This is a genomic window from Leclercia sp. LSNIH3 (assembly GCF_002935105.1).
In the GTDB taxonomy this organism is placed as follows: Bacteria; Pseudomonadota; Gammaproteobacteria; order Enterobacterales; family Enterobacteriaceae; genus Enterobacter; species Enterobacter adecarboxylatus.
In genome coordinates this window covers 3,151,663-3,208,436 of sequence record NZ_CP026387.1, presented here as the reverse complement: position 1 = coordinate 3,208,436, position 56,774 = coordinate 3,151,663, and the positions used below count along the sequence as shown (strand labels likewise).

Sequence of the window (56,774 nt, the reverse complement as noted above, 5' to 3'; positions counted from 1 at the left end):
GCAGAGATGTACGGATCGACGGAAATACACCCTGCCAACAATAAAGATAAATTAATCAATACCGTTCCCTGCAAAAAGTGAGGATATATCCTCATACCGCCACCAGCCTTAACGCAAATTACTCACATGACAATTTATTGAGAATAAATTCACGCGGAAATAATTAAGCATTGCTTATTGTTTTCGGCAATGAATTGTATATTCTGCGCCCGAAGATATCGGATTAATCCGAAGAAATCACCGCTGCATTTTGCAAAAACATCGCAACTTTAATGATGGTACACCATGGAAAAGAAACGTCTTAGCCAGCTTATCTCTCTGCTGGTGGCATCAACGACCGCGCACGCCTACGCGACATCTCCAGAATTAATTATCAGTGCCCCGACCAGCAATGTGCAGATCGCTGACGCCAAAGAGTTAGTGCATATCACTCAGGCGGGAAGTGTCACCGGTGCCCCGGGTTCAGCATTAGCCGTTAATTCGGGCGTGAGTGTCACCACGCTGACCAATGATGGTTCCATCACCGACGTGATTAATACCCCCCTGTTCTTAAGCAGCCATGTGGTGCAGATTGATGGGACAGTAGGTGAGCTTAACAATAACGGAACCATTGCCAGCCTTAATCAGTACCAGAATGGCAGAGTGGTTGCGGTAGGTGAATCAGGTGTAATTAACACCTTCACCAACAGCGGCACCATTAAGGGTGTTCAGAACGTCTATAACTACTACGACTCAAATTCCTATAATAACGGCACGATAGACAATGCCGGGACCATTACTACTTTACTGAATACCACCGAAGGTAAAATCTTCGGTACTCGCGCCATCAGTAACCAGGGAACCATTGATAACCTGACCAATGCCGGACTGATCGCTTTTACCCCATCCGAAAATAATATTTACTCGGGTCAAAACAGCGCCATTTTCAATAATGGGACGATCGGCACGTTGCACAACACCGGTACGATTGACGGTGGGACTTCTGATGATTACGACCGTTCCGGAATATATAATAAGGGCACCATTAATACCCTCATCAACGATAATAAGATTAATGGCAGCTTCACCGGTATCTATAGTAACGGCGGCATTAGCGAGATCGTTAATAACGGTGAGATATCAGGCAAGTCGAATGGTATGTATCTCTGGAATTATTACAACCAGAGCGCAGCGGTGCACATTGTCAACAATGGCCAGTTAACCGGCAGTGATTTTGCGCTGCTTGTCAGCAGTAATAACAGCGATGGCGCGACCCTGACCAACACTGGCAATATTGCCGGTAATATTTTCGCCTTAAATGGGACACCATTAATCATTAACGGTGGCACTACTACCACGGGCACGCTGGCCGGTATCGACGGCGCGACAGGCACCCTTATCGGCTCCGATATCATCTTTGGCTCCGGCTCCCTGCTCCTGAACGATAATATCGTGACCAGCATGCCTGAATACGGCCTGATGTCACTGCAGATGAGCGATGAAAGTCCTGCATCAAACGGCACCGTGGTGAACGAAGCGGCTTCCCTGCAGGTGAACAACAGCATCAACATCGCCGGTGATTACCATCAGAAAGCAGCCGCAACGCTGATTTCCGGTGTCTCCGATCTGACAGATGCCCGCGGCGATCTGCTTGCCGATACTGGCTATGGCCGTCTCAACGTTAGCGGCAATGCCATTGTCGATGCAGGTTCCAGCATTAAACTGCTGCGCACCGGCAGCACTTACCAGTTTGCTGAAGGCCAGCGTTATGTGGTGATCAATGCCACAGGCGCAGAGACCGACTACCACGCCGATCAGCTGAATTATAAAGCCCTCGGCTACCGGGGTACGGTCAATGGTTCTGTTTATGACGCTACTGATAGCAAGGCCCTGGTATTAACCCTGGGCGCAGAGCCGGTCGTTATCGCGCCGGTAGAACCTCAGCCTGAGCCAACGCCAGAGGTTACGCCGCCGGTAGTGACAGAACCCGACGTCACCACCCCGATCGTTACGGTGCCAACACCGCCGACGCCGCCGGCGGAACCGACTCCGACTCAACCGACTAAACGTGGCTATGCCACTATCCCGAGCGCCACGGCAGCACTCGGCGGGCTGGCGCGCTACTCCGGTATCGCCTCCCCGCAGCTGTTAGATCTCTACAACGCCTCTCTGGCGATTGAAGGTAAACAGGAAGCAAACCGCGCAGGCGAGCGTCTGTCCACCAGCCAGAATCTCAACACCAGTTCCGCAGCCACCGTGGCGACGTCTACCGCTCAGGCAGTGGTGGGTGCTCACATTGATGCCGTGCGTAACCCGCAAGCCTCCGGCGTCAGCGGCGTGGCGACCGGTGATGACTACGCCAACAACTGGATCGTCTGGGGTCAGCCGTTCGGTGGTTATGCCCGCCAGGACAGCACCGACAACGTCAGCGGCTACACCGCGAAATTTGGCGGCCTGATCATAGGTGCCGATCGCGCGCTGGGTGATGACTGGCGTCTGGGCGCAGCCCTGAACTACAGCAACACCTCCGTACACGGGAAAGACAACCTGAGCGGCAACAACTCCACCGCCGATAACTACGGGGTGATTGGTTACGCGGGTTACACCGGCAATCCGTGGTACCTGAACCTCTCTGCGGGTCTCAACCGTCAGAACTACAGCTCCGTGCGTCGCGCTGATTTCACCGGCTTCTCCGGCGCCGCCCACGGCAAGTTCAACGGCCAGTCCATCACCCTGCAAAGCGAGCTTGGCTATCCAATCACTCTGCCGGCTGACGTGGTGCTGACCCCGCTGGCGGGCCTGACCTATGGCTATCAGCATGTGGATGGTTACAGCGAAACCGGCGGCAACGGCATGGCGCTGGATGTTAGCAGCACCCACTCGCAGTCTGTGATGAGCGACATCGGTGCCCGCATCGAGAAGACCTTCGCCACCGGCATGGGTAACCTGACGCCGTTCGCCCAGGTCTCCTGGATCCACCAGTACGATAACCGTCAGGTCAGCAGCCATGCGACCTACGCCGCCGATGCCATCGGTGAAACCAGCTTTATCACCAAAGGTGCTTCTCCAGTGGAAGATATGGCAGGCGTGGCCGTAGGCACGACCCTGTATAACGCCAACGATCTGAGCCTCGACGCACGTTATGACCTGCAGGCCGGCGACCGCTACCAGGCGCACACCTTCAGTCTGCGTTTACGCAAGTCGTTCTGATTGTTATCAATAATAACGGGGCCGTGAGTGGCCCCGTTTTTTTATGCTTCTTCGCCAAACATTGTGTTTTTCGCCGCGTCGGTCAATAGTGTCTGTTTTTACTCAACAGTTAACGCTCATGACGCAAACTGCACTCTCCTCTGGATTAAAGGTCGGCGCGCTGCTTCTGCTGCTGATCCTGATTTACACCGGTCTGTATACCTCGGACCGCATCACCTGGCTGATGGAGGTGACGCCGGTCATCATCATCGTGCCGCTGCTGCTCGCCACCCAACGGCGCTACCCGCTGACTCCCCTGCTCTACACGCTGATCTTCTGGCACGCCATTATTCTGATGGTGGGCGGAATGTACACCTACGCCAAAGTGCCCATCGGTTTTGATGTTCAGGAGATGTTCCACCTGAGCCGCAACCCGTATGACAAGCTGGGGCACTTTTTCCAGGGTCTGGTTCCTGCGCTGGCAGCCCGGGAGATCCTGGTGCGCGGCGGCTACGTCACTGGCCGCAAGATGACGGCTTTTCTGGTGTGCTGTATTGCGCTGGCGATCAGCGCCACTTACGAGCTGATCGAGTGGTGGGCGGCGCTGGCGATGGGCCAGGGCGCGGATGATTTCCTGGGGACGCAGGGCGATCCCTGGGATACGCAGTCCGATATGTTCTGCGCCCTGCTCGGAGCACTCACCACGGTGCTGGTGCTCGGACGCTGGCATCAGCGCCAGTTAACACACCTCAGAGCAGCCGATAAAAGGGGTACTGGCGATTATTGATGATAATGAACGCGGTATGTCTGCGTCATGCCTGGTGATTCAGGCATGACGTTTACCAATGCAGGTGGCTAGCGTTCTTTCAAATTGGCGATCGGGTCTCCGCTTTTTTTGCCGAACGCATCGAGAGCTGGATAAAAGGTTTCTCGATATATTTGTAAGTTGCTGCGGAGAGCAACAATATCGTGATAAACCCAACTGATGAGAAAATCATATAGATTTTAACATCCACACTCAGGCCAGAACTTTTCAGGGCATAATTCATGCAGTACCAGCCAATACCATGCAGAAGATAGATGCTATAACTGATCTCTCCAAGCCTGACAATAGCCCGGTGAGTTAATAAGCCAAACAGATCCGCGCCATTAACAATAAAAATAAACAATAACGTCAGAGCCGGGAGTGAATAAAGGCTATACGGGGTGTTGTAGAATAAGAAAGCCAACACGACACACACTACTGCGCTGAGATCGTAATGTAATTTCGTCATTGTGAACGAAGGAACGAACGCCCGCGCTAAAAATCCGCATGAAAAACAAGCCAGGAAGACACCGTATCCGGGATTTATTCCATGCACAACATATGCGGAAAGGAATAAACAGATTAACGCGCCGGTTAAGGGCATAGCTTTCTGTCTCAACAGGATCACTAATGGCAAACTGAAATACAATGCCCACTCCCAGAACAATGTCCAGGTCACGCCCGCATTAATCAGCGTCGCATCAGCCATTCCCAGCACGGCAGGCTTCACACCCGTTACGCCGCCATCAAACCAGAACAGGATAGTGTATCTAAAATCAGTAAAATCCAGGTTATGTCGTCTCGTATAAGCTGCGATTGCAACGCAGCATAACGATTAAACAACGAAGATCGGCACAATGCGCATAACTCTTTTAAAATAAAAGAGATCCCAGCGTTCGGGCTTCATACCATAAAATAAATATCCAGAGAGAATAAAGAACATCATCACGGCTGCAGAGCCTATCCGAAGATTGAGAGGATAATCATTCAGATTTTCCAGAACCCAACCCTTACCCTCGAAATAAAAATAACTGAGGCCGTAATGGTGAAAAACCACGAATACGGAGAGAAAAAAGCGCAGGCCATCAAGGTTCTTTCTGCGGCTATCATTGTTAGCATCAATAAAACGAAAAAATTTACTACTGAAAATACAGCAAGATACAACAAGAATAGAAATCATCCACAGCAATAACGCACCTTGTTCAGGCATTTATTTTAACCCTCATTAATACTTACCGGAGAAGCATTCTTTTTTGCATCAGGAGCAATCAAGCATTGATGCAGGCTATCATTCAGGCGAGAGCTTACCACATCTGATTCGTTTCGATAGGCGTCGTGAATGCCGCTACCCCACGCAGCATCTGGTATTCAAAGGGTGTCAATATCCGCGCAATTGCCCACCGGATTGTCTCTTAATCCGTAAGTAGAGTCCGGTGCTGACTTATTCCATTATCATTTCGCTGGCAGCATCGAGTGACCGTAATTTTTTGCCATTAAACAGACGTCAGAAGTGCCCTTGCGCATATTCAGTGCCTGTAGGTGCGCCATCTGCTGCTCTTAATGCCCTCACACCTTAAACAACCAGCAGGCCGTGAAATGGCCTGGGGCGATCTCCTGCATCGCGGGCGCTTCGCGTCGGCATACCGGCATGACGTGCGGACAGCGGCTGCAAAACTTACAGCCTGGCAGCACGGAGGTCGGGCCGGGGATCTCCCCGCGCAGGGTAGCCTGCTCCAGATTGCGGATCCGCGGATCGGGCTGCGGCACCGAGGCTAACAAAGCCCGGGTATAGGGGTGCGCCGGATGCTGATACAGGGCGTTGGCAGGCGCTACTTCCACCAGCTTGCCGAGGTACATCACCCCGATACGAGTCGAGATATGGCGCACCATCGACAGATCGTGGGCGATAAACAGATAAGTCAGCCCCAGCTCCTGCTGCAGATCCTGAAGAATATTCACCACCTGCGCCTGCACCGAGACGTCCAGCGCCGACAGCGGCTCGTCGCATAGCACAAACTCCGGGCGCACCGACAGCGCGCGGGCAATGCTGATGCGCTGGCGCTGACCGCCACTGAACTCGTGCGGAAAACGCTGAAGATGTTCCTGCTTAAGCCCGACTTTATAGAGCAGGGTTTCAGTACGCTCCCGCTGCTCCTCGCGGCTGTAACCGTGGATCTGCATCGGCTCGGCCACCAGCTGCTGCACGGTCATCCCCGGATTCAGCGAGGAGTAAGGATCCTGGAAAATGGCCTGCATCCGCTTGCGCAGCGGCTTGAGCTGTTTTTCGCTGGCCTGGGCAATTGCCTGTCCGGCAAAATCAATCTCGCCGGAAGTGATATCAAACAGGCGTAAAATGGCGCGCCCGAGGGTCGATTTCCCGCAGCCGGATTCACCCACCAGGCCAAAGGTTTCCCCCTGCTGAATCTCAAAGCTGACGCCATCCACCGCTTTGACTGCTACTCCTTTGCGCAGCAGACCGCCGTTAAGGGTAAAGTGTTTATGCAGGTCCCGCACGCTTACCAGCGGGGCGTGTTGTTCGCTCATGCCTGCACCTCCTTATCGGCCAGTAGCCAGCAAGCTGCACGATGCCCGGGGTCCGTGATGTAAAACGCGGGCTGGCGCTCACACTGCGGCATCCGCTGTGGGCAGCGTTCAGCGAACGGGCAGCCCGGGGGCGGATTCAACAACCCTGGCGGCGAGCCTTCGATAGGCGACAGGCGATGGCTGGTCTGTTCCGGGTGCGGCAGGGATGCCAGCAGCCCCTGGGTATAGGGGTGCGCCGGGCGATAAAAGATATCCTCCACGCTCCCCTCTTCCATCACCAGCCCGCCGTACATCACCACCACCCGGCTGCACACCTGGGCCACCACGCCCAGATCGTGGGTGATCAGCAGGATGGCAGTATGGGTTTTCAGTTGCAGGCTTTTTAACAGCCGCAGGATCTGCGCCTGGATGGTGACGTCCAGCGCAGTGGTAGGTTCATCGGCGATCAGCAGTTTGGGATCGCAGGAGAGCGCGATAGCGATCATTACCCGCTGGCGCATACCGCCGCTGAACTCGTGCGGATACTGATCGTAACGGCGCTCCGCTTCGGCAATGCCCACCTTCTCCAGCATGGCGATGCTCGTCGCCCGGGCGGCTTTTTTGTTTAAGCCTTTATTGCGCATCAGGATCTCAGACATCTGTCTGCCGATAGTCACCGCCGGATTGAGCGCGGTCATCGGATCCTGAAAAATCATCGCGATCTGGTTCCCGCGAATGGCGCGCATCTGCTTCGGGGTTTTCTGCGCCAGATCGTCATTGTCGAAACGGATCTGTCCCCCGGTGATATGCCCGTTGCTCCCCAGCAACTGGATGATCGACTTGCAGGTGACACTCTTCCCGCAGCCGGATTCGCCGACAATGCCAACCAGCTCTCCCGGCTGCACGTGAAAGCTCACCCCGCGCACCGCGTGGACATCACCATCGCGGGTGCGGAAGGTGGTTTGCAGGTTGTCGAGTTCAAGTAAGTTATTCATCGCGGTTCGCTCCCGGCTCAAAGGCGGTGCGGAACACGTCGCCTAACACGTTAAAACTGAACACCGTCAGCAAAATCAAAATGCCGGGGAACATCGCCAGCCAGGAGGCTTCGCCGATATACGACTGGGCGTTATTAAGCATGCTGCCCCAGGACGCGGCGGGAGCCTGCACCCCGAGTCCGAGGAAGCTGAGGGTCGACTCCATCAGAATGGCCGAAGCAATATTCAGCGTGGCGGCGACAATAATGGTCGGCAGCACGCCAGGGATGATGTGGCGCAAGATAATCCGCAGCGGATGTTCCCCCGAGGCGCGGGCATAGAGTACATACTCGCGCTCTTTGACGGACAGCGTTTCGGCACGCACCAGTCGGGACATATTCATCCACGTCAGCAGGCTGATGATCATGATGATGTTATCCACGCCGGGCTTCAGGTAAGCATTAAGCACCAGCAGCAGGAAGAAGGCCGGGATCGCCATCAGGATATCCACCGCGCGCATCATCAGGTTATCCAGCCAGCCGCCGAAGTAGCCGCTCAACGTGCCGACCAGGGTGCCGATCAGCGTCGAAAAGAGCATCGCCAGACTGCCGACCATGAGCGAGATCTGGCCGCCGTAAAGCGCGCGGGTAAAGTAGTCGCGTCCGTATTCGTCGGTGCCGAACCAGTGGGCACCATCGGGCGGCAGCGTGCGCGCCCCCAGCGACATCTGATCCGGATCGTAAGGACTCAGCCCCGCGCACAGGGCGGCAACGACAAAAATAAAAAGTACAAACAGAGAGAACTGCGCCGGACGATTGCGGCGCAACTGGTGACGAACCTGTTGCCAGCGTCTGCTCATCCGGGATTACCTCAGGGTACGTATGCGGGGATCGGCGAAGCGATAGAGCAGATCGGCGATCAGGTTACCGACGATCAGCATCAGCGACGAGAGCATGATGATCGCCATAATCAGCGGGTAGTCGAGGGAGGTGATCGACTGGATCCCCAGTAATCCCATGCCCGGCCACGAGAAGACGCTCTCGGTGACATAGGCCCCCACTACCAGCTCGCCAAACGACAGGCCAAACAGCGTGATCACTGGCAGCAGCACGTTTTTCAGTACATGCCGGAACAGGATACTGGAACGCGTGGCCCCGTAAGCCAGCTGGGTCTGCACGTAGTCGGCAGAGAGCTGCGAGAGGGTGTTGGAACGGATGTAGCGCATATAGCTGGAGAGGTTATAGAAAGTCAGCGCAATGCATGGCAGCACGCCGTGGCGCACCACATCCAGCCAGTTGTCCTCCATGCCGATGGTGCGCATCCCCATGCTGGGGAACCAGTTGAGCTGCACGGCAAAGACGGTGATCAGCAGAATGCCAAACCAGAAGATCGGAACAGAGATACCAATATAGGCGAACAGGTTCAGAACATGATCCAGCCAGCGGTGCTTAAACGCGCCGGCCAGCAGCCCCAGCGGGATAGCGAGGATAATCGCCATCAGCAGCGAAGCCCCCATCAGGCCTAACGTGGCGGGAATACGTTCGGCAATCATCACTAACACCGGGCGGTGATAGATCAGCGAATACCCTAGATCGCCCTGCACTATGTTTTTCAGCCACAGAAAATATTGCGTCACCAGCGGCTTATCCAGCCCCAGACTCTGGCGGATACGCTCAATATCTTCGGGTGCCATGCGCGGGGTGATGTAGGCCGCCACCGGATCGCCAGGGGCAAGTTTGACCAGCAAAAACGCCACCAGCGAGATAAAGAACAGCATCGGCACCAGTTGCAGCAGGCGACGCATCAGTAATGTGTTCACGACATGCCCTTACGACTTACCCCACACAAAGCCCCGATCGGTTGACCGGGGCGACAGCTTATTTTTGATAGATTTTTGACAGATCCTGGAACAGATAGACCGGCTTCGGTTCCGCCTCTTTGGTGCCGCCAAAGCGTTTATCTAAAGCAACGGTGGCATTGGTGTAGGCAATCGGGTAGTACGTCATGTCGTTGGCCACGGTTTGCTGAATTTGCTTGTAGATATCAGCGCGTTTTCCGGTGTCGGTTTCTACCGCACCTTTATCCCACAGGGCATCGAACTGCGGGTTCTTATAGTGGGCGTAGTTGTAGGCTTCGTTGCTCATGAACAGCGATTTGTAACCATCCGGCTCGGCACCCATGATGTAGCCGCCGAGGTTCAGCTCCCAGGCGGTATTGTTCATGTCGAGGCTGCGCTGGGACATGGCATTAGAGTCGAGCGGCATCAGCTCCACGTTCACCCCAATCCCTTTCAGCGCCTGCTGAATGTAGAGCGCCTGGCTCTCCTGGGTTTTGTTGGTGTTGACGTAGGCCAGACGTAGTTTGAGGTTTGCCGGTGCGCCGGAGGCCTTCAGCAGATCTTTGGCTTTTTGCTGATCGAAGGCGTACTGCTCGACGTCATTGGTCTGATAGAGCGTATCCGGTGTCAGGAATGAGGCGGCTGGTTTGGCGTAATCCAGGGAGGTGAATGCGGTCTGGGTCAGTTCGTCTTTATTAATGGCGTAGGCAATGGCCTGGCGCAGTTCCTTACTCTTCATCACCGGCACATTCTGGTTGAAGGTCATGTAGGCCAGACGCCCTTCCGGGTAGACCACAAAGTCAAACTTGCCGGTGTTCTTCAGGCGCGACACATCCTGCGGATCGACCATTTTCAGGTTGATCTCGCCGTTTTGCAGCGCAAGGTTGGCGGAGTTGCTGTCTTTGGCGAAACGGTAGGTTACGGCGTCGAGCTTCGCTTTACCGTTCCAGTAATCGTCAAAGCGGGTCAGAGCATAATACTGCCCGGCGCGGTACTCTTTAAATTTGAACGGCCCGGAACCGACCGGGGCATCGTTTTTGGTGCTCTTTTCCAGATCGGCTTCATTCGCGAAGACGTGCTGCGGGATCGGGTAGATCTGCACCAGGGTACCGGTGAAGGCGGCGCTCACCTGCGGCAGTGTGAACTTGACGGTGCGATCGTCCACCTTGCTCACCGCCACCGGCTTGCCGCCGTAGGTAAACATACTGCGGAAGAAACTGTGCTGTTTCTCCTCCAGCAGTTTATTGAAGGTGAAGACGACGTCGTCGGCGGTCAGCGGCTGGCCGTCCTGCCATTTCAGATTGGGTTTTAGGGTCAGGGTGTAGCTGAGGTTATCGGCAGAAGGCGTCAGGCTTTCGGCCAGACCCCATTCGATTTTGCCATCGTTAAAGCTGTAGAGCGGAGCATACAGCGCCTGCATGATCGTCAGGGTGGTTCGGTCGCTGGCATACAGCGGGTTAACCGCTAACGGATCGCCGGAGGTGATGCCGATAATCAGTGAGCCGCCCTCTTTTGGCGTATCGCTTTTGGCAGCCGGGGCCGACGCAGCGTCGTTATTTTTGGCATCATCACAGCCCGCGGCGACCAGGGCCAGCGCGACCAGAACAGCAGAAACGAATGGCTTACGCATATCTCACTAACTCCTTGCCTTGAAAGTTTTTTTAACTGCTCATTTTTATTTTTTACCGATATCTGTTTGCGCATCATATTCAGCTTTAGGCGCTTTCGCATTAACAATGAAAATGCGATTTTTGATTAAGCTTATAACGAATTTGATATATATAAGCGCAATGCGGAATAGCGCATAACCTTATGCGCTCAGTTCGTTAAACCGTTCACGGATCTCCTGCTAAACTGCCTCAACACATCCCAAAAAGGCAGATCAACATGTCCGACAACAACTACCAGCCAGCGAAAGTCTGGGAATGGAAGCAGAACCCCAACGGTGGCGCATTCCCCAGCATCAACCGTCCGATCTCGGGCGCTACCCATGACAAAGTACTGCCAGTCGGTTCGCACCCGCTGCAGCTGTATTCTCTGGGCACGCCAAACGGCCAGAAGGTGACGATTCTGCTGGAAGAGTTACTGGCGCTGGGCGTGACCGGTGCGGAATATGACGCATGGCTGATCCGTATTGGTGAGGGGGATCAGTTCTCCAGCGGGTTTGTTGAGGTCAACCCGAACTCCAAAATTCCGGCCCTGCGCGACCACTCCACCACACCGCCAACCCGCGTGTTTGAATCCGGCAATATCCTGCTTTATCTGGCGGAGAAATTCGGTCACTTCCTGCCAAAAGATCCGGCGGGCCGGGTAGAAACCCTGAACTGGCTGTTCTGGCTGCAAGGCGCCGCCCCGTTCCTCGGCGGCGGTTTTGGTCACTTCTATCACTATGCGCCGGTGAAAATTGAGTACGCGATTGATCGCTTCACAATGGAAGCCAAACGCCTGTTCGACGTGCTGGATAAACAGCTGGCGCGCGGTCGCTACGTGGCGGGGGAAGAGTACAGCATCGCGGATATCGCCATCTGGCCATGGTTTGGCAGCGTGGCGCTGGGCCAGGTCTATGGCGCGGCGGAGTTCCTGGATGCCGAAAGCTATAAGAACGTCCAGCGCTGGGCGAAGGATGTCGCCAGCCGTCCGGCGGTGAAGCGTGGGCGTATCGTCAACCGCACCAACGGCGAGTTGAACGAGCAGCTGCATGAGCGTCATGCGGCAAGCGATTTTGATACCAACACCGAAGACAAACGCCAGGGTTAATCTGTACGGCCTGATGCCCTCTCCCACCGGGAGAGGGTGCAAACACCTGTAACGGCAACCCTGTTGCCGATTTGCATTTATCCTGTCGTACCTCCCGGCAAAAACCCCGCCTGATGCAGGATCGCTTGTGCCGTATTTGACTGTAAAAACGCCATCAGCCGTTGCCCCTGCGGCGTCATTACCGCACAGGCATACACCGCACGCGGATTGAAGGGCGCCGGGATGTCGATGACCGTCAGCCCTGCTATCGCCCGCAATGCTGGCGCGTAGCTGGCGTATCCGATAAACACCTCCGCCTGTCCACCCTGGATAAGCCACTCTGCTGCCAGCCTGCCCGCCGGAACCGGCGCAGATCCCCGGCCACCCACCAGGGCCATTGCCCGCTTCCTCACGGCCTCGCCAGCATTACCCATACGGGTAAACAGCGTCTGGGTGTAATCCCCGGACGGATCGGCTCCCGCCGTCGAGGTGGCAATGCGCAAGTCATCCCGGGTAAGTAAAGAGAGCCAGTCGTCACTGTCGCGCAGCACATCGCTGCGCACGGTCAGACAGAGTGTATTGCTCGCGAAAGACGCCACGGATTGCGCCAGCCCCATAGCCTGCAGCGCCTGCGGGTGGGCAAGATTGGCCGAGGCGAAGAGATCGCAGGCCTCGCCCGATGCAATACGTTCCCGTAGCAGCCCTGCCGGGCCAAACTGCGTCTCAACCGCTTCCGGGAAGTGGGCCATTAATTGCGGCCACACCCGCCGCAGGCTCCCTGCCGCCAGCACGCGCATCAGTCGTTCCCCTGCCAGGTGGTGCGATAGAAACGCTGATACCAGTCGTTGGCCACTTTGCGCATATCTATGTCTTTAAATTTCTCCGGATAGAGCTTTTTAGCCATCCACAGTTCGCCGATCCCCATCGCCTCCGGCATCGGGTAACCCCAGGCTTTGGCATAGTCTGGCATCAGGTAGACACGATGATTTTTCACCGCGTCAATGGTCTGCCACTGCGCGCCGGTCTTGATCTCGTTGACCACGGAAGGGTAGCGATCCTGCACGAAAATCACCTGCGGGTTCCAGGCGATCACCTGCTCCATCGCCACGGTTTTGAAACCCTGAATGGTTGCCGCCGCCACGTTAACCGCCCCCGCATGGGCCATCATCAGCCCGGTATATTTACCGGAGCCGTAGGTAGTGAGTTCCGGGTTAGCCATGTAGGCGCGAACACGTTTTTCCGCCGGGAGAGTATTCAGACGGTCGCTGACCCTCCGGCGGCCTTGATCGACGGCGTTAATCAGCGCCTTCGCTTCCGGCTGCTTGTTAACAATCTCGCCAATCAGCGCGATCCCTTCGCGCAGCCCGCGATCGTAAGCCTGCTCTTCATCGTTCATCGTAGGGTTCATTTTCGCTTTCTCACCCGCGGCATCGTGGCGCAGGGAGATAGCGACTACCGGAATACCCAGGCTGCTGATCTTGTCGATCATCTCCTGCGGCGCATAGTTGGTGACAAACACCACCTGCGGTTTCAGGGCCACCAGCTTTTCCGGGTCAACGTGGGTGAGATCGCCCAGCATCGCTTTGTGGTTCAGTTCAGGAGCCAGACGCGCGTAGCCGTCGCCCAGCTGCTGTTTCCAGTTCGCCATCACCCCCACGATCTTATCGGCGGCGTTCATTTGCACCAGTAAGTTCAGCGTCTGATGCTGGAGTACCACCACGCGGTCAACCTCATCGGGGAGAGTGACCTGACGGCCAATCTGGTCGGTGATCAGGCGGGAGGCCTGAGAAGAGAGGGGCAGTAAAGCCACTACGCCTAAGGTTAAGGCTTGCCAAAATTGCTGTTTCATCATGTCCTCGCATTCGTTATATATTTTATTATACAGCGATGCGGTTATGCCGTCGTGCCTCCTTTAGAGGTAAAAAGCCCTAATGCAAATCCCTCTCTTTTTTCAACGGCATATTTACAACCATCCGGTAAACTGGCATCAATAATTTCTTTCTTCAGATTATTCGCATGTCAGAAAAGGCGCTGAAACAACAGATTCAGAATCTTAAAAAGCATAATGCCCGGCTTGCCAGGCTGGCGCGTGACGCCCGTAGCAAGCTCAGTGCGGCGCTCGACGGGACCGGTCTGTGTTTATGGCAGCTCGATGTTCCGACCGGGAAGCTGATTATTTATAACCGCCGCTGGGGTTCCATGCTGGGCTATCAGCCTAAGGAGCTGAACGCGCAGTTTGAGATCTGGCGCGAGCATCTGCACCCTGATGACAAGCAGAACGTGCTCGACGCGTTCTACGATCATCTGCACGGCAAAACCCCCTTCTACGAAGCGCTGCACCGGATGCAGCACAAAAACGGCACCGTCACCTGGGTGCTGGATCGTGGCCGCGTCACCGAATGGGATGAGCAAGGTAATCCCCTGAAGGTGACCGGTACGCACATCGATATGACTAAAGAGAAGCAGTACGAGGAGCAGCTTGCCCAGCTGGCCAATCACGATCCGCTCACCGGCCTTGCCAACCGCCATGCGCTGCTTACCCACTTCGCGCAGCTAAAAGCCCAGGGGCCACTGTGCATTGCCTTTATCGATCTGGATGATTTTAAAACGGTGAACGACACCTTTGGCCACCGCAGCGGCGACGAGTTACTCATCCAGCTCAGCCAGCGTCTGCGTGACGCCTGCCCGCCGGGGGCCGTTGTCGGGCGTCTGGGCGGGGACGAGTTTGTGCTGCTGCTGCCCTTCCCGCTCGCCAGCCTGCTGGTGAACAGCACCGCGCACCACTGCCTGAACGCAGCCCTGACGCCATTCGAGCTGGATAATGGCCAGGCGAAGGTCGGAGCCTCGGTGGGGATTGATGAGGTGCAGGAAGAGGATGATTTCGTCAATGCGCTGCGCCGCGCCGATCGGTCGATGTACCAGATTAAACACACCGGCAAGAACGGTGTGGCGATTGGCCAGACGCTGCTCTCGGTCTCCCGCACAGGAACCTACCCATGAAAAGCATCCGTCATCAGGAACTGATCCGCCTGCTGGCCGCGTCGGACTGGCTGACGACGGACGCTCTTGCCGCTGAGCTTCGCGTCAGCAAAGAGACCATTCGCCGCGATCTGAAACAGCTTCAACAGCAGGGAAGGATCGTGCGCCATCACGGGCGGGCGCGGGCGATCCACCCGGATCATCGCGACGGCGGCGAGCCATTTGGCGCGCGGCTGAAAAGCCATTACGCCGATAAAGCCGACATTGCCCGCCACGCCCTCGACTGGGTCAGCGAAGGGATGACCCTGGCTCTTGATGCCAGCTCAACCTGCTTTCACCTGGCGCGGCAGCTACCGGATATCGCCCTGACAGTGTTTACCAACAGCCTGCCCATCTGCCATGAAATGGCGAAGCGCGAACGCATTACCCTGATCTGCTCGGGCGGGACGCTGGAGCGCAAATATCGTTGCTATGTGAACCCGGCCCTGGTGACGCAGCTGAAAGCGCTGGAGATTGACCTGTTTATTTTTTCCTGTGAAGGGGTGGATGAGCAGGGTGTGATGTGGGATCCCACCCCGCACAGTGCCGGCTTTAAGTCGCAGCTGCTTAGTCGTGCCAGCCAGTCCCTGCTGCTGATCGACAAAAGCAAATTCCAGCGTTCCAGCGAAGTGAAAATAGGTCACCTTTCACAGGTGACCCAATTGATCAGCGACGTGCAACTCGGCCGCCGCTAGCTCGCCAGGCGGAACTTCTGCACCGAGCGTTGCAGTTCTTCGGTCTGGCGCTCCAGGGCAGAGGCCGCAGCTGATACCTGCTCCACCAGCGAAGCGTTCTGCTGGGTCACGCCGTCCATCTGGGTGATCGCCACCCCCACCTGCGAAATGCCTTTGCTCTGCTCTTCCGAAGCGGCGGCAATCTGCTTCATGATGGTGGTTACGCCGGTGATGTCGCGCAGCACGGCGTTCATGGTGGTGCCGGTATCGTTCACCAGTCTGGCCCCCTCCTCCACGCGGGACACGGAGTCGGTAATAAGTCCTTCGATCTCTTTTGCCGCACTGGCGCTGCGGCTGGCGAGATTACGTACCTCCCCCGCCACCACCGCAAAGCCGCGCCCCTGCTCACCCGCACGCGCCGCTTCAACTGCCGCGTTAAGGGCCAGAATATTGGTCTGGAAGGCGATGCTATTAATGACGCTGGTGATCTCCGCGATTTTCTTCGAGCTGACGGAAATGCCGGTCATGGTATTGACCACGTTCTCCACTAATGCCCCGCCGCGGCTGGCGGTAAGAGACGCCACATCCGCCAGCTCGCTTGCCTGCCGGGCATTGTCTGCATTCAGCTTCACCGTGGCGGTGAGTTGCTCCATGCTGGCGGCAGTCTCTTCCAGCGCCGCTGCCTGCTCTTCGGTACGCGACGAGAGATCGTTATTGCCGCTGGAAATTTCCGTAGCGCCACGCCAGATATTCTCGCTCCCGGCGCGAATGGTACTGACCGCTTCACGCAGGCTGTCCTGCATCGCCGTCAGCAGCGGCACCAGTTGGCCCACGCAGTTACGGCCAAAGGGAGCAATCGGCTGGCTGAGATCGCCCTGGGCAATCTGACGAAAGTGTTGGCGGATCTGATCCAGAGGCTTCACCAGCATCGCAACCAGGTAGCGATCGGCGAAGAGCAAGATCAGCAGGCCAATCAGGGTCGCGGTGATGATCACCGTGCGGGTGAAGCCGGTGAGGCCGTCCACCGTCACGCGGGTGCTATCGAGAATGCTGTCGGCAGCTTTATTGAACTGACCGGCACTCTCACCAAAGGCGCGACTTAACGGCGGGGTGACGTTATTCGCCTGCTGGCGATAGCCGTCGAGATTACCCTGCTGCGCGAACTGCATCTGGGGCTTTACGCCGTTCTCCAGCAGCGCCTGCCAGTTGGCGATCACCTTAGCGGAGATCTGCGCATCCATCGGCCCCGGCGACATGGCTTTCATCTCATCGAGCTTGTTGCTCATCGTCTCCAGCGCCTGCTGTACGGAGGCGAGATCTGCCGTACCGCCAGCCGCCTGCGCGTCCATCGCACGGCTCAGACGGGTGACGAAGCGGAAGTACTGATCGTTACCCTGGCTGAGCACCGTCATCTGTTTGACCAGTTGCCGATCGACGTCATTGCCATCCGCCACGCGCGAGAGCGCCCAGGAGCTGTACAGCCCGACCGCCGCCCACATTAAACAGAAAATGCCCAGAATCGTCAGCATGACGAACCGGATCGTGAAATTACGAAACACTTGCATATTTGTTTCCTTGCCATGAGGGAGATATCGCCCGAAGGCGAGTCTTATCCTCGTTATCGGCAATAAAATGCGAAGCAATACCTTTTATCGGGTAATTTTATAAAACTTTTCATTTCTGTTTACCGGGTCGGGAAATGATAATCATGCTAAGGAAAATACCCCTCCAAATAACGTGTTATTAGATTTCATACAATTTACAAATGTAAATCACACTCTCCATTCATTACCCTCATAATCCCAAAGGATTATCATTACCTTTCTTCTTAATGAAGAATTTTCCTGTTCCTCCCGGAAAAGTCTCACTTTTAGTACGTTAATAAAACTGCAACATTCATAGAATGGATGGATTTAAAAAAGTCATTCATTTTCCTTTATTAAAATGGTTACTTAATCGCTTGATATCCCTTCAAATTTCATTACATCCTTTTCGCTTAAGAAAGTTCTTGATTACGCATAACTGGTTTAAAAAGAGCGCACGTTGATCCGGTTATAAGAGATGAATAATGCGTATTTCAATGAAAAGAACCTTATTATCGCAGTGTGTATTACTGGCACTTGCGTCCTTTGCTGCTCAGGCAGGCGAAACCCCAGCTACGGCTTGCCAGAACGGTGACACCACCCAGACCTGCGGCCTGGCAGAATATAAAGACGGCAGTTTCTATCAGGATCCAGGCACCACTGATGCCGTGATGGCGAATGAAACGGCAACCAATATCTATATGGATGGTCATCGCGAAGCAGGCGATACGCAGACCTTAACCGTTACAGGCACTGACATGTCCGGTCATTATATTCAGGGAAGCAATGGCGGCACCGTGAATATTAACGTCACCGATAATGCTCAAGTGGATATGATCGAAGTCGGTTCTGCATTCAAAACCACCAATACCACGATCAACGTCAATGACGCCACCCTGAACGGCCAGAACAGCGACGGAACCTATCAGCGCAATAAAGATTACATGATGGGCGCCGCCATCTACCTCGATCCTCTGGATGAGGGATACCACAATGTGGATATCAGCAACGGCAGCGCACTGCATGGCAGTATCATCAGCGCCGGCCAAGGCACCCAAACCATCGCCATGAGCGATAGCCTCATGGATAATGGCGGTATCTACGTCGGCAGCGACAAATCAGATACCTCCCTTACCCTGACCAACGCTACCGTGGATGCGACCAACAGCCAGGTGGCGCAAAATCTCGATACCCTTGTAGAAAATCTGAGCCAGTACAAACCTTTCCAGAATATCAACGTCGATGCCTTTAGCGACCTGGCCGTGGCCATGTACGGCACCACTCAGGATACGCTGGCGCTGAATAACAGCACCGTGACCGGCGATATCGGCGTCATGAACGAAAAAGGCCAGACCAACCTGTCATTCACCAATAACAGCGTTGTGAACGGCAATGTGACGCTGAGCGGTAACTCCACCAATACCCTTCTGGTGGATAACAGCACCATTAATGGCGATCTGAATGCCAGCCAGAACAGCGGCGATACCACCATCACTTTGCAAAACGGTGCCAACGTTGACGGCAATATTACGACCGGCGCGGGCAATGACACCGTGGTGCTGGTGAATGATTCCCACGTCACCGGCAATGTCACCGGCGGGGACGGCGACGATACCCTGTCGATGGATGCGGGCAGCTCTATTTCCGGGCAGATTAATCAGTTTGAAACCGTGAATACCACCAGCGACAACAGCATCACCCTCGACACCATTAACGATTCAACTACCTGGAGTCTGCAAAACGGTTCCACCCTGACCGCCGCCACTACCGGTAGCAATGCCGAAGTGAGCATGAGCACCGACAGCCGGGTCAACTTCGGCACGATCACGGGCTCCCGTAATGCCGTGGTGGTCAATAACATCACCTCTTCGGCGATCAATCAGCAAAATATCGTGCTGGGGTCCTTTACTACGGCTACGGCAACTACCACACCACAAACGGCCGCCAATGCGACCTTCAGCAACGGTCAGCAGGAGGTGGAAAACCGCAGCGCTGCCTACAACTACAACAATGACCTGAGCATTGTGCCCGCAGATGCTGCGCCGCAGGGCCAGCTCACCGCCGATAGCAGCCAGGACTGGAATATTGTCTTCAGCAGTTCACGCGGCACATTGGCCAGCGATGTCCAGGGATTAGTCGCCGGGCTGGACGCGGCCGAACAGGCGGGCCATCAGGTCACCGATGACATCACCAGCCACATGGATCGCCTGCACTTTGCTGGCATGACGGGTGAACAGCAGGAAGGGGCGCAGCTGTGGGGCGATTTCCTCTATCAGAACGGTAACTTCAGCAACGATGTGGATTACAAGAGCATCACTCAGGGCGCACAGGGTGGCGTTGACTGGACGGCGTACCTCGCGAACGGCGACAGTGTGACCGGCGGCGTGGCGCTGGCCTGGACCCGCAGCCGCGTTGAAGATACCGCCAGCGGCCCGGACAGCTTCAAGGACACTGTCTATGGTAACTACTACAGCCTGTACGGCGGCTGGCAGCAGGCGCTGAACGGCCGTCAGTGGGGACTGTTCGCCGACGGCAGCTTCAGCTATGGCGATATGCGCTACTCCCTCTCCGCCCATAACGTCACCGGCGACACCAGCGGAATGACCGAAGCGCTGCACGGCTCCACTGACGGTAGCCTGTATATGGCTCAGGCGCGTACCGGGGTGAACGTGCTGCTGCCGGGCGACACCTTACTGCAACCGTACGCCATCCTCGGCTGGGATCAGACCAAAGCGAACGGCTTCTCCGACCGGGAAGTGACCTTTGCTGACAGCCAGGTCTCCTCCTGGAACGGCGGCGCGGGTCTGCGTCTGACCACCACCCTGACCGATCTGAACAAAAACGTGCAGATCATGCCATGGCTGGATGTCCGCATGCAGAAAGAGTTCAGCGATGATACCGATATCCAGGCAGCGGATTATCACAACACCGAAGGTCATAACAACAGCATGGGAATGTTTGGTGCGGGCGTGAATGCCACTATCGCGCACAACTTCTCGGTGAATACCGGCATTTACTATGGCACAGGCGATGTCGATAACGACGCCAGTGTTCAGGCAGGTATGAGCTACAGCTTCTAATGACCACGCCTGTCCGGCAGCCTGAGGCTGCCGGACGTTTTGGTTAACTCAAATATTTCTCAAACCATCCCAGGGTTCGTTTCCAGGCTAACTCCGCAGCAGGCTCATCGTAACGCGGGGTAGAATCGTTGTGGAATCCGTGGTTTACGCCAGGATAGATCCAGGCCTCGTACACCTTGCCGTTAGATTTAAGTGCGGCTTCATAGGCAGGCCATCCCTCGTTAACGTTCTTGTCAAGTTCCGCATAGTGCAGCAGAAGGGGCGCTTTAATTTTGGCCACGTCTGCCGCGGGAGGCTGGCGGCCATAGAAAGGCACGGCGCAGGCCAGCTCCGGCCAGGCGACCGCTGCCGCGTTAGAGACACCACCGCCGTAGCAGAAGCCGGTGATCCCCACCTTACCCGTGGCGTCCGGGTGTTTTTGCATAAACCCGACGGCGGCAAAGAAGTCGTTCATCAGCTTCGTCGGATCGACTTTCTGCTGCAGGATCTTCCCTTCCTCATCGTTGCCGGGATACCCACCCACCGAGCTTAAGCCGTCCGGTGCCAGTGCGATATAACCCGCCTTCGCCACCCGACGCGCCACATCCTCAATGTAAGGGTTAAGGCCGCGGTTTTCGTGCACCACGACCACCGCCGGTACTTTGCCGGTGGCTTTGGCCGGTTTCACCAGATAGCCGCGTACCTGTCCATGGCCGTCCGGCGAAGGATAGGTGATGTATTCGGGCAGAATGTCGGGATCGGTGAACTTTACCTGCTCAGCGAGGGCGTAATTGGGCTTGAGCATATTAAACAGCGCCAGCGCCGTGACGCCGCCGACCGCATAGCGGGCAGCCAGATTGAGGAACTCACGTTTGTTGATTTTGCCGTGAGCGTAATAATCGTAGTAGTCGAGCAATTCCTGAGGAAAGTCTTTGGCGGTCATACGCGTCATCGCATATCTCCATGAATTGTGAACGAACTAAGGATAGAATAGAAACGCTGTTTCGAAAATCAATCACTAAAAAGGAGACATCATGCCCTGGAACGCCTCACCGGACCGCTACGAGACCATGCAGTACCGTTACTGCGGGAAAAGTGGCCTGCGTCTGCCCGCCCTGTCACTCGGCCTGTGGCACAGCTTCGGCCACGTCCACGCCCTCGATTCCCAGCGCGCCCTGCTGCGAAAAGCCTTTGACTGCGGCATCACCCATTTTGACCTCGCCAATAACTATGGCCCACCGCCGGGCAGCGCGGAGGAAAATTTTGGCCGCCTGCTGCGCGATGATTTCGCGGCGTATCGTGATGAACTGATTATCTCCACCAAAGCGGGCTATGACATGTGGCCGGGGCCGTACGGTGCGGGCGGCTCGCGCAAGTATCTGCTCGCCAGCCTCGACCAGAGCCTGAAGCGGATGGGACTGGAGTACGTGGATATCTTCTACTCGCACCGGGTGGATGAAAACACGCCGATGGAAGAGACCGCCTCTGCGCTTGCGCAGGCGGTGCAGAGCGGAAAGGCGCTGTACGTGGGCATCTCCTCCTATTCGCCGGAACGCACCCAGAAGATGGCGGAACTGCTGCGCGAGTGGAAGATCCCCCTGCTTATCCATCAGCCCTCCTACAACCTGCTCAACCGCTGGGTGGATAAGAGCGGTTTACTGGATACGCTGGAAGCCAATGGCACCGGCTGTATCGCCTTTACCCCGCTGGCGCAGGGGCTGCTGACCGGGAAATACCTGAACGGCATTCCTGACGGCTCCCGCATGCAGCGTGAGGGCAAAAAGGTGCGCGGCCTGACCGAAAATATGCTGACCGAGGCTAACCTCAATAGCCTGCGCTTACTGAACGAGATGGCGCAGGCGCGCGGTCAAACCATGGCGCAGATGGCCCTGAGCTGGCTGCTGAAGGATGAGCGCGTCACTTCGGTACTGATTGGCGCAAGCCGGACGGAACAGCTGGAGGAGAACGTGCAGGCCCTGAATAACCTGCACTTTAGCGAGGATGAATTGCAGCGGATTGACCAGCACGTGGCTGACGGGCAGTTGAATCTGTGGCAGGCGTCGTCCGATAAGTAGTTTGCTTTATGGCATTCGAAGCAATGAATTCATCACATGGGATGAAAAGGCTGACCCTGACGCCCTGATCCCGGCCCTCTCCCACAAGGGAGAGGGCACCGTCCGTGCCGCTTACTTGCGACTCAGCTTATCCAGATACCCCATCACAAACGCCGACAGCACAAACGTCAGGTGGATAATCACATACCACATCAGTTTGTTATCCGGGATATTTTTGGCGTCCATAAACACCCGTAACAGGTGAATCGACGAGATCGCCACAATCGAGGCGGCCACTTTGTTTTTCAGCGACGAGGCGTCCATTTTGCCAAGCCAGCTCAGCTTCTCTTTGTCTGAGGCGATATCCAGCTGCGAGACGAAGTTTTCGTAGCCTGAGAACATCACCATCACCAGCAGGCCCCCCACCAGGGTCATATCCACCAATGACAGCAGGAGCAAAATCAGGTCGGATTCTGCGACGCTGAAAATATGCGGCAGAACGTGAAAAATTTCCTGGAAGAATTTAATACAGAGCGCCACCAGCGCCAGCGAGAGGCCAAAATAGACCGGGGCTAACAGCCAGCGGGAGGCGTACATTGCGTTTTCAAAAAAGCGTTCCATAGAGTCCTGTCTGCAAACGAAACCAGCGTGCAGTATATCGCAACGCGACAAAGTGTTTGCAACAACAAAACAACAAAGACCCTACACTTGCTCAGGCTTAACCACAGGCCGTTGATATTCCGGCCAAACCAGCACCACCAGCGACGGATAAGCCTCAAGGCTGAATTCGCGGAAGCACTGGCGCAGGTTCATGACTTCCAGACCGGAATGAGAAACTTTCTCCCCATTCAGGCAACGCTTCTTGATATTGTCGTAATATTTATACACCGCTGAGTTAAGGTCGCTGCAACGACGCTGCGCCTCAAACAGGTCAGGAATACTATTTATTTCCACCATATTCATTCGTTTTATTGTGGCATGGAGGAAATCAATATATTCATGATTAACACGCCAGTACCAGACCGGCGTAATCGCATTCATTAACACAGAAAAATGGTCTTCGCCCTCTTCTTTTGACATCCGTTCTGGCTGGGCAGGGGTGTGCGTGTTCTCTGCGTCGCTGCTTTTATTGAACTCGCGCATCAATAAAAGAACCACGGCAGTAAGCAATAACAAAGTAATGACAGTATAAAAAATGCTGTTCATATAGGCAGGCTCCATTTTTTTTGATTTTAAATTTGCCTCATGTTATTGTCAACGAATCTCACGCGCCAGACAACCCCACCCCGTTGAAATTAAAGGAAATATAAAATGTTGCCCGACAATCTGGTCCCGGCTAAGTTTCACATTTCCACCGTGGAACCGAAACCACCAGAAGCAGAAAGCAATGAAAATTTCACTAAGGGAAAAAGAACACTCGCTGATTACGCGCCTGATATATTAATTGGTGTTACCCGTACCGGTAACTCCCGCAATATGTTGCTCGAAGAGCACGACCGTCATATAAAGGATCGTTTATTCCGCGTCATTAAAATCGAGGTGTTTGCCCGCCTGCTCAATGACCTGCAAGCGGAAGGGGAAATAGACGCGCAAGCACTAAGTCAAATATTGACGGAAAAAACCGATGAGATAAACGAAGCCGGTAATGACATCTGGCTCAATCTAATTACCTGTGAAAAAAACACGCCCATTTTTTATAAGCTAGAGGATGAATAACGTGAAGGATGTTGATAACAACAACGTTTATTTAGCTTTAGATGATAAAAAGAGCGATGAATTTATCTTAGAGCAAAACCTGGCTGCGCTGAAAGAGATTAAAAATGCTGAAATACAGCGCATTGCGAAACAGTTGCTCTCTATTCCAGCAGGCCTGGTGCGCCTGAAATGGCAGAACCGTCGTGAAATTTATCCTCTTCAGGTTAAAGAAGAGATCTACGGCGCGACAATAAACGTCATTATGCAGCAGCGCCCAGACCTGAAAGATAAAATTCTGGCCCGGCTGGAGACCAACTACCAGTATTTGCTGGCGCGTGAAACCGCCACGCTGCGCGTGACCCGTAAGCTGGCCGATGAAGGCTATCGCACCACCAGCGTGACCACCGTCGCCCTGGATGAAGAGGCGCTGGCCGCGAAATCCACCGCGCCTGCACCGCAAAAGCCGTAACCCCCCCTTCTTACCGCCTCGCCTGTTGCTGTTGGTTTAAGGATTATCCTGAATAATCTGCAATTCCCGGTTGATTCTCCTAAGCTTAAAGACCGATCACCCACTCAAGGAGAACCTTAATGGCAAATTCCCAGAGCGAAATCCAGAACCCTACCACCCAGTACTACACCGGCGAATATCCGCAGCAGAAGCAGCCGGTACCCGGGGTGCAGAGCAAGATGGATCCGGTGCCGGATTGCGGTGAAAAGACCTATAAAGGCAGCGGCAGACTACAGGATCGTAAGGCGCTGGTGACAGGAGGCGACTCCGGCATTGGACGCGCTGCCGCCATCGCTTACGCGCGTGAAGGCGCAGACGTCGCTATTAACTATCTGCCCGCCGAAGAAGAGGATGCGCAGCAGGTTAAGCAGTTGATAGAAGAAGCCGGACGCAAAGCGGTGCTGATCCCCGGCGATCTAAGTGATGAAAAGTTTGCCCGTTCACTGGTGCATAAAGCCCATCAGGAACTGGGTGGGCTGGACGTGCTGGCGCTGGTGGCCGGTAAGCAGGTAGCGGTCGAGAAGATTGCCGACCTGACGACGGAGCAGTTTCAACAGACCTACGCCGTGAACGTGTTCGCGCTGTTCTGGATCACCCAGGAGGCGCTGCCGCTGTTGCCTGCCGGGGCGAGCATCATCACCACCTCGTCGATTCAGGCGTATCAGCCCAGCCCGCACCTGCTGGACTACGCGTCCACCAAAGCCGCTATCCTTAACTACAGCCGCGGGCTGGCGAAACAGGTAGCAGAGAGCGGCGTGCGCGTTAACGTCGTGGCGCCGGGGCCTATCTGGACGGCGTTGCAAATTTCCGGCGGTCAGCCGCAGGAGAAAATCCCGCAGTTTGGTCAGCAGACACCGATGAAGCGTGCAGGGCAGCCTGCGGAGCTGGCGCCGGTGTATGTCTACCTGGCAAGCCAGGAATCAAGCTATGTGACGGCGGAAGTACACGGTGTGTGCGGCGGGGAACATCTGGGGTAGTTGTTATGCAGGGCCGGGTGACGTTAACTTACCCGGCCTGACTGCCCTGCCCCTCTCCCAAGGGAGAGGGAATGACCATAAAAAAAGGCAACTTACGTTGCCTTTTTGCTTTTATTTCGCTGCCGCTTTCTCTTCGCCTACCAGGCCAATCTTCAGGTAACCCGCCTGATGCAGCGTGTCCATTACCTTCATCATGGTTTCGTAGTCGACGGTCTTGTCGGCCCGGAAGAAAACGGTGGTGTCTTTCTTGCCGTTGGTCAGGGTATTCAGCGCCGGGATCACCGACTCATCCGTCACCGGATCATTCCCGAGGAACATGGATTTATCGGCTTTCACGGACAGATAAATCGGTTTTTCCGGGCGCGGCTGCGGCTGGCTGGAGGAGGCAGGCAGATTCACCTTCACGTCCACCGTCGCCAGGGGCGCTGCGACCATGAAGATAATCAGCAGAACCAGCATGACGTCGATAAACGGCGTCACGTTGATTTCGTGCATTTCGCCGTTATCGTCCAGGTTTTCATTAAGACGCATTGCCATGGCGAATCAACCTAAGTGTAATTTCTGAGCAGAACGGACCGGCTTCACTGAGCTGGCGCTGAGGTCCAGGTCGCGGCTTTGCAGCAGCAGAACCTGAGCGGCAACGTCGCCGAGGGTCGCTTTGTAGCTGCCGATCATACGGGCGAAGATGTTATAGATAACGACCGCCGGGATAGCGGCAACCAGACCAATCGCCGTCGCCAGCAGGGCTTCTGCGATGCCGGGCGCCACAACCGCGAGGTTGGTGGTTTGAGTCTGGGCGATGCCGATGAAGCTGTTCATGATGCCCCAGACCGTACCAAACAGACCGACGAACGGCGAAATGGCACCGATGGTCGCCAGGTAGCCGTTGCCACGCCCCATGTGACGGCCAATGGCCGCAACGCGACGCTCAAGGCGGAAGCCGGTACGCTCTTTAATCCCTTCGTTGTCTTCGCTGCCTGCAGAGAGTTCAAGCTCGTTCTGGGCTTCGTTGATCAACTGGGTGGTCAGGCTTTTGGCCTGGAAGGAAGAGGTCATATCGCTCGCCTGATTCAGGCTGCGGGCCTCGGCCAACTGCTGCTGCTCGCGCTTAAGACGACGCTTGTGCGAGATAAGCTCCACGCTCTTGCTAAAGAAAATAGCCCAGGTGACGACAGACGCCAGAATCAGACCGATCATCACAATCTTCACCACGATGTCGGCATGATGATACATACCCCAGACGGAGAGATCCGTCTGCATCAAATTATTACCCACTCGGTATCTCCAGGACACAAATCACAAAATCTGAGCATAATAATATCAAAACAGCATCGAATTGATAGTAGTTCTCATTAGTATTTACATAGTGCCGTAAATTCGTTTCATTTTCCTTGCGCTTACGCAGGAAAAATTTCCCGGAAACAAATTTTAAAAAATTTTCCGCTGTTCCCCCTACCCTTCTCGCGACCATTTTTACTTTCATGTTAGTGTGGACGTCCAGACGTATAAAAACAGGTTGCGCAGACATGAAAGAGAAGCATCTTGATACCACCCTTGTTCAGGCGGGACGCAGTAAGAAATACACCCTCGGTTCAGTGAATAGCGTCATTCAGCGCGCCTCATCGCTGGTGTTTGATACCGTCGAGGCGAAAAAGCACGCCACCCGCAACCGGGCAAAGGGCGAGCTGTTTTACGGGCGTCGCGGCACGCTGACCCACTTCTCCTTACAGGACGCGATGTGCGAGCTGGAAGGCGGCGCAGGCTGTGCGCTTTTCCCGTGCGGCGCGGCGGCAGTGGCCAATACCATTCTGGCGTTTGTCGAACAGGGCGATCACATCCTGATGACCAACACCGCCTACGAGCCGAGCCAGGATTTCTGCACCAAAATTCTCAGCAAGCTGGGCGTCACCACCGGCTGGTTCGATCCGCAGATCGGCGCGAACATCGCCGATCTCATCCAGCCTAATACCCGGATTGTGTTCCTCGAATCGCCGGGCTCCATCACCATGGAAGTGCATGATGTACCCTCCATTGTGCAGGCGGTACGCAGTAAAGCGCCGGACGCTATTATCATGATCGACAACACCTGGGCGGCGGGCGTGCTGTTTAAGGCGCTCGATTTTGGTATCGACATCTCTATCCAGGCGGCAACCAAATACCTGATTGGCCACTCGGACGGCATGATCGGCACGGCGGTTTCCAACGCCCGCTGCTGGGATCAGCTGCGTGAAAACGCCTATCTGATGGGGCAAATGGTGGATGCCGACACGGCCTACATGACCAGCCGCGGCCTGCGCACCCTGAGCGTCCGCCTGCGTCAGCATCATGAAAGCAGCCTGAAAGTTGCCCAGTGGCTGGCGCAGCATCCGCAGGTGGCGCGCGTTAACCATCCGGCGCTGCCGGGCAGTGTAGGTCATGCCTTCTGGCAACGTGACTTTACGGGCAGCAGCGGCTTGTTCTCGTTTGTGCTCAACAAGCGTCTGAGCAATGACGAGCTGGCAAACTACCTCGATAACTTCTCGCTGTTCAGCATGGCCTATTCATGGGGCGGCTTTGAGTCGCTGATCCTGCCGAACCAGCCAGAGCAGATTGCCGAGCTGCGTCCCGGTGGCGAAGTGGACTTTACCGGCACCCTGATCCGTCTGCATATCGGCCTGGAAAACGTGGACGATTTGATTGCCGATTTAGAGGCCGGATTTGCACGCATCGAGTAACACACGGCCATAAATCGTCTCCGCAGACACTTTTCTCCACAATACTTACGGAAAAGTCTGATTTGTTGCGCCTGCGATCAAAGCCCGCAGGCGAAATAGGGAGTACAATAGCCTTATATATGCTGTTCCACAGGAAAGCCCATGGCTGTTATTCAAGATATTATCGCTGCACTCTGGCAACACGATTTTGCAGCACTGGCGGACCCGCACGTGGTTGGGATTGTTTATCTGGTGATGTTCGCCACGCTGTTTCTGGAAAATGGGTTACTGCCTGCCTCATTTTTACCGGGTGACAGTCTGCTGCTGCTGGCGGGGGCGCTGATCGGTAAAGGGGTGATGGACTTTGCCCCGACGATGGTGATCCTGACCTCTGCCGCCAGTCTGGGCTGCTGGCTCAGTTATTTGCAGGGCCGCTGGCTGGGCAATACCCGAGTGGTCAAAAGCTGGCTGGCGCAGTTGCCGCATAAATATCATCAGCGCGCGACCTGCATGTTCGATCGCCACGGCCTGCTGGCGCTACTGGCGGGGCGTTTCCTGGCCTTTGTGCGCACTCTGCTGCCCACCATGGCGGGCATCTCCGGGCTGTCTAACCGTCGTTTCCAGTTCTTTAACTGGCTGAGCGCACTGCTGTGGGTTGGCGTAGTGACGACCTTCGGTTATGCGTTGAGCATGATCCCGTTCGTTAAACGCCACGAAGATCAGGTCATGACCTTCCTGATGATCCTGCCGCTGTTCTTGCTGGTGGCAGGGCTGGTGGGAACGATCGTGGTGGTAATTCGTAAGAAATACTGTAGCGCCTGACAGTGAACCTCCTCACCTCTGCCCTCTCTGTCAGAGAGGGTCAGGGTGACGACAATAACCGATCCCCTCCCTACCCCTGCATCATCCTGATCCGCGCCGCATCTTCCCCTGGCGTGACGCCGAAATAGCGTTTGAACTCACGACTGAACTGCGACGCGCTTTCATAGCCCACCCGCAGCGCGGCTGCGCTGGCTTTCATGCCGTCGTGGATCATCATCATCCGTGCCTTGTGCAGGCGATAGCTCTTGAGATATTGCAGCGGCGAGGTGCTGGTCACCGATTTGAAGTTATGGTGGAAGGCCGACACGCTCATATTGGCCTCTGCCGCCAGCTGATCGACGCTCAGGTTTTCGGTGTACTGGCTCTCAATGCGCTTCAGCACCCGGCTGATCAGGCTGAAGTGGGTCTGACGGCTAACCAGCGCCAGCAACGCCCCGCCCCCCGGCCCGAGCAACACGTGGTAGAGGATCTCACGAATAATCTGTTTACCCAGAATGCGCGCATCCAGCGGACGCTCCATCACATCCAGCAGGCGCTCAATGGCGCAGAGGATCTCATCCGTCAGCGTGGCGGAGTTGATCCCGCTTGCCGCCATCGACGGGCGAAACAGATCGTCCTCGCCAATATCCATGAGCAGCTCCTGGAGTTGCAGGATATCCACATTTAAACGCACCCCTGCCAGCGGCACGGCTTCTGTCGCGAAGGTTTCACATTCAAAGGGTAAAGGTACTGTCAGAAGCAGGTATTCGCTTGGGTCATAGCGGAATACGCGCTCGTTGATATAGCCAATTTTATGCCCGGAAAAGAGAAAAATGATACCTGGCTGGTACATCACCGGCGTGCGGGTGCCGGGCTGGGTGCCGTACAGCAGGCGCACGTCGGGCAGCAGCGTGCTTAGAGTATTTGCATTATCTTTCAGTCTGTTAATTTGCGCCGTTAGTTGCAAGCAGGTTTGATCGCGGTTCATCTTTGCTCATTCCGGGTAGGGTTTCCGACGTTTGCAGTGTGCGCGGTTTTTCGCAGTTTCTCCAGCACCCTGTAGAAATGGGCAAGACAACGGCAGGAATGTGCATTGAGAGGAGCCTGCGCGCTCGCCACAATGAGCACCATCAGGCAGCCCTCCGTGCCGCCGGTTTTTTTCACCCACCTAAGGGAACGAACAATGAACAATTTTAATCTGCATACCCCGACCCGCATTCTGTTTGGTAAAGATGCTATCGCCGATCTGCGCGGACAGATCCCGGCGGATGCCCGCGTGCTGATCACCTATGGCGGCGGCAGCGTGAAGAAGAACGGCGTGCTGGACCAGGTCTACAGCGCCCTGCAAGGTCTGGACGTGCGTGAGTTTGGCGGCATCGAGCCGAACCCGTCTTACGAAACCCTGATGAATGCCGTGAAAATCGCCCGCGACGAGAAGATCACCTTCCTGCTGGCAGTGGGTGGCGGCTCAGTGCTGGACGGCACCAAATTTATCGCCGCAGCGGCACATTACGATGAAGGCATCGACCCGTGGCACATCCTGCAGACTGGCGGCAGCGACATCAAAAGCGCCATTCCGATGGGTTCTGTGCTGACCCTGCCCGCCACCGGCTCCGAGTCCAACAAAGGTGCGGTGATTTCCCGTAAAACTACCGGCGACAAGCAGGCCTTTATGAACGAGCACGTGCAGCCGGTCTTTGCGGTGCTGGATCCGGTTTACACCTACACCCTGCCGCCGCGCCAGGTGGCGAACGGCGTGGTGGATGCCTTTGTTCATACCGTTGAGCAGTACGTGACTTACCCGGTGAACGCCAAAATTCAGGACCGCTTCGCCGAAGGCATTCTGCTGACCCTGATCGAAGACGGCCCGGTGGCGCTGAAAGAGCCAGAAAACTACGAGGTGCGTGCCAACGTAATGTGGGCCGCGACTCAGGCGCTTAACGGCCTGATTGGGGCTGGCGTGCCGCAGGACTGGGCGACCCACATGCTGGGCCACGAGCTGACGGCGATGCACGGTCTCGATCATGCCCAGACCCTGGCGGTCGTGCTGCCCGCGCTGTGGAATGAAAAACGCGACACCAAACGCGGCAAACTGCTGCAGTACGCTGAGCGCGTCTGGGGTATTACCGCCGGTTCGGAAGAGGAGCGCATCGATGCTGCCATCGCCGCCACCCGTAACTTCTTCGAGCAGATGGGCGTGCCAACACGTCTCTCCGGCTATGGTCTGGATGGCAGCTCCATCCCTGCGCTACTGGCGAAACTGGAAGAACACGGCATGACCCAAATCGGTGAGCATCACGATATTACCCTCGAGGTGAGCCGCCGTATTTACGAGGCCGCTCGCTAAGTGATTTTTCACGCTTACCTTTCGTTTTTCGGCATTTAGGCCAGGCTTAATGCACATACGCCACCAGGGGAAGTACCTCTGGTGGATGTCCCATGAAGGAGGAAAAATGGCAAACCAAACCGTAATCAAGCTTCAGGACGGCAACGTAATGCCCCAGTTGGGGTTAGGGGTATGGAAAGCCGGTAACGACGAGGTCGTCTCCGCCATTCATAAAGCACTGGAAGTCGGCTATCGCTCCATTGATACCGCAGCCGCCTATAAAAATGAGGACGGCGTGGGCAAAGCGCTGGCCAGCGCTGGTGTGTCACGCGATGAGTTATTTATCACCACCAAACTGTGGAATGATGACCAGAAGCGTCCCGCGGAGGCACTCCAGGAGAGCCTGGACAAGCTGCAACTCGATTTCGTGGATCTGTATCTGATGCACTGGCCAGTGCCGGCAATCGATCACTATGTCGAGGCCTGGAAAGGGATGATTGACCTGCAAAAAGCCGGGCTGGTGAAGAGTATCGGGGTCTGTAATTTCCAGGTCCACCATCTGCAGCGCCTGATTGATGAGACGGGTGTTGCCCCGGTCATCAACCAGATCGAACTGCACCCGTTGCTGCAGCAGCGCCAGCTGCACTCATGGAATGCGACCCACAAAATTCAGACCGAATCCTGGAGCCCATTGGCGCAAGGTGGCGAAGGGGTCTTCGATCAGAAAATTATCCGCGATCTGGCCGATAAGTATGGCAAAACCCCGGCACAGATTGTCATTCGCTGGCATCTGGACTGCGGCCTGGTGGTGATCCCGAAATCCGTGACGCCGGCGCGTATCGCGGAGAACTTCGCGGTGTGGGATTTCCGTCTGGATAAAGACGAGCTGGGTGAGATTGCGAAGCTGGATAAAGGCAAGCGTTTAGGGCCGGATCCCGATCAGTTTGGCGGGTAATGCCTCAAACGAGCCCGGTCTTCCGCCGGGCTCGTTTTAATCTATAAGCCAGACTGACATCTCGCCTTTCCGGGCAGGTCAGGCAATGTGCAAATGACGTTATACGCTTTGCCATCAAGTTCATGTGGTCCACCGGGACCGCCACCTAATTCTGCTTCATATTCCTTTCCGTTGGCACTCATCTGGAGCGAGGTGTGATACATCCAGTCCATCGGACCTATCGGCAGAAAAAAGATCCACTCATGCTGGCGCTGAAAACCAAACCGCCCCTTGTCGTCAGAAAGCGTCTGCTCACGCTCTAATGTTATTTTAGCGCCCGGCACTGGCTTACCTGTGCGGTCGATTAGACGTCCTTCCATCTCTGGCTGTGTCTGGCGGTGCATTATGCAACTGCTTAATGTCAGAGCAATCAACATCGCTCCTGCTATCTTCCCTGGTTTCATTTTGGGTCTCCTTCCCTTGTGCTGCTATCTGAATTCCCCAGTCAGGAAGACAAAAAAAGCCGGGTAGCGGCTTCGCCTTACCCGGCCTGAATGTCGGAATGTAGGCCCGGTAAGCGCAGCGCCACCGGGCATTTTTACCGTTTAACCGATCTTACGTTTTACACCCTTCTTCGCAGTCGCCCCGGCGTTCGAACGTTGATGCACAATCGGTGTGTGCTTGGTCAGGGCCGGACGGGTGTTGCGGTTCTGGCGACGCGCTTCGCGCATTTCATCCAGCGTAGGCGCAGGCACCAAGCAGTCGCGACGTGAGCCGATCAGGTGCTTTTTCCCCATCTCTTCCAGCGCCTGGCGGATCAGCGGCCAGTTAGCCGGATCGTGATAACGCAGCAGGGCTTTGTGCAGACGACGCTGTTTGTCACCCTTCGGGATCACCACATCTTCACTCTTATAACCAATCTTACCCAGCGGGTTCTTGCCGGTGTAATACATGGTGGTCGAGTTCGCCAGCGGTGACGGGTAGAAGTTCTGCACCTGATCCAGACGGAAGCGACGCTGCTTCAGCCACAGCGCCAGGTTCACCATATCCTCATCACGCGTACCCGGGTGGGCAGAGATGAAGTATGGGATCAGGTACTGCTCTTTCCCGGCCTGTTTCGAGTAGGTATCGAACAGCTCTTTAAAGCGGTCATAGCTGCCCATCCCCGGCTTCATCATCTTCGACAGCGGGCCTTCTTCGGTATGCTCAGGGGCAATCTTCAGATAACCGCCCACGTGGTGGGTGGCCAGCTCTTTAATGTAGCGCGGATCTTCCACGGCGATGTCGTAGCGCACCCCGGAAGCGATCAGGATCTTCTTGATGCCTTTCAGGTCGCGGGCGCGACGGTAGAGGTTGATCGTCGGCTCGTGGTTGGTATCCATGTGTTCGCAAATGCTCGGATAGACACAGGACAGGCGACGGCAGGTCTGCTCCGCACGCGGTGACTTACAGCGCAGCATATACATGTTGGCCGTCGGGCCACCCAGATCGGAGATCACGCCGGTAAAGCCCGGTACGGTGTCGCGAATGGCTTCGATCTCGTTGACAATCGACTCTTCGGAACGGCTCTGGATAATGCGGCCTTCGTGCTCGGTAAAGGAGCAACCGCCGAAGCAGCCGCGCATGATGTTGATCGAGAAGCGGATCATCTCGTAGGCCGGAATGCGGCTGGTACCGTATGCCGGGTGCGGTACACGCTTGTACGGCAGAGCAAAGACGCTGTCCATCTCTTCGGTAGAGAGCGGGATCGCCGGCGGGTTGAGCCAGATATAACGCTCGCCGTGTTTTTGCATCAGCGCACGGGCGCAGCCCGGGTTGGTTTCATGGTGCAGAATACGGGAGGCGTGAGCGTAGAGCACTTTGTCCGCTTTGACTTTCTCGAAGGACGGCAGCAGCACGTAGGTCTTTTCCCACGGCTTTGGACGCGGAGGCTGAACGGTGATGGCTTTCGCTTCGGCTTTCTTCGGCTCAACAGGCTTGTTATCCGCACACGGCAGATCTTCGCCGTACGGGTGCGGGATCGGGTCGATTTTGCCTGGCATATCGATGATACGGGAATCTACCCCGCTCCAGCCCGGCAGAGCCTCTTTCACCATGATCGCGGTGTTACGCACGTCGCGGATGTTACCTACCGGCTCGCCCTGCGACAGACGGTGCGCCACTTCCACCAGCGGACGTTCACCGTTGCCGAAGATCAGCATGTCGGCTTTGGAATCCACCAGCACCGAACGGCGCACGGTATCAGACCAGTAGTCATAATGCGCGGTACGGCGCAGGCTCGCTTCGATGCCACCCAGGATGACCGGCACGTCTTTCCATGCTTCTTTGCATCGTTGGGTGTAGACGAGCGTTGCGCGGTCCGGGCGTTTACCCGCCACGTTATCGGGGGTGTAGGCGTCGTCGTGACGCAGTTTGCGGTCGGCAGTGTAGCGGTTGATCATCGAGTCCATGTTGCCCGCGGTGACGCCAAAGAACAGGTTTGGTTTACCGAGGCGCATAAAGTCCTCTTTGCTGTTCCAGTCCGGCTGGGCAATGATCCCGACGCGGAAGCCCTGGGCTTCAAGCATGCGACCACAGATCGCCATGCCAAAGCTCGGGTGATCGACGTAGGCGTCGCCGGTCACCAGAATAATGTCGCAGCTGTCCCAGCCAAGTTGGTCCATCTCTTCACGAGACATCGGCAGGAAGGGTGCCGGTCCAAAGCAGGCCGCCCAGTACTGGGGCCAGGAGAAGAGGTCACGATCCGGCTGGATCAGGGAAATGGCGCTCATAATGCTTCCGAAGAAAAAATAGACAAAAGGAGCGGGATTATACGCTGGATCATTGGGGGAATTGAAGGAGTATTGTGCGGGGTGTTGTCCCCTCACCCCGGCCCTCTCCCCAAAGGGGCGAGGGAGAAAGAGGGCACCGAGCAGTTCCCTCTCCCCAGAGGAGCGAGGGTGAAAGCGTGCACCGGGCAGTTCCCTCTCCCCAGAGGAGCGAGGGAGAAAGAGGGCACCGAGCAGTTCCCTCTCCCCAGAGGAGCGAGGGAGAAAGAGGGCACCGAGCAGTTCCCTCTCCCCAGAGGAGCGAGGGTGAAAGCGTGCACCGGGCTGTTCCCTCTCCCCAGAGGAGCGAGGGTGAAAGCGTGCACCGGGCCGTTCCCTCTCCCCAGAGGAGTGAGGATGAAAGCGTGCACCGGGCTGTTCCCTCTCCCCAGAGGAGCGAGGGTGAAAGCGTGCGCCGATCGGTCCCCTCTCCCCTTTGGGGAGAGGGTTAGGGTGAGGGGAAAAATTTACGGCGCTGGATTGATTAACATTTGCCCAACCGAACCGCGGTCCATCATCTCCAGCGTCTGGCTGTGGAACAGGAACGGGAAGTGTGGCCAGGAGGGCTGACCGTAATAGACCAGCAGTTCAACCTGCCCGTCGACCCAAACGGTATCTTTCCAGCCTCTGTCTTCCGGGAATGGCATGGCGCCGTTGACGTTGCGCACCAGGAATTTCACCCCTTCGATATGGAACGACTGCGGCATGTCGGCACGGACCGTCCAGCGCTCCCAGGTGCCCTGTTGAGCGGTGATATCAATGCGGTTCACATCCCATAGCTGGCCGTTAATGCCCGGATCGTCACCGAGGCTGATATCCCGGCTGCGCACCGGGGTCCCGCTCAGCACGTCTTCCGGCAGCAGGCGCATCGGCAGGGTATCGGTCACCAGCGGCAGAAGTCCGGTTGGACGCAGGGTCAACACCAGGGTCGAGATCAGAATGCTCGACGGTTCAAAGAAGCCGCGCAGACGGTCAACGATGCTCGCCGCCTCGCCACAGGTGATCGACACTTCGTCGCCGTTGGTCATATCCACCAGGATTTCGCGGCGCTCGCCCGGCGCCAGCGCCAGTTGCTTAACCGGCACCGGAGCCGGTAAGAACCCTTGATCCCCGGCAATCACGTGCAGCGCCCGGCCATCACTCATCTGCAACTGATAGCGCCGCGAGTTGGAAGCATTCAGCAGACGCAGGCGCACCCAGCCGCGGGATACCTCGACATAGGGACTTTGCGCGCCGTTCACCATCAGCGTATCGCCGACAAAACCGCCGCTGCCCGGCTCGCTGTACTCCGGCGTACCGAAGTTATCCAGCCGCTTATCCTGAATAATGATTGGGAAGTCATCAACCCCGTAGTGATTCGGGATCGGCAGGGATTTGCTGATCTCATCCTCCACCAGCCACATCCCCGCCAGGCCGGTATAGACCTGCTGCGCGGTGCGGTTTGGAGTGTTAGCGTGATACCAGAGAGTCGCCGCGTTCTGGCGAACGGGCAGGACCGGCGCCCAGTCAGCGCTCGGGGACATCATGCGCGGCGCACCGCCCAGCAGCGGGCCTGGTACCTGCAAACCGCTGATGGTCATGGCGACGTTCTCTGCCAGGCGGTTGCTGTAGATCAGTTTGACGTCATCCCCGCTCCAGACGCGAACGGTCGGACCAAGGTAGCGTCCGTTAACGCCCCAGACGTTCGCCCGCGTCCCCTGGGTGAACGACCAGTGGGTACGCTGTAACGTCAGGAACAGCGGCTGACCGCGGCGGGATTCGAGTAACGGCGGGATGGGCAGCGGCTGCTGCTGCCCGGCGGCGTTTGCCCTCAGCGGAACCGCACCTGCACAAAGGGCGATACCCGATGCCTGAATAAACTGACGGCGACTGAGTGACATATTAGCTCCATGTATAAACGTACTAACAACGCGGGAAGTCGTTTTCCCTGCAAACCGGCTTAAACCCTGCCAGCGGCTTCGCGTTCTGCGACTTCTTTATCGAGTTCAGCGATTTTGTTCAGCATTAATTCGCGGCAATGGGCCGCCAGCTCACGCACCTGATCTTTGCCATATTTACTGACATCGACCGGCGGCAGCATCTCGACGATAACCAGGCCGTTATGCAGGCGGTTCAGGTTAATCTTATTCGATGTGTTGGAAACACACACCGGAATAATCGGTACACCTGCCGCAATTGCGGCGTGAAACGCGCCAGTTTTAAACGGCAGCAGGCCGCGACCGCGGCTACGGGTCCCTTCCGGGAACATCCAGATAGAGATTCTGCGTTTTTTGAAGTGGTTTACCACCTCAGCAATGGTGCCGTGCGCTTTGGCGCGGTTGTTACGGTCGATCAGCAGGTTGCCGGTCAGCCAGTAGAGCAGGCCGAAGAACGGCACCCACAGCAGGCTTTTTTTGCCCACGGTGACGGTAGGTGGCTGAACGATTTTTGCCGCGGTTACCATATCGTAGTTGTTCTGATGGTTGCCGATATAGATAGCGTTGCCATGTTTCTCTGCCCCTTCTGGCAGACGCGTTTCGACTTTCAGGCCAAACAGCGGCCCCAGACGGGCAAACATGTGGCCAAACGTGGCAACATGCTTTGGATTACGCGGGCTGAACAGGCAGTAAATACAGCCGAAGATACAGACCAGAATGCAGTAAATAACGGCAAGAATAGAACGAACAATTAATAGCATAGCGACCTCAAAAACCCCTGACAGTTGACGATTATACTGCAACTATAAGCGGTTAACTGCTTTGATTTTATACCCGTCATACTTATGTGCAGGACAAAACGGTTAACTGTTTTGCCCTGCAACTCGCATTGTTTAGGGGTGTATAACGGATGTTTTTTTACGGCTCCCCCTCCTGAACGAAGGGGGAAGCGCGGTTACGCTTCGTTGTCGTCCGCGGTCGCCCGCTGCGGAGAGTCGATCTCCACGCGGTCAATGCGTTGCAGGCCGCGCATCAACGACCCTTTACGTCCACGTTCGCCCACCACTTTCTGCAGCTCTTCCGGGCGCAGTTTGATTTTGCGTTTACCCACGTGAATGGTCAGGGTGCTCTGCGGCGGCAGGATAAAGAGGTGCGCCAGGCTATCTGCGCCTGAGGCCGCGTCTGCCGACGAGATGTTGATGATCTTGTTGCCCTTGCCTTTCGACAGCTGCGGCAGGTCGCTGAGCGGGAACATCAACATCCGGCCAGCAGCGGAGATTGCCAGCAGCATATCGCTCTCGTTCTCAATCACCAGCGGAGCCATCACCCGGGCGTTATCCGGCAGGCTAATCAACGCCTTGCCCGCGCGGTTACGCGAGATCAGATCGTTAAAGGTACAGATAAAGCCGTAGCCCGCATCGGAGGCCAGCAGCAGCTTCTGCTCCTCGCCTTCCATCAGCATATGCTCAATGGTCGCACCCGGCGGCAGCGTCAGCTTGCCGGTCAGCGGCTCGCCCTGCCCGCGCGCCGACGGCAGCGTGATCGGATCGATGGCGTAGCTGCGCCCGGTAGTGTCGATAAAGGCCACCGGCTGGTTGCTCTTACCCTTCACCGCGGCTTTGAAGCTGTCGCCCGCTTTGTAACTCAGGCCCGGCGCGTCGATATCGTGCCCCTTGGCGCTACGAACCCAGCCGCTTTGAGACAGCACGATGGTCACCGGCTCAGACGGCTGCATGTCATGTTCGCTCATCGCTTTCGCTTCTTCGCGCTCGTGCAGCGGAGAGCGACGGTCGTCGCCAAACGCGTCGGCGTCGGCCTGCAGCTCTTTTTTCAGCAGGGTATTCATCTTGCGCTCGGACGCCAGAATCGCCTGCAGCTGATCGCGCTCTTTTTCCAGCTCATTCTGCTCACCGCGGATTTTCATCTCTTCCAGTTTGGCGAGATGACGCAGCTTCAGTTCGAGGATGGCTTCCGCCTGGGTTTCGCTGATACCAAAGCGCGACATCAGCGCCGGCTTCGGCTCATCCTCAGTACGGATGATCTCGATCACTTCGTCGATATTCAGGAACGCCACCAGCAAACCTTCGAGGATATGCAGGCGCTTAAGTACTTTCTCCAGACGATGGTTCAGACGACGGCGCACGGTATCGCGGCGGAACGTCAGCCATTCAGAGAGGATCTCCAGCAGGTTTTTCACCGCCGGACGACCGTCCAGCCCGATCATGTTCAGGTTGATACGGTAGCTTTTTTCCAGATCGGTGGTGGCGAACAGGTGGTTCATCACCGGCTCCATGTCCACGCGGTTGGAGCGCGGCACGATCACCAGACGGGTCGGGTTTTCGTGGTCGGATTCGTCGCGCAGGTCGTCCACCATCGGCAGCTTTTTATTGCGCATCTGGGCGGCGATCTGTTCCAGCACTTTCGCGCCGGAGACCTGGTGTGGCAGCGCAGTGATCACCACCGCGCCGTCCTCTTTCGTCCACACCGCACGCATGCGCACGGAGCCGCGACCGTTCTGGTAGATTTTGCGGATCTCCGCGCGGGAGGTGATGATCTCCGCTTCGGTCGGATAGTCCGGCCCCTGGACGATATCCAGCAGCTCGTACAGCGTGGTTTTCGGCTGCTCAATCAGGGTGATCGCCGCTTTCGCCACTTCACGCAGGTTGTGCGGCGGGATATCCGTCGCCATCCCCACGGCAATACCGGTGGTGCCGTTCAGCAGAATGTTCGGCAGACGGGCAGGCAGCATCTTCGGCTCCTGCATCGTGCCGTCGAAGTTCGGTACCCACTCCACGGTGCCCTGGCCCAGCTCGCTGAGCAGCAGTTCGGCATATTTAGAGAGACGGGATTCGGTGTAACGCATCGCCGCGAACGACTTCGGATCGTCCGGCGCACCCCAGTTACCCTGGCCGTCCACCAGTGGATAGCGGTACGAGAACGGTTGGGCCATCAGCACCATCGCTTCATAACAGGCGCTGTCGCCGTGCGGATGGTATTTACCCAGCACGTCACCCACGGTACGGGCGGATTTTTTAAACTTGGCGCTGGCATTCAGACCCAGCTCAGACATCGCATAAACGATGCGGCGCTGAACGGGTTTCAGCCCATCACCGATAAACGGCAACGCCCTGTCCATGATGACGTACATGGAGTAGTTCAGGTAGGCGTTTTCCGTGAATTCATGTAGCGCGAGGCGCTCTGCCATATCGCTCATTAAATGGGATTCCTCAACTCAGAAACCAGTTGGTTTCAGGCAATATTGCCGCAGATACTACCTCATCTGGCGAGTCGAGTCACAGAGAAAAAGGGGCCGCGCTGGCGGCCCCTTTGTGGGTTATTTATTCAGCTTGATAACCTGTTTCACGTCGATTTCGAAATCGTTCCACTCTTTGTCAACTTTACCCTGCAGCTCAACCTTATCCTGCGGGGTGACGGTCACGCCGTTCCAGCGCTTATTGTCGATCTCGACGTTCACCGTGCCGCTCTCATCGCGGAAGGTGTAGCGGTCGTCGGAGAGGCGCTCGGTGATGTTGCCGCGCAGTTTCACCCAGCTATCGTCCTTTAGATCCTTGACCTTTGCTGCGGTGGTGAGGTTGGCGTCGTTATCGACAAAACCGCCCTGCTGAGTTTGCGTCTGGGTTGCCGTCGCCGACGGGCCGTTAAACCCGCCCTGAGCCGCAAAAACCGGCGCAGTGGTGATCATCATGATGGCAGCAATAGCAGCGTATTTTTTCATCTTAACTCTCCCTTTAATGTCGTTTCGCAATCCATTAAACAGGGTAAACCTTAACAACTTCTTAAGCGGAAAATTTAAATTTTTTTACTGTACAGCGGAGCGTGACAGAGGGTTTACTGGCCTTATCAGGGAGGGAACATGCGCATTTTACTGGTAGAAGACGACAAGCTGATTGGCGACGGCATTAAGGCCGGCCTGACGAAACTGGGCTTTAGCCTGGACTGGTTCACCGAGGGTGAAACCGGCAGAGCGGCGCTCTACAGCGCCCCCTATGACGCCGTGGTGCTCGACCTGACCCTGCCCGGTATTGATGGGCTGCAAATCCTGCGCGAATGGCGGGAACAGGGCCGCAGCGAGCCGGTGTTGATCCTGACCGCACGGGATGCGCTCAACCAGCGCGTCGAGGGGTTGCGTCTGGGTGCCGACGATTATCTCTGTAAACCCTTTGCGCTTATCGAAGTGGCCGCCCGCCTTGAGGCGCTGGTGCGTCGCAGCCACGGGCAGGCGCGCAGCGAACTGCGCCACGGCGGCGTGACGCTCGATCCCAGCCGACTGGTGGCCAGCCTCAATGGCGAAACCCTGGTGCTCAAGCCCAAAGAGTTCGCCCTGCTGGAGCTGTTAATGCGCAACGCGGGCCGCGTGCTGCCGCGCAAACTGATCGAAGAAAAGCTCTATACCTGGGACGACGAGGTCTCCAGCAACGCCGTGGAGGTCCACGTTCACCATCTGCGCCGCAAGCTCGGCAGCGATTTTATCCGCACCGTGCACGGCATCGGTTATACCCTGGGTGACGCATGAAACTGACCCAACGCCTGAGCCTCAAGCTGCGGCTGACGCTGCTGTTCCTTGCCCTGTCGCTAACCGCCTGGTTTGCCGCCAGCCTTGTCGCCTGGCAGCAGACCCGCGATACGCTCGATAAGCTGTTCGACACCCAGCAGATGCTGTTTGCCAAACGGCTGCTGACCATGGATCTGGACGAAATCCGCGCCCCGGAACGGATGCGCGAGGTGCCAAAGAAAGCGAAACACGGGCGCCTGGACGACGATGCGCTGGCCTTCGCCATCTACTCTCCCGACGGCAGGATGGTGCTAAATGACGGTGAAAACGGGCGCGACATCCCATATCACTATCGCCGGGATGGGTTTGATAACGGCCAACTCAACGACGATAACGATGAATGGCGATTCTTATGGCTCACCGCGCCGGACGGCAAATACCGGGTCGTGGTCGGCCAGGAGCATGAGTACCGCCAGGAGATGGCGCTGGACGTGGTCAGATCGCAGTTTACCCCCTGGCTGGTGGCGCTGCCGATCATGCTGCTGGTGCTGATCGTCTTGTTAAGCCGTGAGCTCAGGCCGCTGAAAAAGCTGAGCCAAACCCTGCGCGCCCGCACTCCCGACGCCACCGACCGGCTGGCAACCCAGGGCGTACCCATTGAAGTGCGCCCGGTGGTTGACGCGCTCAATCAGCTTTTTGCCCGCACGCAGGCGATGATGGCCCGCGAACGTCGCTTCACCTCGGATGCCGCCCACGAGCTGCGCAGCCCGCTCACCGCCCTGAAAGTGCAGACCGAAGTGGCGCAACTGTCGCTGGACGATCCGCAGGCGCAGGCGAAAGCCCTGACCCAACTGCACGCCGGCATCGACCGGGCCTCGCGGCTGGTTGAGCAACTCCTGACGTTGTCGCGCCTGGATTCGCTGGAGAGCCTGGACGATGTTGAGCCCCTTAACATGGCCGATTTACTGCAGTCGGTGGTGATGGACAGTTATCATCCGGCGCAGCAGGCCGGGATCGAGATCCGCCTGAACATCCTCGACCCACAGGTCACCCGCACCGGGCAGCAGCTTCTCCTGAGCCTGCTGGTGCGTAACCTGCTGGATAACGCCGTACGCTACAGCCCGCGGGGTAGCCGGGTGGAAGTCACGCTCGACACCCACAGCGTTATCGTGCGTGACAACGGCCCGGGTATTGCCCCCGATGCCCTGACGCGGATCGGGGAGCGTTTTTATCGCCCACCCGGCCAGGATCAGACCGGCAGCGGCCTGGGTCTGTCGATTGTGAAGCGCATCGCTGCCCTGCACCGGATGACGGTCACGCTGGGCAATGGGCAGGACGGTGGATTTGAAGCCAGGATCGGCTGGTAGGCATTATTGCTGTTTCAGCAAAAGACTTTGCACATTTTGCTAATTTCACCGCACCGCTGTCGCGCGTAGAATGGCCCTCAGACTCGCTACTCTGAGGACAACTTAATGAGCAATATTCTGATTATCAACGGTGCGAAAAAATTCGCCCACTCCAATGGCCAACTGAATGACACCCTGACCGAGGTCGCGGATGGTTTCCTGCGCGACGCCGGGCATGATGTTAAGGTGGTGCGCACCGACGGTGAGTACGATATCCAGGCCGAAGTGCAGAACTTCCTCTGGGCTGACGTCGTTATCTGGCAGATGCCTGGCTGGTGGATGGGCGCACCATGGACCGTGAAAAAGTACATGGACGATGTCTTTACCGAAGGCCACGGCGCGCTCTATGCCAGCGATGGCCGTACCCGCTCTGATGCGTCGAAGAAATACGGCTCCGGCGGCCTGATTCAGGGAAAAAAATACATGCTCTCCCTGACCTGGAACGCCCCGATGGAAGCGTTCACTGAAGAAGATCAGTTCTTCCACGGCGTAGGCGTTGACGGTGTTTATCTGCCGTTCCACAAGGCCAATCAGTTCCTGGGGATGGAAGCGCTGCCGACCTTTATCACCAACGACGTAATCAAAATGCCGGATGTGCCACGCTATATCGCAGAATATCGCAAGCATCTCGCGGAAATTTTTGCTTAACTGGTGGCATGTTATCAGGAGAAATGACCATGCTTACCGTTATTGCTGAAATTCGCACCCGTCCTGGACAACATCACCGTCAGGCGGTGCTGGATCAGTTCGCAAAAATTATCCCGACCGTTTTAGAAGAGGCTGGCTGCCACGGCTACGCGCCGATGGTGGACACCGCCGCAGGCGTCAGCTTCCAGACCACAGCCCCGGACTCGATTGTGATGGTTGAGCTGTGGGAAACCGTGGCCCACCTCGAAGCCCACCTGCAGACCCCACATATGAAAGCGTGGAGCGAAGCGGTGAAAGGGGATGTTCTGGAAACCCATATCCGTATTCTGGAAAACGGGGTCTAACCTCCCCGGTATCGCCGGGCGGCGCTGCGTTTGCCCGGCCTGGGTTTTGCTGGTCCGGTAAGCGAAGCGCTACCGGGTAAAACGGCACCACATCGAAAGCCTGGTTGCGTAACGCTACCGGGCTTTTTTTATCACCTTGAGACTCACCTGCTATGCTTATTCCTGATTTCATTGTTATCTGGAGGAAGGAATGGGAATTTTTAACTTCGTTAAAGAAGCAGGTGAAAAGCTGTGGGACAACCTGACCGATCACAAAGGTCAAAGCGATAAAGTCTCTGAGCATCTTAAAAAACTCAACATCCCGGGTGCCGATAAGGTGCAGGTCAACGTCAACGACGGTAAGGCCGTAGTGACAGGCGACGGGCTCACCCAGGAGCAGAAAGAAAAAATTCAGGTCGCAGTGGGGAACATTGCGGGCGTCAGCGAGGTGGAAAACACCATCACCGCAACCGACACCCAGCATGAGGCCACCTACTACACGGTAAAATCGGGCGATACCTTAAGCGCCATCTCCAAAACCGTGTATGGCGATGCGTCGAAATACAACAAAATCTTTGAAGCCAACCGACCTATGCTCTCCAGCCCCGATAAAATTTATCCAGGGCAGACGCTGCGTATTCCTGAAGCCTGAAACGTAACGTCAATTTAGCGTCACATCGAGGGAAAAGGATGAAGATAGCCTGTCTGGGCTGGGGTTCATTGATATGGAAAAGCGGCCCACTCCCCGTCGCCGGGGAGTGGAAAACCGACGGTCCGTTGCTGCCCGTGGAATTTTCCCGGGTCAGCGATGGCGGTGAACTGGCGACGGCCATCTGTATGAACGCACCCGCCGTGCCGGTGCTCTGGGCGTGGCTCGACGCGGAAACGCTGAGCGTTGCCTGTCAGGCTTTGCGCGAACGCGAGGGGATCCCCGAGGAACGCTGTGACGGCATTGGCTCGTTGTTGATTGCTGGCCGCCCTACCGGTTTGCTCTCAGAATGGGCGGTGGAGAGAGGCATCGAGGCGGTGATCTGGACCGGGCTGCCGCCACGAAGCGCCTCGCTGGAGGGACGCGTCCCCACCGTAGACGAAGCCATTGTCTATCTGGACAGCCTGAGCGGTGAGGCCCGTCAGCACGCGCGGGACTATATTGACCAGGTGCCGGAACAAATCGACACCCCCTACCGGCGGGTCATCAAAGATGTGCTGGGGTGGTGATATCCTCACCCCAGCCGTTTTTTACCAGTACAATTTCCAGCTCTGGGTAAAGCGCACCAGGGCTTCAACGTAGAAGTAATCCCCCCAACTGGCGCACTCATCCACCCCTTTGTTGCTGGCGAGGTGATAGACCGAGTGCTTCAACAGGCCGTTGCCCTTCTCCTCTTTGCCCATCAGATAGTGCTTCGTCAGGGAGGACATAATCCCTTTCGCCCATGCCAGATAGCGCTCGCGGTCCGGGTCGGTTACCGGCAGATGCTTCACCAGCTCCAGCAGACCACACACCGCAATCGCCGCCGATGACGAATCGCGCAAGGCATCCGTGCCCACAAGGGCCAGATCCCAGTGACAGACGTAATCCTCCGGCAGGCGATTGAGGAAGTAGTTCGCCAGCCGTTTCGACAGGGCGATCATCGTCGCGTCGCCGGTATAGATGTAGCTCAGCAGGAAGCCGTAGATCCCCCACGCCTGGCCGCGCGACCAGCAGGAGTCATCCGCATAGCCCTGCTGGGTATTGCCGTAGCGCGGCGCGCCAGTAACTACGTCCATATAGTAGGTGTGGAAGGTCGAGGCGTCTTCGCGGATAAGGTAGGTTGCCGCCTGCATGACATGCGCTCTGGCGGCCTCGGCAAAGCGCGGATCGCCGGTCTGCTCGGTCGCCCAGTAGAGCAGCGGCAGGTTCATGTTGCAGTCGATGATCATCCGCCCGGCCTGTTCCGGGTCGGCCAGATCGCCCCAGGCCTGGATAATCTTCGCTTTTTCGTGGAAGCGTTCCAGCAGCGCTTCGGCGGCCAGCAGCGAGAAACCGCGCGCCTCGCGACTGCCGGTCAACCGCCAGTCTGCCACGCAGGAGAGCGTGTAGAGGAAGCCGAGATCGTGGGTGTTGGTGTCGCTGCGCCCGGCGATGCGCAGGCCAAACGAGCGGGTATGTTTCTCGGCCATGGCGCGGAATTTCTCCTCGCCGCTCATCTCCCACGCCAGCCAAAGCTGCCCGGTCCAGAAGCTGGTGGTCCACTCGACGTTCTCCGTCAGCGGGTAGTACCCCTCCTTGCAGGTTTCTGCCGGGAATTTGTCGCCGAACTCCGTTAAATGACGGCTAATCAGGTCGAGGACGTGGCTGCGCGCCGAGCTTAGCTCATCGCTGAACGCGCGTTCATCCACGGGCGCGGGAATATCGGCCAGACGTTCCTCGGTGATATGACTTAACATAATTCGATTCCTTCTTTGACGGCGTAAATTAGTGGTGTTCTGCAACGTTCAGCGTTTTAGCGCCGCGCCATTTGCTCTGGCAGGCGGATAACGTAAACGCAGAAATAAGGGTAAAGGTCAGCGCCGTGGCGCCCATGATGATATAGGTCTGCTCAAAGCCGATGCGGTCATACATATAACCGGCGGGGGACGACACCACGACGTTGCCGACGTAGAGCATCGCCTGATAGCCCAGCAGATACATGGTGGCGTTTACGCGCTTATCGAAATGCTCGGCAATATATTTGAATACCGACACCAGCAGGAGGCAGATTTCCAGGCCGTACAGCGGCTTAAGAACCGAAATTAACAGATGGGAGTCGCACATCCCGGAAATAATCAGCCGCGCCCCGACAATCAGACCGACGATCAATAATCCACGTTTCGCGCCGATAAAGTTCACGAACAGCGGGATCACCATATACATCACGAACTCCATGCCCGACTGCACGGTGCCGAGATAGCCAAATACCGCGTTGCCCTGGTGAACATCATCGAAGAAGGTAACGAAATAGCGGGAGAACTGCTGTTCGGCGATAAACATCATCCACGCCACGCCCGCCACATACAGGCAGAACGCCCAGAACTTGCGGCTGCGCAGTAAGGCATAGACATCGGCTGGCGCGATTTTCTCTTTGGTCAGCACCTCACCGGCATGCTCGGAGTTAGTGTTCACCTTCAGGCTCAGCAGGACGATGAGCATAATCACCGACGCCACGCTGCCCATAATAAAGTTGTACGCTGGCGAGAGGTTAAACAGCAGACCGGAAAACGAGGAGGCCACCGCCCAGCCGAGCGATCCCCACATGCGGATCTGCCCAAATTCCATGCCATTCAGACGGCTGAAACGGTCGGAATAGGATTCGCACGCCGCCACGCCCGCATACCAGGCGAAGCTTAAATAGAGCGCGCCGATAATAATCCCCAGCATGGTGTTAGACATTAACAGCGGCTGATAGACGTAAATAAAGAACGGCGCCATCAGGGCAGACATCGCCACCACAAAATAGAGCAGGTATTTGCTCATACCGATCTTATCCAGAATATAGCCGTAGATCGGTTTGAGAATAACGGAGAAGATGCCGTTCACCGCAAATACGGTGCCGATCACCGACCCGCTAAGATTGGCTTTTTGTCCGAGCCAGATTGCCAGCAGACCAATACTTGCCGACCAGGTAAAGAAATAGAGAAAGATAAAACTGCTGATTTTGTAATATTCAGTTTTGTTATTCATACCATCCTCGCCGATATCCAGGGTAAGGGCTTTATAAAATGAACGACAGCTGACGTTCGCTTCCAGGCACGCGAATGACGACCTGGTTATTGTTAATGTCCAGTTGAGGGGGTTCCGCCCTGTTTTTATTGTTAACGGAGGCGGTCACCGCGCAGCAGAGCCAGCTCTCGCCCTGTGGAACTGTGGTGGCGAGCACCGGAATGGCGGCGCAGTCGGCAAACATGACGCTGCTGTTTGGCGGCGTTACTACGCAGTCCGGCTGGCGGGTAACGGCAGGTGAGAGATCGACAATGGCGCTGCTACCGTTAGCTGCACTCAGATAACTGCCCCGTTCGCTCAGCTGCGGTTCGGTTTTCATCACCGCAAATCCACCTTCAACCGTTTGCAACGTGCGGGCGCTGTTGATGCGGTGCAGACGCAGATGCCACTCACCAAAGGGCACCAGCCAGCTCTCGATATGAACGTCATGCCACGGCGACCAGCGCGAAAAGATGTAATTCTCATCGATGCGGACCGCTTCGCACTCGCGGCGTCCGCGGAAGTAGTTATCGCCGTCGGCCAGCAGCAGCATGGAGTCACAGGCGGCATGCTTAAGGCCGAAACGCCCGCGCTCAATGGTGAAACCGAAACGGCTGGAGTAGGCAAATTTGGTGTATTTCGCCTCGGTGTTGACGTAGTTGTTCAGCTCCAGCTGCCCGGCGGTGAGCAGGGTGACATGATCGGTGTGGATCAGGATCTGCTGGGCATGGGGAATGACGCGCGTTTCAGCAAGCGTGGGCAGCGGCTGCTCGTCGGCCTGCCAGAACGGATGGCTCTCCGGCAGGGCCAGGATCAGATAGGTTTTCAGCGCCCAGTAGGGCGAACCAGGGGAGTTATAATCTTCGCACATCGCCAGGTTCGGGTAGGCAAAGCCGAGGGTCAGGATCCCATCGCGATCGGTAATCGGCTGCTGCTGCCACCACCGCAAATGACGGAGGATAATCCCCTTCACGATGCCCGGCGTGAACACTTCCAGCCCGGAGAAGGCCACTGCGCTCCAGAAGGCGACCATCGCGAAGCGGTAGGTCAGGCTGCGGCCAAAGGGCACCGAGGCGCCGTCGGGGGCAGACATATAAATAAAGTCTTCGGCAAACAGGGCGGATCGCTGACGCAGCACCTCTGACCGCGCCTCATCGCCGCTCAGAGTGGCGTAGATCAGGCCGTAGAAGTGAAATGCCATTGAGATGTAGTAATCCTTTGGCCGCCCCGGGCCGTCGGAGTACCAGCCATCGCCGAGATAATAGGCATCCATCATCGCAAAGCGCCGATCGATGGCCTGCTGGTCATAAGGCAGTCCGGCACGCTTAAAGCCGAGCTGTACCATGATGGCGAAGTAGTTCCAGTTGCTGTCCGGCATCGTCGCGTCGGTGATTTGGTTCAGCCAGGCGTGCAGGTTCATCAGTTCACGTTCGCTAAACCGTTCGGTAAGGTTCTCCTGCAACAGCGCCAGCCCCAGACCATAGGCCGCCATCTCCACCAGACGCTGATCGTAAGGCCCCGCCTCGCCCCAGTAACCTGCGCTGTGCGGGTCGGTGCCCTGTTTAATGGCGGCGATGTATTTGTCGCTGTACGGCGTGCTGTCACCGGCGGCCATCAGCGGAAACAGCCCCCACAATACGCGGGACAGCCCCTCCATCTGCGCAACATCCGTGGCGTAGTGCGCGCTGGTGTCGCCCAGCGAAAAGCGAGAACGGCCCGCCGGGAACTGCGTGTCTACCGCCGCAAGCAGGGTGTTCAGTGCCGCCACCAGATCCTGGCGGGATGACAACGGATTTGATTTTTCTTTGTTTGCCGCGCACATAGGTCCATCCTCGTAATCAACTGCGGCAAAGAATAGTTAATCAGCAAGGTGCAGAAATGTTAGCCGGGTCACAGGAGTGAGAGATGAATAAACCCGCAGTTAAGGAAATTTAAAAAGGTGGTTTATAAAGTGACAAGGAAAGGGAAAAGTTGAGTTTTATTGCACTATGCGTGAGACACCCACAGCGGAACATCTGGAGCTTATCGCCCTGAACGATACCATCGTGTCGTTCAGTCGTTTGTTCGCCAACACCGTGCGCTATCACCACTGGCACCAGTGTCTGGAAATTCTCTATGTCGAAGAAGGCTTTGGCGTGGCGATTGTCGATAACCGCCACTACACCATGCGCCCGGGGCGGCTGTTTTTCTTTCCGCCCTTTACCCTGCATAAGGTGATGGTGGATCCGCAGGCCGAAGCCAACTACCGCCGCACCATTATTCATCTCGACCAGCATGCGGTTCTGAAGGCGCTGCGTGATTTTCCGCAGACCCAGCAGCGGCTACAGAAGCTGTCGCAACGCGGGGGAGAAGCCTGGGTGGCGGATATGGCGCACTGCCACAGCCATCTCGATCATCTCTTCAGTTGTTACCCGCCGCCGATGAACAGCGAGCGGATCGCCAGCCTGCTGATCGGCCTGTTTGCCATGCTGCCGCATGACGATGAAGGCCAGCCCGGCAACAGCCGCGGCATCGCCAGCCAGGTGATGTTCTGGCTTGATGAGCATTATCAGCAAAAATTCAGCCTTGATGCGCTGGCAGAAGAGCTGGGGAAATCCCGCAGCTATGTGTCGCGGAAATTTCACGCCGAAACGGGGGAGAAGATCCACGATTACCTGAATACGTTACGCCTGCGTAAGGCCTGCGAGAGTCTGCTGCACTCTGATGCCAGCGTGCGGGATATCGCCGCGCGGGTGGGGTTTTCTGATGTGACCTATTTTATCAGCGCCTTTAAAAAGGGCATCGGAGAGACGCCCCTGCAATACCGGAAGAATCACGGTGCGGCCTGATCGCCTCGCCCCGGCTCTCGCCTGCGGGCAGAGGATGCAACATGAAAAAAGGCAACCTGGGTTGCCTTTTTGCTATTACCTTGCCAGAGAGGATCAGCCTTCGATATCCGCGAGGTCGCCCTTCTCCTGCAGCCAGTTGCGACGGTCTTCCGAGCGCTTCTTGGCCAGCAGCATATCCATCACCGCGTTGGTCTGCTGCTCATCTTCATCGCTGATGGTCAACTGCACCAGACGGCGGGTGTTGGGATCGAGGGTGGTTTCACGCAGCTGTAACGGGTTCATCTCGCCCAGCCCTTTAAAGCGCTGCACGTTCGGTTTGCCCTTCTTACGCTTGAGCTGCTCCAGCACGCCCGCTTTCTCTTCTTCCGTCAGGGCGTAATAGACCTCTTTACCGAGATCGATACGGTACAGCGGCGGCAGCGCGACGTGAACGTGACCGTTTTTCACCAGCGTTCTGAAGTGCTTCACAAACAGCGCACACAGCAGGGTAGCGATGTGCAGACCATCGGAGTCCGCATCCGCGAGGATACAGATCTTGCCGTAACGCAGTTGGCTCAAATCCTCGCTATCAGGATCAATCCCGATTGCCACGGAGATGTCGTGCACCTCCTGCGACGCCAGCACCTCATCGGAAGAGACTTCCCAGGTGTTAAGGATCTTACCCTTCAGCGGCATGATCGCCTGATATTCACGATCGCGCGCCTGTTTGGCTGACCCGCCTGCGGAATCCCCTTCCACCAGGAACAGTTCGGTACGGTTCAGATCCTGCGCGGTGCAGTCCGCCAGCTTGCCCGGCAGCGCTGGGCCGCTGGTGAGCTTTTTACGCACCACTTTCTTCGCCGCACGCAGACGCCGCTGGGCGCTGGAGATGGCCATTTCGGCCAGCATTTCCGCTGCCTGCACGTTCTGGTTCAGCCACAGGCTGAAGGCATCTTTCACCACGCCCGAAACGAACGCCGCGCACTGGCGCGAGGAGAGACGCTCTTTGGTCTGCCCGGCAAACTGCGGATCCTGCATTTTGACCGACAGCACATAGGCGCAGCGCTCCCAGATATCTTCTGCTGACAGCTTCACGCCGCGCGGCAGGATATTGCGGTATTCACAAAACTCACGCATCGCGTCCAGCAGGCCCTGGCGCAGGCCATTAACGTGCGTTCCGCCCTGCATGGTCGGGATCAGGTTCACGTAGCTTTCGGTCAGCAGCTCGCCGCCTTCCGGCAGCCACAGCAGCGCCCAGTCTACCGCTTCCGTATCACCGGAAAAGTTACCGATAAACGGTTTTTCGGGCAGGGTGGGCAAACCGTTTACCGCTTCGGCCAGATAGTCATTCAGGCCATCCTGATAACACCAGCGCTGCTCGCTGTTGTTAACCTCGTCCTTGAAGGTGATCTCCACCCCAGGACAGAGCACCGCTTTCGCTTTCAGAATGTGCGTTAAGCGCGAGACGGAGAAACGTGGGCTATCAAAAAAGCTTTCGTCCGGCCAGAAGTGGACGCTGGTACCGGTATTGCGCTTGCCGCATGTACCGATCACCTGCAAATCCTGCACTTTATCGCCATTTTCAAAGGCGATGTTGTAGACCTGGCCGTCGCGGCGCACGGTGACTTCAACGCGTTTTGACAGGGCGTTGACCACGGAGATACCTACCCCGTGCAGGCCACCGGAGAACTGGTAATTTTTGTTGGAGAACTTGCCGCCCGCGTGCAGGCGACAGAGGATCAACTCAACCGCCGGAACACCCTCTTCCGGGTGGATATCCACCGGCATGCCGCGACCGTCGTCGATGACTTCCAGCGACTGGTCGGCGTGCAGAATAACGTCGACGCGTTTGGCATGACCCGCCAGCGCTTCGTCGACGCTGTTATCAATTACTTCCTGGCCCAGATGGTTTGGGCGCGTGGTATCGGTGTACATCCCCGGACGGCGGCGAACCGGCTCAAGCCCGGTGAGTACCTCAATGGCATCAGCGTTATAGGTTTGCGTCATGATTTAAACTAGCAATTCGCAGCGATTGTCAGAGGCTGTGCAGACCAAGAAAATCGACAATCTGGGTGAAATGATCCTCAAAGCCCGTGAAGGCATGATTACCGCCCTCTTCTATAGTCTGGCGGCAGGAGGCGTAATACGCCACCGCCTGGCGGTAATCCAGTACTTCATCACCCGTCTGTTGCAGCAGCCAGATAAGATCTGGCGCTTCCAGCGGATCAATCTGCATAACTTTGAGGTCGTAAATATGGCGTGACTCTAGCACATATTGCTGTCCGGTGTAGGGGTTCTCGTTGTGACCTAAATAGCCCACCAGCAGCTCAAAAGGCCGCACCGCCGGGTTGACCACCACCGCTGGCACCATAAAGCACTGGGACAGCCAGGTGGCGTAGTAGCCGCCGAGGGAAGATCCCACCACACCGAAGGGTTCGCCGCCGTGCTCCATGACAATCGCTTCCAGCATTTCGGCAGCCTCGGCCGGGTATGGCGGCAGTTGCGGGACGATCATCTGGATGTGCGGATGATGCACCTCCAGCCACTGTCGAAACAGCGTCGCTTTTGCGGAGCGCGGGGAACTGTTGAACCCGTGCAGATAGAGGAGCGCAGACATCAGTAGCCTTCTGACGCCGTATCCGGGCGGAACTGCGTGCCTTGCAGGCGGCAGACTTCGGTCGTTACCGAGCCGTCGGCATGCAGGTCCAGCCAGCGCCAGCCAGGAGCAATGGTGTCCAGGGTAAAGTTCGCGCAGTGCGGTTTGAACTGTACGCAGGTGGACGGCGTAGCCAGCAGGCGACGGCCGTTCCAGTCGAGATCCAGCTCCTGGTGAATATGGCCGCAGAGTAAATGTTTGACCCGCGGGAATTTTTCCAGCACCTGATCCAGGGCGGCAGAGTTGCGCAGGCTGTGCTGATCGAGCCAGCTGCATCCTGCCGGCAGGGGATGATGGTGCAGTAAAAGCAGGGTATGGCGATCAGGCTCTGCCTCGAGCCGGGCTTCAAGCCATTCCAGCTGAAAGTCGCTCAGCTCGCCGTGCGGCACGCCGAAAACCTGGCTGTCGAGGAGCAGGATTTGCCAGCTGTCACCCGAGTGAACCCGCTTCGCAGGCGAAATGCCCGCATCCTGCAGCGCGCTGTACATTGAAGGCTGAAAATCGTGATTACCGGGTAACCAGACGCAGGGCGCGTTAAAGCTCGCGATACCTTCAGCAAAATGCTGATAAGCCGCGGAGGTTTGATCTTGTGCCAAATCGCCCGTGGCGACAATCAGATCGCATTGGCGATTCTGAGCATGAATGGCTTCCAGAACAGCCTGATAACTCTCCCAGGTATTTACACCTAACAGGGTTTCATGCTTATTGGCAAACAGGTGAGTATCAGTAATTTGCAATACCCTGACTGGCGCCCCACCAGCAACAGTCAGGTTCAACAGGCTTTCCAAATGGTGTCCTTAGGTAGGTTTACGACGCTAACAAACCGGAATCGCCATCGCTCCATGTGCTAAACAGTATCTTAACCAATCGGCCAGAAACTGATTAATTTGATGCTTTTCGTCACGTTGATGCAACTTTTTATTTGGGTAATCATACCGCGCTTTGAAGCGGAAGATCTGCTGACTTGAACACACTTCAGCGACCATCGCGTCATGATAAAGCCGCACCGTCATTGACGGGAGGCTCCAGTAGCTGATGGACGGGGCGGTTTGCTCAATTTCCACCAGTGTGGTGTAACGGGTTGATTCAACAATGGTTAACCGATACTGCGCGTTGCTCACCTGATAGCTCACTGTTTCACCGACCGCATCGTTACGCGGCAGTAGTCGGCGCAATTGTGCGAAATTGGTCTCGCACAGGCGCATCATTTCAGGGAAGTCAGGTGTATAACGCTTCATTTTTTCCACTCGTTTCGTAAGTCCTGATAATGCAGCTGGAGCCATTGCAAAGCGATGACAGAAGCCGCGTTGTCGATTTTCCCCTCCTCTACCCATTGATAAGCCTGCTCCCGACTTACCACATGAACACGAATATCTTCGTTTTCATCAACCAGACCGTGAATCCCTTGTGCGGTCGTGGCGTCCACTTCGCCAACCAAAACGGAAAGGCGCTCGCTGGTGCCCCCAGGGCTTGCCAGATAGCTGGTGATCGGTTTTGTGCGACCGACATTAAGCCCGGCCTCTTCCATCGCCTCGCGGCGGGCGACATCGTCCGGCGTCTCGCCCTCTTCCACCATCCCGGCCACCATCTCCAGCAGCCACGGGCTTTCGCTGGTATCCAGCGCGGCAATGCGAATCTGCTCTATCAGTACCACTTCGTCACGCACTGGGTCAAAGGGTAGCAAGACTGCAGCATGCCCGCGCTCAAAAATTTCGCGTCTCACTTCGCGACTCATTTCGCCGTTAAACAGACGATGGCGAAAACGGTATAATTCCAGTGAAAAAAATCCGCTGTAGAGCGTTTCTCGTGCAATAATTTCTACATCGTTTTTTGTGAAAGTCACTGGCAAATTTTCTGGTTTATCCATTTTTGCATCCTGGTATAAATGGTGGCGTTAGGGTGAAATTCAATTCTGCTCAACTGCGGTTTCTACTACAGTATGGTAAATTGGTGCAAGTTACTGCCGCATGGCACGGAACGCCAACCTTTTGCAGTGGCGAAGTCTGCTAGAATCGGTAGATATTTTTAATTAGATCAGCGCTAACTAAGCTTCACAACAAGGAAAGCAAATGAAGAAATTGCTCCCCATCCTCATCGGCCTGAGCCTGACGGGTTTCAGCGCGATGAGTCAGGCAGAGGACCTGATTCAAGTTTATAAGCAGGCACGTCTGAGCAACCCGGAACTGCGTAAGTCCGCTGCCGATCGTGATGCTGCCTTTGAAAAGATCAATGAAGCACGTAGCCCTTTATTACCACAGCTGGGTTTAGGTGCAGACTATAGCTATAACAACGGTTACCGTGATGCTAACGGCGTTGACTCCAATGTCACCAGCGGTTCACTCCAGTTAACCCAGACGCTGTTCGATATGTCTAAATGGCGTAATCTGAGCCTGCAGGAGAAATCTGCCGGTATCCAGGATGTCACCTTCCAGACCGACCAGCAGACGTTGATCCTCAACACCGCAACGGCCTACTTCCGCGTGCTGAGCGCAATCGATACGCTCTCCTACACAGAAGCACAGAAACAAGCTATCTATCGTCAGCTCGATCAGACCACCCAGCGTTTCAACGTGGGCCTGGTTGCCATCACCGACGTGCAGAACGCCCGTTCACAATACGACAGCGTGCTGGCGAACGAAGTTACTGCGCGTAACGACCTGGATAACGCCGTTGAACAGCTGCGTCAGGTCACCGGTAACTACTACCCGCAACTGGCATCGTTGAACGTGGATCGCTTCAAAGCTGAAAAGCCGAAGGCGGTGAATGCCCTGCTGAAAGAAGCTGAAAACCGTAACCTGAGCCTGTTGCAGGCCCGTCTGAACCAGGATCTGGCTCGCGAGCAGATCCGTCTGGCACAGGATGGTCATCTGCCAACCCTGAGCCTGAACGCCTCCAGCAGCCTCTCTAACACCAGCTACAGCGGTTCCAGAACCAGCGGAGCCGCCGCCGGTCAGTACAGCGATAGCGATGTTGGCCAGAACAAAATCGGCCTGAGCTTCTCTCTGCCGATCTATCAGGGCGGCCAGGTCAATTCACAGGTGAAACAGGCGCAGTACAACTTCGTGGGTGCCAGCGAGCAGCTTGAAAGCGCGCACCGCAGCGTTGTGCAGACCGTACGCTCCTCGTTTAACAACGTGAACGCCTCTGTCAGCAGCATCAACGCTTACAAACAGGCCGTTGTCTCTGCCCAAAGCTCACTGGATGCGTCGGAAGCCGGTTATTCCGTAGGTACCCGTACCATTGTTGATGTGCTGGACGCGACCACCACGCTGTACAACGCCAAACAGCAGCTCTCCAACGCCCGTTACAACTACCTGATTAACCAGCTGAATATCAAATCAGCGCTGGGTACGTTGAACGAGCAGGATCTGGTGGCGCTGAATGCCGCGCTGGGTAAACCGATCTCCACGACGCCGGAATCCGTGGCACCAGAAAATCCACAGCAGGACGCCTCTGCTGACGGTTATAACGGCAATACTCTGACTCAAGCTTCGGCGCTCACCCCTGCCCGTAACTGATGCGAATACCCGGCCTGGGTTCTCCAGGTCGGGTTTATAAACGAGCAGCCCGACAAAAAAACGTAAGCCAACGTAAATATCCCCCTGTTTCGCCTCC

At 56.3% G+C, this 56,774-nt stretch carries 53 protein-coding genes (1 of these 53 running past the window's edge); 22 read left to right on the top strand and 31 right to left on the bottom strand.

Translation table 11 applies throughout. The features are described from left to right. On the bottom strand, nt 1-95 hold the 5' end (the start) of the coding sequence (locus C3F35_RS15605) for an alpha/beta hydrolase (RefSeq protein WP_103792857.1). The gene continues 745 nt to the left of window position 1, outside the view; only the first 95 of its 840 coding nucleotides appear in the window; the start codon lies at nt 93-95; its stop codon lies off the left edge, out of view. Between the two features lie 190 nt (nt 96-285). Here C3F35_RS15605 and C3F35_RS15600 point away from each other — a divergent pair, with 190 nt between their 5' ends. Further along, nucleotides 286-3,189, top strand: a complete 2,904-nt coding sequence (locus tag C3F35_RS15600) for an autotransporter family protein (RefSeq protein ID WP_103792856.1) — start codon at nt 286-288, stop codon at nt 3,187-3,189. Between the two features lie 118 nt (nt 3,190-3,307). After that, on the top strand, nt 3,308-3,955 hold the full coding sequence (locus C3F35_RS15595; RefSeq protein WP_077226762.1) for a DUF2238 domain-containing protein: 648 nt from the start codon (nt 3,308-3,310) through the stop codon (nt 3,953-3,955). 79 nt (nt 3,956-4,034) lie between these two features. Here C3F35_RS15595 and C3F35_RS15590 read toward each other — a convergent pair whose 3' ends face one another. The 7 genes from C3F35_RS15590 to C3F35_RS15560 all read right to left on the bottom strand — a co-directional run bounded on the left by C3F35_RS15590 (nt 4,035) and on the right by C3F35_RS15560 (nt 10,937). Beyond that, nucleotides 4,035-4,703 (bottom strand): acyltransferase family protein, encoded by a 669-nt coding sequence (locus C3F35_RS15590; protein ID WP_146054047.1) that lies wholly within the window; start codon nt 4,701-4,703, stop codon nt 4,035-4,037. 105 nt (nt 4,704-4,808) lie between these two features. Continuing rightward, nucleotides 4,809-5,183 (bottom strand): acyltransferase family protein, encoded by a 375-nt coding sequence (locus C3F35_RS15585; RefSeq protein WP_103792854.1) that lies wholly within the window; start codon nt 5,181-5,183, stop codon nt 4,809-4,811. A 356-nt stretch (nt 5,184-5,539) separates the two neighbouring features. Continuing rightward, nucleotides 5,540-6,517 (bottom strand): ABC transporter ATP-binding protein, encoded by a 978-nt coding sequence (locus tag C3F35_RS15580; protein ID WP_103792853.1) that lies wholly within the window; start codon nt 6,515-6,517, stop codon nt 5,540-5,542. Further along, on the bottom strand, nt 6,514-7,491 hold the full coding sequence (locus C3F35_RS15575; protein ID WP_103792852.1) for an ABC transporter ATP-binding protein: 978 nt from the start codon (nt 7,489-7,491) through the stop codon (nt 6,514-6,516). Before C3F35_RS15575 ends, C3F35_RS15580 begins: the two co-directional genes overlap by 4 nt. After that, nucleotides 7,484-8,329 carry an ABC transporter permease gene (locus C3F35_RS15570; RefSeq protein WP_032614097.1) on the bottom strand — a complete coding sequence of 282 codons (846 nt, stop codon included), beginning with the start codon at nt 8,327-8,329 and terminating at the stop codon, nt 7,484-7,486. Before C3F35_RS15570 ends, C3F35_RS15575 begins: the two co-directional genes overlap by 8 nt. Nucleotides 8,330-8,335: 6 nt before the next feature. Next, nucleotides 8,336-9,289 carry an ABC transporter permease gene (locus C3F35_RS15565; RefSeq protein WP_103792851.1) on the bottom strand — a complete coding sequence of 318 codons (954 nt, stop codon included), beginning with the start codon at nt 9,287-9,289 and terminating at the stop codon, nt 8,336-8,338. Nucleotides 9,290-9,347: 58 nt separating this feature from the next. Then, complete coding sequence (locus tag C3F35_RS15560; RefSeq protein ID WP_103792850.1) at nt 9,348-10,937, bottom strand: ABC transporter substrate-binding protein; 1,590 nt, start codon at nt 10,935-10,937, stop codon at nt 9,348-9,350. Nucleotides 10,938-11,194: 257 nt separating this feature from the next. Here C3F35_RS15560 and yghU point away from each other — a divergent pair, with 257 nt between their 5' ends. Beyond that, nucleotides 11,195-12,064 (top strand): glutathione-dependent disulfide-bond oxidoreductase, encoded by an 870-nt coding sequence (yghU, locus tag C3F35_RS15555; protein WP_103792849.1) that lies wholly within the window; start codon nt 11,195-11,197, stop codon nt 12,062-12,064. A gap of 77 nt (nt 12,065-12,141) precedes the next feature. On the opposite strand, the gene C3F35_RS15550 is transcribed toward yghU, so the two are convergent. Both C3F35_RS15550 and C3F35_RS15545 read right to left on the bottom strand, forming a co-directional pair. Further along, entirely contained in the window at nt 12,142-12,840 is a 699-nt protein-coding gene (locus tag C3F35_RS15550; RefSeq protein WP_103792848.1) for a molybdate ABC transporter substrate-binding protein, read from the bottom strand. Beyond that, on the bottom strand, nt 12,840-13,892 hold the full coding sequence (locus tag C3F35_RS15545) for an ABC transporter substrate-binding protein (RefSeq protein WP_103792862.1): 1,053 nt from the start codon (nt 13,890-13,892) through the stop codon (nt 12,840-12,842). Before C3F35_RS15545 ends, C3F35_RS15550 begins: the two co-directional genes overlap by 1 nt. Nucleotides 13,893-14,059: 167 nt before the next feature. Between C3F35_RS15545 and C3F35_RS15540 the strand changes: the two genes are divergently transcribed. Together C3F35_RS15540 and fucR are read left to right on the top strand one after the other, a co-directional pair. Beyond that, on the top strand, nt 14,060-15,043 hold the full coding sequence (locus C3F35_RS15540; RefSeq protein WP_032614143.1) for a sensor domain-containing diguanylate cyclase: 984 nt from the start codon (nt 14,060-14,062) through the stop codon (nt 15,041-15,043). After that, a complete protein-coding gene (gene fucR, locus C3F35_RS15535) occupies nt 15,040-15,756 on the top strand; it encodes an L-fucose operon activator (RefSeq protein WP_103792847.1) in 717 nt (238 codons plus the stop codon). Before C3F35_RS15540 ends, fucR begins: the two co-directional genes overlap by 4 nt. On the opposite strand, the gene C3F35_RS15530 is transcribed toward fucR, so the two are convergent. Further along, nucleotides 15,753-17,300 carry a methyl-accepting chemotaxis protein gene (locus C3F35_RS15530; RefSeq protein ID WP_059307215.1) on the bottom strand — a complete coding sequence of 516 codons (1,548 nt, stop codon included), beginning with the start codon at nt 17,298-17,300 and terminating at the stop codon, nt 15,753-15,755. The two genes, fucR and C3F35_RS15530, sit on opposite strands and share 4 nt — an antisense overlap. Before the next feature lie 515 nt (nt 17,301-17,815). Here C3F35_RS15530 and C3F35_RS15525 point away from each other — a divergent pair. Further along, entirely contained in the window at nt 17,816-20,398 is a 2,583-nt protein-coding gene (locus tag C3F35_RS15525; RefSeq protein WP_233211654.1) for an autotransporter outer membrane beta-barrel domain-containing protein, read from the top strand. 43 nt (nt 20,399-20,441) lie between these two features. On the opposite strand, the gene yghX is transcribed toward C3F35_RS15525, so the two are convergent. Beyond that, nucleotides 20,442-21,329 carry a YghX family hydrolase gene (gene yghX / locus C3F35_RS15520; protein WP_103792845.1) on the bottom strand — a complete coding sequence of 296 codons (888 nt, stop codon included), beginning with the start codon at nt 21,327-21,329 and terminating at the stop codon, nt 20,442-20,444. An 82-nt stretch (nt 21,330-21,411) separates the two neighbouring features. Here yghX and C3F35_RS15515 point away from each other — a divergent pair, with 82 nt between their 5' ends. Further along, complete coding sequence (locus C3F35_RS15515; RefSeq protein WP_032614104.1) at nt 21,412-22,452, top strand: aldo/keto reductase; 1,041 nt, start codon at nt 21,412-21,414, stop codon at nt 22,450-22,452. 111 nt (nt 22,453-22,563) lie between these two features. Here C3F35_RS15515 and C3F35_RS15510 read toward each other — a convergent pair whose 3' ends face one another. Beyond that, nucleotides 22,564-23,052: a TIGR00645 family protein gene (locus tag C3F35_RS15510; RefSeq protein ID WP_032614105.1), complete on the bottom strand. Its 489-nt coding sequence runs from the start codon at nt 23,050-23,052 to the stop codon at nt 22,564-22,566. An 81-nt stretch (nt 23,053-23,133) separates the two neighbouring features. Beyond that, on the bottom strand, nt 23,134-23,637 hold the full coding sequence (locus C3F35_RS15505; protein WP_103792844.1) for an ESA_00282 family adhesion-associated protein: 504 nt from the start codon (nt 23,635-23,637) through the stop codon (nt 23,134-23,136). 105 nt (nt 23,638-23,742) lie between these two features. Between C3F35_RS15505 and C3F35_RS15500 the strand changes: the two genes are divergently transcribed. The 3 genes from C3F35_RS15500 to C3F35_RS15490 all read left to right on the top strand — a co-directional run bounded on the left by C3F35_RS15500 (nt 23,743) and on the right by C3F35_RS15490 (nt 25,611). Continuing rightward, nucleotides 23,743-24,147, top strand: coding sequence for a hypothetical protein (locus tag C3F35_RS15500; protein WP_032614110.1), 405 nt, complete (start codon nt 23,743-23,745; stop codon nt 24,145-24,147). Continuing rightward, nucleotides 24,140-24,595 carry a hypothetical protein gene (locus C3F35_RS15495; RefSeq protein ID WP_032614112.1) on the top strand — a complete coding sequence of 152 codons (456 nt, stop codon included), beginning with the start codon at nt 24,140-24,142 and terminating at the stop codon, nt 24,593-24,595. The genes C3F35_RS15500 and C3F35_RS15495 overlap by 8 nt, the downstream gene beginning before the upstream one ends. Before the next feature lie 119 nt (nt 24,596-24,714). Then, on the top strand, nt 24,715-25,611 hold the full coding sequence (locus tag C3F35_RS15490) for an SDR family oxidoreductase (protein ID WP_032614114.1): 897 nt from the start codon (nt 24,715-24,717) through the stop codon (nt 25,609-25,611). A gap of 111 nt (nt 25,612-25,722) precedes the next feature. On the opposite strand, the gene exbD is transcribed toward C3F35_RS15490, so the two are convergent. Both exbD and exbB read right to left on the bottom strand, forming a co-directional pair. Continuing rightward, nucleotides 25,723-26,148, bottom strand: coding sequence for a TonB system transport protein ExbD (gene exbD / locus C3F35_RS15485; protein WP_032614116.1), 426 nt, complete (start codon nt 26,146-26,148; stop codon nt 25,723-25,725). Between the two features lie 6 nt (nt 26,149-26,154). Next, the gene (gene exbB / locus C3F35_RS15480; RefSeq protein ID WP_032614119.1) at nt 26,155-26,886 is read right to left on the bottom strand and encodes a tol-pal system-associated acyl-CoA thioesterase; all 732 of its coding nucleotides are present in this window, start codon (nt 26,884-26,886) and stop codon (nt 26,155-26,157) included. A 251-nt stretch (nt 26,887-27,137) separates the two neighbouring features. On the opposite strand from exbB, the gene metC reads away from it, so the two are divergent. Together metC and yghB are read left to right on the top strand one after the other, a co-directional pair. Next, the gene (gene metC / locus C3F35_RS15470; RefSeq protein ID WP_103792842.1) at nt 27,138-28,325 is read left to right on the top strand and encodes a cystathionine beta-lyase; all 1,188 of its coding nucleotides are present in this window, start codon (nt 27,138-27,140) and stop codon (nt 28,323-28,325) included. A gap of 141 nt (nt 28,326-28,466) precedes the next feature. Further along, entirely contained in the window at nt 28,467-29,126 is a 660-nt protein-coding gene (gene yghB, locus C3F35_RS15465; RefSeq protein ID WP_032614124.1) for a DedA family general envelope maintenance protein YghB, read from the top strand. 70 nt (nt 29,127-29,196) lie between these two features. On the opposite strand, the gene C3F35_RS15460 is transcribed toward yghB, so the two are convergent. Next, nucleotides 29,197-30,093, bottom strand: coding sequence for an AraC family transcriptional regulator (locus C3F35_RS15460; RefSeq protein ID WP_032614127.1), 897 nt, complete (start codon nt 30,091-30,093; stop codon nt 29,197-29,199). 195 nt (nt 30,094-30,288) lie between these two features. Here C3F35_RS15460 and yqhD point away from each other — a divergent pair, with 195 nt between their 5' ends. Next, on the top strand, nt 30,289-31,452 hold the full coding sequence (gene yqhD / locus C3F35_RS15450; RefSeq protein WP_032614129.1) for an alcohol dehydrogenase: 1,164 nt from the start codon (nt 30,289-30,291) through the stop codon (nt 31,450-31,452). A gap of 106 nt (nt 31,453-31,558) precedes the next feature. Beyond that, on the top strand, nt 31,559-32,386 hold the full coding sequence (gene dkgA, locus C3F35_RS15445; protein ID WP_032614132.1) for a 2,5-didehydrogluconate reductase DkgA: 828 nt from the start codon (nt 31,559-31,561) through the stop codon (nt 32,384-32,386). 41 nt (nt 32,387-32,427) lie between these two features. Here dkgA and C3F35_RS15440 read toward each other — a convergent pair whose 3' ends face one another. The 6 genes from C3F35_RS15440 to C3F35_RS15410 form a co-directional block, all read right to left on the bottom strand. Then, nucleotides 32,428-32,829: a carboxypeptidase-like regulatory domain-containing protein gene (locus C3F35_RS15440; RefSeq protein WP_103792840.1), complete on the bottom strand. Its 402-nt coding sequence runs from the start codon at nt 32,827-32,829 to the stop codon at nt 32,428-32,430. A gap of 141 nt (nt 32,830-32,970) precedes the next feature. Continuing rightward, nucleotides 32,971-35,136: a YgiQ family radical SAM protein gene (locus tag C3F35_RS15430; protein WP_103792839.1), complete on the bottom strand. Its 2,166-nt coding sequence runs from the start codon at nt 35,134-35,136 to the stop codon at nt 32,971-32,973. A gap of 503 nt (nt 35,137-35,639) precedes the next feature. After that, complete coding sequence (ftsP, locus tag C3F35_RS15425; protein WP_032614145.1) at nt 35,640-37,052, bottom strand: cell division protein FtsP; 1,413 nt, start codon at nt 37,050-37,052, stop codon at nt 35,640-35,642. A gap of 59 nt (nt 37,053-37,111) precedes the next feature. Then, nucleotides 37,112-37,849, bottom strand: a complete 738-nt coding sequence (gene plsC / locus C3F35_RS15420) for a 1-acylglycerol-3-phosphate O-acyltransferase (RefSeq protein WP_032614146.1) — start codon at nt 37,847-37,849, stop codon at nt 37,112-37,114. Nucleotides 37,850-38,043: 194 nt separating this feature from the next. Beyond that, nucleotides 38,044-40,302, bottom strand: a complete 2,259-nt coding sequence (gene parC / locus C3F35_RS15415) for a DNA topoisomerase IV subunit A (RefSeq protein ID WP_103792838.1) — start codon at nt 40,300-40,302, stop codon at nt 38,044-38,046. 120 nt (nt 40,303-40,422) lie between these two features. Next, nucleotides 40,423-40,824 carry a YgiW/YdeI family stress tolerance OB fold protein gene (locus tag C3F35_RS15410; RefSeq protein ID WP_032614149.1) on the bottom strand — a complete coding sequence of 134 codons (402 nt, stop codon included), beginning with the start codon at nt 40,822-40,824 and terminating at the stop codon, nt 40,423-40,425. A gap of 138 nt (nt 40,825-40,962) precedes the next feature. On the opposite strand from C3F35_RS15410, the gene qseB reads away from it, so the two are divergent. The 6 genes from qseB to C3F35_RS15380 all read left to right on the top strand — a co-directional run bounded on the left by qseB (nt 40,963) and on the right by C3F35_RS15380 (nt 45,196). Continuing rightward, the gene (gene qseB / locus C3F35_RS15405; RefSeq protein ID WP_032614151.1) at nt 40,963-41,622 is read left to right on the top strand and encodes a quorum sensing response regulator transcription factor QseB; all 660 of its coding nucleotides are present in this window, start codon (nt 40,963-40,965) and stop codon (nt 41,620-41,622) included. Next, complete coding sequence (gene qseC, locus C3F35_RS15400) at nt 41,619-42,968, top strand: quorum sensing histidine kinase QseC (protein ID WP_103792837.1); 1,350 nt, start codon at nt 41,619-41,621, stop codon at nt 42,966-42,968. Before qseB ends, qseC begins: the two co-directional genes overlap by 4 nt. A 105-nt stretch (nt 42,969-43,073) precedes the next feature. Beyond that, a complete protein-coding gene (locus C3F35_RS15395) occupies nt 43,074-43,655 on the top strand; it encodes an NAD(P)H-dependent oxidoreductase (protein ID WP_032614156.1) in 582 nt (193 codons plus the stop codon). Nucleotides 43,656-43,684: 29 nt separating this feature from the next. After that, entirely contained in the window at nt 43,685-43,999 is a 315-nt protein-coding gene (locus C3F35_RS15390) for a putative quinol monooxygenase (RefSeq protein WP_032614615.1), read from the top strand. Nucleotides 44,000-44,189: 190 nt separating this feature from the next. Next, nucleotides 44,190-44,630, top strand: coding sequence for a peptidoglycan-binding protein LysM (lysM, locus tag C3F35_RS15385; RefSeq protein WP_032614158.1), 441 nt, complete (start codon nt 44,190-44,192; stop codon nt 44,628-44,630). Between the two features lie 38 nt (nt 44,631-44,668). After that, complete coding sequence (locus C3F35_RS15380; protein ID WP_103792836.1) at nt 44,669-45,196, top strand: hypothetical protein; 528 nt, start codon at nt 44,669-44,671, stop codon at nt 45,194-45,196. A 21-nt stretch (nt 45,197-45,217) separates the two neighbouring features. Here the strand turns inward: C3F35_RS15380 and C3F35_RS15375 are convergent, their stop codons facing one another. The 3 genes from C3F35_RS15375 to C3F35_RS15365 are packed head-to-tail and all read right to left on the bottom strand — an operon-like array spanning nt 45,218 to nt 49,518. Then, on the bottom strand, nt 45,218-46,405 hold the full coding sequence (locus tag C3F35_RS15375) for a glycoside hydrolase family 88 protein (RefSeq protein ID WP_032614167.1): 1,188 nt from the start codon (nt 46,403-46,405) through the stop codon (nt 45,218-45,220). 28 nt (nt 46,406-46,433) lie between these two features. Continuing rightward, nucleotides 46,434-47,678, bottom strand: coding sequence for an oligosaccharide MFS transporter (locus C3F35_RS15370; protein WP_072250816.1), 1,245 nt, complete (start codon nt 47,676-47,678; stop codon nt 46,434-46,436). Nucleotides 47,679-47,709: 31 nt separating this feature from the next. Continuing rightward, a complete protein-coding gene (locus tag C3F35_RS15365) occupies nt 47,710-49,518 on the bottom strand; it encodes a DUF2264 domain-containing protein (protein WP_103792835.1) in 1,809 nt (602 codons plus the stop codon). Between the two features lie 166 nt (nt 49,519-49,684). Between C3F35_RS15365 and C3F35_RS15360 the strand changes: the two genes are divergently transcribed. Then, nucleotides 49,685-50,524: a helix-turn-helix transcriptional regulator gene (locus C3F35_RS15360; RefSeq protein ID WP_103792834.1), complete on the top strand. Its 840-nt coding sequence runs from the start codon at nt 49,685-49,687 to the stop codon at nt 50,522-50,524. A 93-nt stretch (nt 50,525-50,617) separates the two neighbouring features. Here C3F35_RS15360 and parE read toward each other — a convergent pair whose 3' ends face one another. From parE to nudF, 5 genes are read right to left on the bottom strand one after another with little or no spacing between them, the layout of a single operon-like run. Beyond that, nucleotides 50,618-52,510, bottom strand: coding sequence for a DNA topoisomerase IV subunit B (parE, locus tag C3F35_RS15355; RefSeq protein WP_032614175.1), 1,893 nt, complete (start codon nt 52,508-52,510; stop codon nt 50,618-50,620). A 28-nt stretch (nt 52,511-52,538) separates the two neighbouring features. Next, nucleotides 52,539-53,120, bottom strand: a complete 582-nt coding sequence (yqiA, locus tag C3F35_RS15350; protein ID WP_032614177.1) for an esterase YqiA — start codon at nt 53,118-53,120, stop codon at nt 52,539-52,541. Then, entirely contained in the window at nt 53,120-53,947 is an 828-nt protein-coding gene (gene cpdA / locus C3F35_RS15345) for a 3',5'-cyclic-AMP phosphodiesterase (protein ID WP_032614179.1), read from the bottom strand. Before cpdA ends, yqiA begins: the two co-directional genes overlap by 1 nt. Nucleotides 53,948-53,974: 27 nt before the next feature. Further along, nucleotides 53,975-54,397 (bottom strand): DUF1249 family protein, encoded by a 423-nt coding sequence (locus C3F35_RS15340; protein WP_032614182.1) that lies wholly within the window; start codon nt 54,395-54,397, stop codon nt 53,975-53,977. Beyond that, complete coding sequence (gene nudF, locus C3F35_RS15335) at nt 54,394-55,026, bottom strand: ADP-ribose diphosphatase (protein ID WP_103792833.1); 633 nt, start codon at nt 55,024-55,026, stop codon at nt 54,394-54,396. The genes C3F35_RS15340 and nudF overlap by 4 nt, the downstream gene beginning before the upstream one ends. Before the next feature lie 202 nt (nt 55,027-55,228). Between nudF and tolC the strand changes: the two genes are divergently transcribed. Beyond that, complete coding sequence (gene tolC / locus C3F35_RS15330) at nt 55,229-56,677, top strand: outer membrane channel protein TolC (protein WP_059307203.1); 1,449 nt, start codon at nt 55,229-55,231, stop codon at nt 56,675-56,677. Nucleotides 56,678-56,774 lie beyond the last annotated feature (97 nt).

What these genes read in the sequence shown, in the direction of transcription:
- plsC (WP_032614146.1), bottom strand. Translation starts at nt 37,849, where the DNA reads ATGCTATTAATTGTTCGTTCTATTCTTGCCGTTATTTACTGCATTCTG.
- C3F35_RS15580 (WP_103792853.1), bottom strand. Translation starts at nt 6,517, where the DNA reads ATGAGCGAACAACACGCCCCGCTGGTAAGCGTGCGGGACCTGCATAAA.
- C3F35_RS15430 (WP_103792839.1), bottom strand. Translation starts at nt 35,136, where the DNA reads ATGAGCGCCATTTCCCTGATCCAGCCGGATCGTGACCTCTTCTCCTGG.
- C3F35_RS15365 (WP_103792835.1), bottom strand. Translation starts at nt 49,518, where the DNA reads ATGTGCGCGGCAAACAAAGAAAAATCAAATCCGTTGTCATCCCGCCAG.
- C3F35_RS15525 (WP_233211654.1), top strand. Translation starts at nt 17,816, where the DNA reads ATGAAAAGAACCTTATTATCGCAGTGTGTATTACTGGCACTTGCGTCC.
- yqhD (WP_032614129.1), top strand. Translation starts at nt 30,289, where the DNA reads ATGAACAATTTTAATCTGCATACCCCGACCCGCATTCTGTTTGGTAAA.
- C3F35_RS15530 (WP_059307215.1), bottom strand. Translation starts at nt 17,300, where the DNA reads ATGCAAGTGTTTCGTAATTTCACGATCCGGTTCGTCATGCTGACGATT.
- C3F35_RS15460 (WP_032614127.1), bottom strand. Translation starts at nt 30,093, where the DNA reads ATGAACCGCGATCAAACCTGCTTGCAACTAACGGCGCAAATTAACAGA.
- C3F35_RS15600 (WP_103792856.1), top strand. Translation starts at nt 286, where the DNA reads ATGGAAAAGAAACGTCTTAGCCAGCTTATCTCTCTGCTGGTGGCATCA.
- ftsP (WP_032614145.1), bottom strand. Translation starts at nt 37,052, where the DNA reads ATGTCACTCAGTCGCCGTCAGTTTATTCAGGCATCGGGTATCGCCCTT.
- C3F35_RS15360 (WP_103792834.1), top strand. Translation starts at nt 49,685, where the DNA reads ATGCGTGAGACACCCACAGCGGAACATCTGGAGCTTATCGCCCTGAAC.
- C3F35_RS15540 (WP_032614143.1), top strand. Translation starts at nt 14,060, where the DNA reads ATGTCAGAAAAGGCGCTGAAACAACAGATTCAGAATCTTAAAAAGCAT.
- parE (WP_032614175.1), bottom strand. Translation starts at nt 52,510, where the DNA reads ATGACGCAAACCTATAACGCTGATGCCATTGAGGTACTCACCGGGCTT.
- C3F35_RS15575 (WP_103792852.1), bottom strand. Translation starts at nt 7,491, where the DNA reads ATGAATAACTTACTTGAACTCGACAACCTGCAAACCACCTTCCGCACC.
- C3F35_RS15585 (WP_103792854.1), bottom strand. Translation starts at nt 5,183, where the DNA reads ATGCCTGAACAAGGTGCGTTATTGCTGTGGATGATTTCTATTCTTGTT.
- C3F35_RS15595 (WP_077226762.1), top strand. Translation starts at nt 3,308, where the DNA reads ATGACGCAAACTGCACTCTCCTCTGGATTAAAGGTCGGCGCGCTGCTT.
- qseC (WP_103792837.1), top strand. Translation starts at nt 41,619, where the DNA reads ATGAAACTGACCCAACGCCTGAGCCTCAAGCTGCGGCTGACGCTGCTG.
- C3F35_RS15500 (WP_032614110.1), top strand. Translation starts at nt 23,743, where the DNA reads ATGTTGCCCGACAATCTGGTCCCGGCTAAGTTTCACATTTCCACCGTG.
- yghX (WP_103792845.1), bottom strand. Translation starts at nt 21,329, where the DNA reads ATGACGCGTATGACCGCCAAAGACTTTCCTCAGGAATTGCTCGACTAC.
- C3F35_RS15440 (WP_103792840.1), bottom strand. Translation starts at nt 32,829, where the DNA reads ATGAAACCAGGGAAGATAGCAGGAGCGATGTTGATTGCTCTGACATTA.
- C3F35_RS15495 (WP_032614112.1), top strand. Translation starts at nt 24,140, where the DNA reads ATGAATAACGTGAAGGATGTTGATAACAACAACGTTTATTTAGCTTTA.
- C3F35_RS15395 (WP_032614156.1), top strand. Translation starts at nt 43,074, where the DNA reads ATGAGCAATATTCTGATTATCAACGGTGCGAAAAAATTCGCCCACTCC.
- qseB (WP_032614151.1), top strand. Translation starts at nt 40,963, where the DNA reads ATGCGCATTTTACTGGTAGAAGACGACAAGCTGATTGGCGACGGCATT.
- C3F35_RS15410 (WP_032614149.1), bottom strand. Translation starts at nt 40,824, where the DNA reads ATGAAAAAATACGCTGCTATTGCTGCCATCATGATGATCACCACTGCG.
- yghB (WP_032614124.1), top strand. Translation starts at nt 28,467, where the DNA reads ATGGCTGTTATTCAAGATATTATCGCTGCACTCTGGCAACACGATTTT.
- dkgA (WP_032614132.1), top strand. Translation starts at nt 31,559, where the DNA reads ATGGCAAACCAAACCGTAATCAAGCTTCAGGACGGCAACGTAATGCCC.
- C3F35_RS15370 (WP_072250816.1), bottom strand. Translation starts at nt 47,678, where the DNA reads ATGAATAACAAAACTGAATATTACAAAATCAGCAGTTTTATCTTTCTC.
- parC (WP_103792838.1), bottom strand. Translation starts at nt 40,302, where the DNA reads ATGAGCGATATGGCAGAGCGCCTCGCGCTACATGAATTCACGGAAAAC.
- C3F35_RS15390 (WP_032614615.1), top strand. Translation starts at nt 43,685, where the DNA reads ATGCTTACCGTTATTGCTGAAATTCGCACCCGTCCTGGACAACATCAC.
- C3F35_RS15545 (WP_103792862.1), bottom strand. Translation starts at nt 13,892, where the DNA reads ATGAAACAGCAATTTTGGCAAGCCTTAACCTTAGGCGTAGTGGCTTTA.
- C3F35_RS15375 (WP_032614167.1), bottom strand. Translation starts at nt 46,405, where the DNA reads ATGTTAAGTCATATCACCGAGGAACGTCTGGCCGATATTCCCGCGCCC.
- nudF (WP_103792833.1), bottom strand. Translation starts at nt 55,026, where the DNA reads ATGGATAAACCAGAAAATTTGCCAGTGACTTTCACAAAAAACGATGTA.
- C3F35_RS15560 (WP_103792850.1), bottom strand. Translation starts at nt 10,937, where the DNA reads ATGCGTAAGCCATTCGTTTCTGCTGTTCTGGTCGCGCTGGCCCTGGTC.
- exbD (WP_032614116.1), bottom strand. Translation starts at nt 26,148, where the DNA reads ATGGCAATGCGTCTTAATGAAAACCTGGACGATAACGGCGAAATGCAC.
- C3F35_RS15550 (WP_103792848.1), bottom strand. Translation starts at nt 12,840, where the DNA reads ATGCGCGTGCTGGCGGCAGGGAGCCTGCGGCGGGTGTGGCCGCAATTA.
- C3F35_RS15340 (WP_032614182.1), bottom strand. Translation starts at nt 54,397, where the DNA reads ATGAAGCGTTATACACCTGACTTCCCTGAAATGATGCGCCTGTGCGAG.
- tolC (WP_059307203.1), top strand. Translation starts at nt 55,229, where the DNA reads ATGAAGAAATTGCTCCCCATCCTCATCGGCCTGAGCCTGACGGGTTTC.
- metC (WP_103792842.1), top strand. Translation starts at nt 27,138, where the DNA reads ATGAAAGAGAAGCATCTTGATACCACCCTTGTTCAGGCGGGACGCAGT.
- C3F35_RS15515 (WP_032614104.1), top strand. Translation starts at nt 21,412, where the DNA reads ATGCCCTGGAACGCCTCACCGGACCGCTACGAGACCATGCAGTACCGT.
- C3F35_RS15505 (WP_103792844.1), bottom strand. Translation starts at nt 23,637, where the DNA reads ATGAACAGCATTTTTTATACTGTCATTACTTTGTTATTGCTTACTGCC.
- lysM (WP_032614158.1), top strand. Translation starts at nt 44,190, where the DNA reads ATGGGAATTTTTAACTTCGTTAAAGAAGCAGGTGAAAAGCTGTGGGAC.
- C3F35_RS15490 (WP_032614114.1), top strand. Translation starts at nt 24,715, where the DNA reads ATGGCAAATTCCCAGAGCGAAATCCAGAACCCTACCACCCAGTACTAC.
- C3F35_RS15510 (WP_032614105.1), bottom strand. Translation starts at nt 23,052, where the DNA reads ATGGAACGCTTTTTTGAAAACGCAATGTACGCCTCCCGCTGGCTGTTA.
- yghU (WP_103792849.1), top strand. Translation starts at nt 11,195, where the DNA reads ATGTCCGACAACAACTACCAGCCAGCGAAAGTCTGGGAATGGAAGCAG.
- yqiA (WP_032614177.1), bottom strand. Translation starts at nt 53,120, where the DNA reads ATGTCTGCGCTCCTCTATCTGCACGGGTTCAACAGTTCCCCGCGCTCC.
- C3F35_RS15380 (WP_103792836.1), top strand. Translation starts at nt 44,669, where the DNA reads ATGAAGATAGCCTGTCTGGGCTGGGGTTCATTGATATGGAAAAGCGGC.
- C3F35_RS15570 (WP_032614097.1), bottom strand. Translation starts at nt 8,329, where the DNA reads ATGAGCAGACGCTGGCAACAGGTTCGTCACCAGTTGCGCCGCAATCGT.
- fucR (WP_103792847.1), top strand. Translation starts at nt 15,040, where the DNA reads ATGAAAAGCATCCGTCATCAGGAACTGATCCGCCTGCTGGCCGCGTCG.